General features: G+C 71.8%; 50 protein-coding genes (2 of these 50 running past the window's edge). 33 read left to right on the forward strand and 17 right to left on the reverse strand.

Going from position 1 to position 57,671, the window contains the following annotated elements:
• From AB0B63_RS00445 to AB0B63_RS00465, 5 genes are all read left to right on the forward strand, one after another.
• Positions 1-590, forward strand: partial view of a sugar ABC transporter substrate-binding protein gene (locus AB0B63_RS00445; RefSeq protein ID WP_357013269.1) — the 3' portion only. Its footprint begins 481 nt before the window's first position; the window shows 590 of its 1,071 coding nt (coding positions 482-1,071); its start codon lies beyond the left edge, outside the window; the stop codon is at positions 588-590.
• Complete coding sequence (locus AB0B63_RS00450; protein WP_357013272.1) at positions 587-2,131, forward strand: sugar ABC transporter ATP-binding protein; 1,545 nt, start codon at positions 587-589, stop codon at positions 2,129-2,131. Before AB0B63_RS00445 ends, AB0B63_RS00450 begins: the two co-directional genes overlap by 4 nt.
• Entirely contained in the window at positions 2,124-3,161 is a 1,038-nt protein-coding gene (locus AB0B63_RS00455; RefSeq protein WP_357013274.1) for an ABC transporter permease, read from the forward strand. Before AB0B63_RS00450 ends, AB0B63_RS00455 begins: the two co-directional genes overlap by 8 nt.
• Before the next feature lie 74 nt (positions 3,162-3,235).
• On the forward strand, positions 3,236-4,561 hold the full coding sequence (locus tag AB0B63_RS00460) for an enolase C-terminal domain-like protein (protein WP_357013276.1): 1,326 nt from the start codon (positions 3,236-3,238) through the stop codon (positions 4,559-4,561).
• Positions 4,558-5,439, forward strand: coding sequence for an amidohydrolase family protein (locus AB0B63_RS00465; protein WP_357013279.1), 882 nt, complete (start codon positions 4,558-4,560; stop codon positions 5,437-5,439). The genes AB0B63_RS00460 and AB0B63_RS00465 overlap by 4 nt, the downstream gene beginning before the upstream one ends.
• A 15-nt stretch (positions 5,440-5,454) precedes the next feature.
• On the opposite strand, the gene AB0B63_RS00470 is transcribed toward AB0B63_RS00465, so the two are convergent.
• Positions 5,455-6,150 carry a FadR/GntR family transcriptional regulator gene (locus tag AB0B63_RS00470; protein ID WP_219463310.1) on the reverse strand — a complete coding sequence of 232 codons (696 nt, stop codon included), beginning with the start codon at positions 6,148-6,150 and terminating at the stop codon, positions 5,455-5,457.
• A gap of 173 nt (positions 6,151-6,323) precedes the next feature.
• Between AB0B63_RS00470 and AB0B63_RS00475 the strand changes: the two genes are divergently transcribed.
• From AB0B63_RS00475 to AB0B63_RS00510, 8 genes are all read left to right on the forward strand, one after another.
• Positions 6,324-6,659, forward strand: coding sequence for an L-rhamnose mutarotase (locus AB0B63_RS00475; protein ID WP_208567559.1), 336 nt, complete (start codon positions 6,324-6,326; stop codon positions 6,657-6,659).
• Positions 6,656-7,681 carry an alcohol dehydrogenase catalytic domain-containing protein gene (locus AB0B63_RS00480; protein ID WP_357013284.1) on the forward strand — a complete coding sequence of 342 codons (1,026 nt, stop codon included), beginning with the start codon at positions 6,656-6,658 and terminating at the stop codon, positions 7,679-7,681. Before AB0B63_RS00475 ends, AB0B63_RS00480 begins: the two co-directional genes overlap by 4 nt.
• 116 nt (positions 7,682-7,797) lie before the next feature.
• Positions 7,798-8,121 (forward strand): PadR family transcriptional regulator, encoded by a 324-nt coding sequence (locus tag AB0B63_RS00485; protein ID WP_357013287.1) that lies wholly within the window; start codon positions 7,798-7,800, stop codon positions 8,119-8,121.
• Between the two features lie 4 nt (positions 8,122-8,125).
• Positions 8,126-8,665 carry a PspC domain-containing protein gene (locus AB0B63_RS00490; RefSeq protein ID WP_357013290.1) on the forward strand — a complete coding sequence of 180 codons (540 nt, stop codon included), beginning with the start codon at positions 8,126-8,128 and terminating at the stop codon, positions 8,663-8,665.
• Positions 8,666-8,745: 80 nt separating this feature from the next.
• On the forward strand, positions 8,746-9,528 hold the full coding sequence (locus AB0B63_RS00495; RefSeq protein WP_357013292.1) for a hypothetical protein: 783 nt from the start codon (positions 8,746-8,748) through the stop codon (positions 9,526-9,528).
• A 57-nt stretch (positions 9,529-9,585) separates the two neighbouring features.
• The gene (locus tag AB0B63_RS00500) at positions 9,586-10,872 is read left to right on the forward strand and encodes an ROK family protein (protein ID WP_357013294.1); all 1,287 of its coding nucleotides are present in this window, start codon (positions 9,586-9,588) and stop codon (positions 10,870-10,872) included.
• Positions 10,873-10,889: 17 nt separating this feature from the next.
• A complete protein-coding gene (locus AB0B63_RS00505) occupies positions 10,890-11,720 on the forward strand; it encodes a substrate-binding domain-containing protein (protein WP_357013297.1) in 831 nt (276 codons plus the stop codon).
• 126 nt (positions 11,721-11,846) lie between these two features.
• Positions 11,847-13,400, forward strand: a complete 1,554-nt coding sequence (locus AB0B63_RS00510) for a cellulase family glycosylhydrolase (protein ID WP_357013300.1) — start codon at positions 11,847-11,849, stop codon at positions 13,398-13,400.
• 166 nt (positions 13,401-13,566) lie between these two features.
• On the opposite strand, the gene AB0B63_RS00515 is transcribed toward AB0B63_RS00510, so the two are convergent.
• The 3 genes from AB0B63_RS00515 to AB0B63_RS00525 form a co-directional block, all read right to left on the reverse strand.
• Positions 13,567-15,342, reverse strand: a complete 1,776-nt coding sequence (locus AB0B63_RS00515; protein ID WP_357013303.1) for a DUF1996 domain-containing protein — start codon at positions 15,340-15,342, stop codon at positions 13,567-13,569.
• 251 nt (positions 15,343-15,593) lie between these two features.
• Complete coding sequence (locus tag AB0B63_RS00520; RefSeq protein ID WP_357013305.1) at positions 15,594-17,057, reverse strand: hypothetical protein; 1,464 nt, start codon at positions 17,055-17,057, stop codon at positions 15,594-15,596.
• Positions 17,058-17,149: 92 nt separating this feature from the next.
• Positions 17,150-18,199, reverse strand: coding sequence for an NAD-dependent epimerase/dehydratase family protein (locus AB0B63_RS00525; RefSeq protein ID WP_307799266.1), 1,050 nt, complete (start codon positions 18,197-18,199; stop codon positions 17,150-17,152).
• Positions 18,200-18,352: 153 nt separating this feature from the next.
• Between AB0B63_RS00525 and AB0B63_RS00530 the strand changes: the two genes are divergently transcribed.
• From AB0B63_RS00530 to AB0B63_RS00550, 5 genes are read left to right on the forward strand one after another with little or no spacing between them, the layout of a single operon-like run.
• Positions 18,353-19,012 (forward strand): glycosyltransferase family 2 protein, encoded by a 660-nt coding sequence (locus AB0B63_RS00530; protein ID WP_208567566.1) that lies wholly within the window; start codon positions 18,353-18,355, stop codon positions 19,010-19,012.
• On the forward strand, positions 19,009-19,701 hold the full coding sequence (locus AB0B63_RS00535; RefSeq protein ID WP_357013310.1) for a TIGR04282 family arsenosugar biosynthesis glycosyltransferase: 693 nt from the start codon (positions 19,009-19,011) through the stop codon (positions 19,699-19,701). The genes AB0B63_RS00530 and AB0B63_RS00535 overlap by 4 nt, the downstream gene beginning before the upstream one ends.
• Positions 19,698-20,339 carry a class I SAM-dependent methyltransferase gene (locus tag AB0B63_RS00540; protein ID WP_357013312.1) on the forward strand — a complete coding sequence of 214 codons (642 nt, stop codon included), beginning with the start codon at positions 19,698-19,700 and terminating at the stop codon, positions 20,337-20,339. The genes AB0B63_RS00535 and AB0B63_RS00540 overlap by 4 nt, the downstream gene beginning before the upstream one ends.
• On the forward strand, positions 20,336-21,550 hold the full coding sequence (locus AB0B63_RS00545; protein ID WP_357013315.1) for a molybdopterin-dependent oxidoreductase: 1,215 nt from the start codon (positions 20,336-20,338) through the stop codon (positions 21,548-21,550). Before AB0B63_RS00540 ends, AB0B63_RS00545 begins: the two co-directional genes overlap by 4 nt.
• On the forward strand, positions 21,547-22,014 hold the full coding sequence (locus AB0B63_RS00550) for a hypothetical protein (RefSeq protein ID WP_208567569.1): 468 nt from the start codon (positions 21,547-21,549) through the stop codon (positions 22,012-22,014). Before AB0B63_RS00545 ends, AB0B63_RS00550 begins: the two co-directional genes overlap by 4 nt.
• Here AB0B63_RS00550 and AB0B63_RS00555 read toward each other — a convergent pair.
• From AB0B63_RS00555 to AB0B63_RS00570, 4 genes are all read right to left on the reverse strand, one after another.
• Entirely contained in the window at positions 21,989-23,845 is a 1,857-nt protein-coding gene (locus AB0B63_RS00555; RefSeq protein WP_357013317.1) for an ABC transporter permease subunit, read from the reverse strand. The genes AB0B63_RS00550 and AB0B63_RS00555 overlap by 26 nt on opposite strands.
• A gap of 176 nt (positions 23,846-24,021) precedes the next feature.
• Positions 24,022-25,458, reverse strand: coding sequence for an extracellular solute-binding protein (locus tag AB0B63_RS00560; protein WP_357013319.1), 1,437 nt, complete (start codon positions 25,456-25,458; stop codon positions 24,022-24,024).
• A 404-nt stretch (positions 25,459-25,862) separates the two neighbouring features.
• On the reverse strand, positions 25,863-26,408 hold the full coding sequence (locus tag AB0B63_RS00565) for a hypothetical protein (RefSeq protein ID WP_357013323.1): 546 nt from the start codon (positions 26,406-26,408) through the stop codon (positions 25,863-25,865).
• 26 nt (positions 26,409-26,434) lie between these two features.
• Positions 26,435-26,809, reverse strand: coding sequence for a UBP-type zinc finger domain-containing protein (locus tag AB0B63_RS00570; RefSeq protein ID WP_307799270.1), 375 nt, complete (start codon positions 26,807-26,809; stop codon positions 26,435-26,437).
• 162 nt (positions 26,810-26,971) lie between these two features.
• On the opposite strand from AB0B63_RS00570, the gene AB0B63_RS00575 reads away from it, so the two are divergent.
• On the forward strand, positions 26,972-27,700 hold the full coding sequence (locus AB0B63_RS00575; RefSeq protein WP_357013326.1) for an alpha/beta hydrolase: 729 nt from the start codon (positions 26,972-26,974) through the stop codon (positions 27,698-27,700).
• Positions 27,701-27,927: 227 nt separating this feature from the next.
• Here the strand turns inward: AB0B63_RS00575 and AB0B63_RS00580 are convergent, their stop codons facing one another.
• The gene (locus AB0B63_RS00580; RefSeq protein WP_357013329.1) at positions 27,928-28,611 is read right to left on the reverse strand and encodes an alpha/beta hydrolase; all 684 of its coding nucleotides are present in this window, start codon (positions 28,609-28,611) and stop codon (positions 27,928-27,930) included.
• 53 nt (positions 28,612-28,664) lie between these two features.
• On the opposite strand from AB0B63_RS00580, the gene AB0B63_RS00585 reads away from it, so the two are divergent.
• Positions 28,665-29,642, forward strand: coding sequence for a WYL domain-containing protein (locus tag AB0B63_RS00585; RefSeq protein WP_357013331.1), 978 nt, complete (start codon positions 28,665-28,667; stop codon positions 29,640-29,642).
• A 31-nt stretch (positions 29,643-29,673) separates the two neighbouring features.
• Here AB0B63_RS00585 and AB0B63_RS00590 read toward each other — a convergent pair whose 3' ends face one another.
• Positions 29,674-30,717, reverse strand: coding sequence for an arabinan endo-1,5-alpha-L-arabinosidase (locus tag AB0B63_RS00590; RefSeq protein ID WP_357013333.1), 1,044 nt, complete (start codon positions 30,715-30,717; stop codon positions 29,674-29,676).
• Positions 30,718-31,167: 450 nt separating this feature from the next.
• Between AB0B63_RS00590 and AB0B63_RS00595 the strand changes: the two genes are divergently transcribed.
• The 8 genes from AB0B63_RS00595 (at position 31,168) to AB0B63_RS00630 (ending at position 42,727) form a co-directional block, all read left to right on the forward strand.
• Positions 31,168-33,336: a UvrD-helicase domain-containing protein gene (locus tag AB0B63_RS00595; RefSeq protein ID WP_357013335.1), complete on the forward strand. Its 2,169-nt coding sequence runs from the start codon at positions 31,168-31,170 to the stop codon at positions 33,334-33,336.
• A gap of 282 nt (positions 33,337-33,618) precedes the next feature.
• Entirely contained in the window at positions 33,619-34,647 is a 1,029-nt protein-coding gene (locus AB0B63_RS00600) for a LacI family DNA-binding transcriptional regulator (protein WP_357014348.1), read from the forward strand.
• A gap of 86 nt (positions 34,648-34,733) precedes the next feature.
• On the forward strand, positions 34,734-36,038 hold the full coding sequence (locus tag AB0B63_RS00605) for an extracellular solute-binding protein (RefSeq protein ID WP_219463342.1): 1,305 nt from the start codon (positions 34,734-34,736) through the stop codon (positions 36,036-36,038).
• A 67-nt stretch (positions 36,039-36,105) separates the two neighbouring features.
• Entirely contained in the window at positions 36,106-37,083 is a 978-nt protein-coding gene (locus AB0B63_RS00610) for a sugar ABC transporter permease (protein ID WP_357013339.1), read from the forward strand.
• Position 37,084: 1 nt separating this feature from the next.
• Positions 37,085-37,960, forward strand: coding sequence for a carbohydrate ABC transporter permease (locus tag AB0B63_RS00615; protein WP_357013342.1), 876 nt, complete (start codon positions 37,085-37,087; stop codon positions 37,958-37,960).
• Positions 37,957-40,197, forward strand: a complete 2,241-nt coding sequence (gene yicI / locus AB0B63_RS00620) for an alpha-xylosidase (RefSeq protein ID WP_357013345.1) — start codon at positions 37,957-37,959, stop codon at positions 40,195-40,197. Before AB0B63_RS00615 ends, yicI begins: the two co-directional genes overlap by 4 nt.
• Positions 40,194-41,594, forward strand: coding sequence for a GH1 family beta-glucosidase (locus AB0B63_RS00625; protein ID WP_357013347.1), 1,401 nt, complete (start codon positions 40,194-40,196; stop codon positions 41,592-41,594). The genes yicI and AB0B63_RS00625 overlap by 4 nt, the downstream gene beginning before the upstream one ends.
• A gap of 473 nt (positions 41,595-42,067) precedes the next feature.
• Complete coding sequence (locus tag AB0B63_RS00630) at positions 42,068-42,727, forward strand: hypothetical protein (protein WP_357013349.1); 660 nt, start codon at positions 42,068-42,070, stop codon at positions 42,725-42,727.
• A gap of 125 nt (positions 42,728-42,852) precedes the next feature.
• Here the strand turns inward: AB0B63_RS00630 and AB0B63_RS00635 are convergent, their stop codons facing one another.
• Together AB0B63_RS00635 and AB0B63_RS00640 are read right to left on the reverse strand one after the other, a co-directional pair.
• Positions 42,853-43,158 (reverse strand): hypothetical protein, encoded by a 306-nt coding sequence (locus AB0B63_RS00635; protein ID WP_208567585.1) that lies wholly within the window; start codon positions 43,156-43,158, stop codon positions 42,853-42,855.
• A 159-nt stretch (positions 43,159-43,317) separates the two neighbouring features.
• The gene (locus AB0B63_RS00640) at positions 43,318-43,833 is read right to left on the reverse strand and encodes a hypothetical protein (protein WP_208567586.1); all 516 of its coding nucleotides are present in this window, start codon (positions 43,831-43,833) and stop codon (positions 43,318-43,320) included.
• Between the two features lie 343 nt (positions 43,834-44,176).
• Here AB0B63_RS00640 and AB0B63_RS00645 point away from each other — a divergent pair, with 343 nt between their 5' ends.
• Positions 44,177-44,872 (forward strand): DUF2690 domain-containing protein, encoded by a 696-nt coding sequence (locus tag AB0B63_RS00645; protein ID WP_357013353.1) that lies wholly within the window; start codon positions 44,177-44,179, stop codon positions 44,870-44,872.
• Between the two features lie 176 nt (positions 44,873-45,048).
• Here AB0B63_RS00645 and AB0B63_RS00650 read toward each other — a convergent pair whose 3' ends face one another.
• Positions 45,049-46,008 carry a hypothetical protein gene (locus tag AB0B63_RS00650; RefSeq protein WP_208567588.1) on the reverse strand — a complete coding sequence of 320 codons (960 nt, stop codon included), beginning with the start codon at positions 46,006-46,008 and terminating at the stop codon, positions 45,049-45,051.
• A 142-nt stretch (positions 46,009-46,150) separates the two neighbouring features.
• Between AB0B63_RS00650 and AB0B63_RS00655 the strand changes: the two genes are divergently transcribed.
• Positions 46,151-49,141: a BTAD domain-containing putative transcriptional regulator gene (locus AB0B63_RS00655; protein WP_357013356.1), complete on the forward strand. Its 2,991-nt coding sequence runs from the start codon at positions 46,151-46,153 to the stop codon at positions 49,139-49,141.
• A gap of 289 nt (positions 49,142-49,430) precedes the next feature.
• Here AB0B63_RS00655 and AB0B63_RS00660 read toward each other — a convergent pair whose 3' ends face one another.
• Genes AB0B63_RS00660 through AB0B63_RS00670 form a run of 3 tightly spaced genes read right to left on the reverse strand, consistent with a single transcriptional unit; the run spans position 49,431 to position 53,976 of the window.
• On the reverse strand, positions 49,431-50,438 hold the full coding sequence (locus tag AB0B63_RS00660) for an NAD-dependent epimerase/dehydratase family protein (RefSeq protein ID WP_208567590.1): 1,008 nt from the start codon (positions 50,436-50,438) through the stop codon (positions 49,431-49,433).
• A complete protein-coding gene (locus AB0B63_RS00665; protein WP_357013359.1) occupies positions 50,435-53,017 on the reverse strand; it encodes an alpha/beta fold hydrolase in 2,583 nt (860 codons plus the stop codon). The genes AB0B63_RS00660 and AB0B63_RS00665 overlap by 4 nt, the downstream gene beginning before the upstream one ends.
• Entirely contained in the window at positions 53,014-53,976 is a 963-nt protein-coding gene (locus AB0B63_RS00670; protein WP_357013361.1) for a 3-oxoacyl-ACP synthase III, read from the reverse strand. Before AB0B63_RS00670 ends, AB0B63_RS00665 begins: the two co-directional genes overlap by 4 nt.
• A 196-nt stretch (positions 53,977-54,172) precedes the next feature.
• Between AB0B63_RS00670 and AB0B63_RS00675 the strand changes: the two genes are divergently transcribed.
• On the forward strand, positions 54,173-54,589 hold the full coding sequence (locus AB0B63_RS00675; RefSeq protein ID WP_357013364.1) for an SDR family NAD(P)-dependent oxidoreductase: 417 nt from the start codon (positions 54,173-54,175) through the stop codon (positions 54,587-54,589).
• Here the strand turns inward: AB0B63_RS00675 and AB0B63_RS00680 are convergent.
• Positions 54,496-55,449, reverse strand: coding sequence for an alpha/beta hydrolase (locus tag AB0B63_RS00680; RefSeq protein ID WP_357013366.1), 954 nt, complete (start codon positions 55,447-55,449; stop codon positions 54,496-54,498). The genes AB0B63_RS00675 and AB0B63_RS00680 overlap by 94 nt on opposite strands.
• Positions 55,450-55,458: 9 nt before the next feature.
• Between AB0B63_RS00680 and AB0B63_RS00685 the strand changes: the two genes are divergently transcribed.
• Positions 55,459-56,493 carry a WYL domain-containing protein gene (locus tag AB0B63_RS00685; RefSeq protein ID WP_357013368.1) on the forward strand — a complete coding sequence of 345 codons (1,035 nt, stop codon included), beginning with the start codon at positions 55,459-55,461 and terminating at the stop codon, positions 56,491-56,493.
• 112 nt (positions 56,494-56,605) lie between these two features.
• Positions 56,606-57,671, forward strand: the 5' portion of a protein-coding gene (gene xylB / locus AB0B63_RS00690; RefSeq protein WP_357013370.1) for a xylulokinase. 332 nt of this gene lie beyond the right edge of the window; 1,066 of the gene's 1,398 nt are visible here — the first part of the coding sequence; the start codon lies at positions 56,606-56,608; its stop codon lies beyond the right edge, outside the window.

Raw genomic sequence — 57,671 nt, forward strand, 5'->3', positions numbered from 1 at the left:
AGGGCAAGGTGGTCATGCTCCAGGGCGGCCTGGACTCGATCAACGGGCGGGACCGCACCGAGGCGTTCAACGAGTGCATGGGCCGGGACTTCCCCGGCATCAAGGTGTTCGGCGAGGCGACCGACTGGAAGGCCGACGTGGCGGCGTCGAAGTTGCAGACCCGCTTCGCGTCCGACCCGGACATCAGGGGCGTCTACATGCAGTCCTCGTTCGCGCTGTCGGGCACCCTGCAGATCCTCAAGCAGCGGGGCCTCCAGGTGCCGCCGACCGACCCGAAGCACGTCTTCGTCGTGTCCAACGACGGCATCCCCGAGGAGCTGAAGGACATCGGCGAGGGGTTGATCGATGCCACCGTCAGCCAACCCGCCGACCTCTACGCCCGCTACGGGCTGGAGTACGCCAAGGCGGCGATCGAGGGCAAGACGTTCCAGCCCGGCCCCACCGACCACGGCAGCACCATCATCCAGGTACGCGACGGCCTGCTGGAGGACCAACTGCCCGCGCCCCTGGTGACCCTGGACGGCGCACCGATCGGGGGGCAGCCGACCGTGAAGTTCGACGACGCCTCGCTGTGGGGCCGCAACGCATGAGTGCCACCACCCCGCACCGCCCCGGCGACGGGCCGGTCGGCCAGGACCGACCCGTCGTCGAGGCGGTCGACGTCAGCAAACGGTTCGGTTCCACGGTCGCCCTGTCCGGGGCTGGGATCATGGTCCGGCCCGGTGAGACCCACGCCCTGGTGGGCCGCAACGGCGCCGGCAAGTCGACGCTTGTCGGCATCCTGACCGGGTTGCTGGCCGCCGACGGCGGGGCGGTCGCCTTCGACGGGCGTCCCGCCCCACCACTGGCCGACCGGGACGCCTGGCGGCAACGGGTGGCGTGCGTCTACCAGAAGTCGACGATCATCCCGACCCTCACCGTGGCGGAGAACCTGTTCCTCAACCGGCACGCGCGCTCCCGCAGCGGACTGATCCGCTGGTCGAGCCTGCGACGGGAGGCCGAACAGCTGCTGGCGGCCTGGTCGGTCGAGGTCGACGTACGCCAGCCGGCCGCGACGCTCTCGGTCGAGCAGCGGCAGTTCGTGGAGATCGCCCGCGCGTTGTCCTTCGGTGCCCGGTTCATCATCCTCGACGAACCGACCGCCCAGCTCGACGCCGCCGGCATCAGCCGCCTGTTCACCCGGATCAGGGACCTGCGGGCGCACGGCGTGACGTTCCTGTTCATCAGCCACCACCTGCAGGAGATCTACGAGTTGTGCGACCGGGTCACGGTCTTCCGCGACGCCCGGCACGTCGTCACCGCCCCGGTCGCCGAGTTGAGCCGGCAGGCGCTGGTCGCCGCGATGACCGGGGAGGACGTGACGATGCCGGAGGCCGACCGTCGGCCCCTGACGTCCGACGCGCCGGTGCTGCTGTCGGTACGGGACCTGGTCACCTCGTCCGGCGCCGAGTTGTCGATGCAGGCCCGGGCGGGCGAGGTCGTCGGCCTCGCCGGGGGCGGCGGCAGCGGCAAGGTCGAGGTCGCCGAGGCGATGGTCGGTCTCGCCCGCCCGGTGGGCGGGACGGTCAGCCTGGCCGGCCGGGTGTTACGACCGGGCAGTGTGCCCGACGCCCTCGCCGCCGGGGTGGGGCTGGTGCCGCAGGACCGGCACCGGGAGGGTCTGGTGCCGTCGTTGTCGATCGCGGAGAACGTCACGATGACCGTGCCGGACCGGATCGGGCGGTACGGCATCATCTCGCCGGCCCGTCGCGACGCCCTGGCCCGGCACACGATCGCCGACCTGACGATCAAGGCGGCCGGGCCGCAGGTGCCGGTCGCCGAGTTGTCCGGCGGCAACCAGCAGAAGGTCGTCATGGGCCGGGCGCTGGCCAACGACCCGCGGCTGCTGGTGCTGATCACACCCACCGCCGGGGTCGACGTGCGGTCCAAGCAGACCCTCCTCGGGGTCGTCGAGGACGTACGGCGGCGCGGCGCCGCCGTACTGGTGGTCTCCGACGAACTCGACGACCTGCGCATCTGCGACCGGGTGCTGGTGATGTTCCAGGGGCGGGTCGTCGGCGAGATGGCCCACGGCTGGAGCGACAACGATCTGGTAGCCGCCATGGAAGGGGTGGACATCCACCATGTCTGAAACGCTGTCCACCGGCAAGGCGTCGCCTCCGGTGCCGCCACCGAGCCGACCGCCGTCGCGGCACCTGACTCTCGCCCGGCTGCGGGACCTGGCGCTGGTGCCGGCGATCGTCGCGGTGGCGATCGTCGGGTGGATCATCAGCCCGGTCTTCCTGAGTTCCGACAACGTCATCAACGTGCTGCAGAGCATGTCGGAGATCGCCATCCTGGTGCTGGCCCAGACGATCGTGCTGATCACCGGCAAGATGGACCTGTCGCTGGAGAGCACCTTCGGGCTCGCCCCGGGCATCGCCGCCTGGCTGGTCGTCGATCCGGCCCTCACCCGGGGGCTGGGGCTCGGCCTGCTGCCGGACGCCTGGGCGGTGCCGGTGGTGCTGCTGGTCGGGGCGCTGGTCGGGGCGTTCAACGGGCTGCTCATCGTCCGGTTCGGGCTCAACGGCTTCATCGTGACGCTGGGCATGCTCATCATCCTGCGGGGACTGCTCACCGGCATCTCCGGTGGCCAGACCTTCTTCGCGCTGCCCGGGTCGATGACGTACCTCGGTTCGACGAGCTGGTTCGGGGTGCCGGCCTCGATCTGGGTGTCGCTGCTGCTGTTCGCCGTGGGGATCGTGGTGCTCGGTCACACCCGTGCCGGGCGGGCCTTGTACGCCATCGGCGGCAACGCCGACGCGGCCCGGGCCGCCGGCATCCGCACCGACCGGGTGCTGTGGGTCGCGCTCATCGTGGCCAGCGTGCTCGCCGCTCTCGCCGGGCTGCTGATCAGCGGCCGGCTGGCGGCGGTGCCGGCGGCCCAGGGTGACGGCGCGATCTTCCAGGTCTTCGCGGCGGCGGTGATCGGCGGGGTCAGCCTCAACGGCAGCAAGGGCAGCGTCTTCGGCGCGTTCACCGGTGTCCTGCTGCTCTTCATGATCATTAATGTGCTGACCCTGGCCGGGGTACCGGCACAGTGGACGAACTTCCTCAACGGCGCGGTCATCCTGGTCGCCCTGGTGGTCTCCCGCATCACCGGCGGCAAGGCACAGACCTGACCCACCCCGATCCCGCGCGCCACGCCCACGAAGCGGGCCGCAGGCCCAGCACCGTTCCCCCTCCAGGAGTTCCGTTGACTGAACGCATCACCTCGGTGGACACGATCGACGTCCGCTTCCCCACCTCCGTGCACCGCGACGGGTCGGACGCGATGAACCCGTTCCCCGACTACTCCGCCGCCTACGTCGTCCTGCGGACCTCGGCGGACGCCGAGGGGCACGGGCTGGTCTTCACGGTGGGACGCGGCACCGAGATCCAGGTCGCCGCCGTCCGGTCGCTGGCCGCGATGGTGATCGGCCAGCCGGTCGACGAGCTGGTCGCCGACCCGGGGGCCCTCGCCCGCCGGCTCGTCGGCGACAGTCAGATCCGTTGGCTCGGCCCGGCCAAGGGGGTCGTGCACATGGCCGCCGGTGGCCTGGTCAACGCGGTCTGGGACCTCGCCGCCCGGCGGGCGGGCAAGCCACTGTGGAAGCTGCTGGCCGACCTCACCCCCGAACAGCTCGTCGCCCAGGTCGACTTCCGTTACCTGCGCGACGCCCTCACCGAGGACGAGGCGCTCGCGTTGCTGCGGCGGGCGGGCGACGGTCGGGCCGAGCGGGAACAGCGGCTACTGGCCGAGGGGTATCCGGCGTACACCACCACCCCGGGGTGGTTGGGCTACGACGACGAGAAACTGGCCCGGCTCTGCGCGGAGGCGGTCCGCGACGGCTACCAGCTGATCAAGCTCAAGGTCGGCGGGGACCTGGCCGACGACGTACGCCGGATGGGCATCGCCCGGCAGGCAGTCGGGCCGCAGATCCGCCTCGCCGTCGACGCCAACCAGATCTGGGGGGTGCCCGAGGCGATCGGGTGGATGCGGCAGCTGGCCGCGTACGACCCGTACTGGATCGAGGAGCCGACGTCGCCGGACGACATCCTCGGGCACGCCGCCGTACGCAAGGCGCTCAGTCCGGTCCGGGTGGCCACCGGTGAGCACGTGCACAACGCGGTGATGTTCAAGCAGCTGCTCCAGGCCGACGCCGTCGACGTGGTGCAGATCGACGCCTGCCGGGTCGCCGGGGTCAACGAGAACCTGGCGGTCCTGCTGCTCGCCGCGCACTTCGGGGTGCCGGTCTGCCCGCACGCCGGTGGGGTCGGGCTGTGTGAGCTGGTGCAGCACCTGGCGATGTTCGACTTCGTGGCGGTCAGCGGCAGCACCGACGACCGGGCCATCGAGTACGTCGACCACCTGCACGAACACTTCGTCGACCCGGTCCGGGTCACCGGCGGGCGGTACCTGGCACCCACCACCCCGGGGATGAGCGCGGAGATCCTGCCGGCCTCGCTGGCCGCGTTCCGGTTCCCGGACGGCCCGCAGTGGGTCGACGCATCGGTGCCGGCGGAAGCGCCCATCCCATGATCATCGACGCGCACCACCACCTGTGGCGACCGGAACGCGGGTACACCTGGCTCGACGCGCCGGAACTCGCCACCATCCGGCGGCCGTTCACCCCGGCGGAGCTGACCACCGAGCTGGCCGCCGCCGGGGTGGCCGGCACCGTGCTGGTCGAGGGCGGTCGCTGCCATCCCGACGAGGCGGCCGAATTCCTCGGCTACGCCGCCGACACCGCACCGATCCTGGCGGTGGTGGCCTGGCTGGACGTCGCCGCCGACGACGTGCCCGCCACCGTCGGGCGGTACCGCCGGCTGCGCGGCGGCGAATACCTGGCCGGGGTGCGTTCACAGGTGCAGGGCGAGGCGGACCCGGACTACCTCGACCGGCCCGACGTGCGTCGCGGGCTCGCGGCGCTCGCCGCCGCCGGGCTGGCGTTCGACCTGGTGATCCGCGCCGACCAGCTCCCGGCGGCGGCACGGGCGGCCCGGGCGGTGCCGCAGCTCCGGTTCGTCCTGGACCACCTCGGCAAACCCCGGATCGACGAGGGTACGGCCGGGCTGCGGCGCTGGCGCGGCCCGCTGGCCGCGTTGGCCGCCCGACCCAATGTCACCGCCAAGCTGTCCGGCCTGGTCACCGAGGCCGGCCCGGACTGGTCACCGGACGAGCTGCGCCCCTTCGTCGAGGTGGCGGTCGCCGAGTTCGGTGCCGAGCGTCTGATGTTCGGGTCGGACTGGCCGGTATGCCTGCTCAGGTCGGACTACGCCGGGGTGGGGCGGGCGTTGACCGCGGCGCTGCCCCCGCTGTCGGACCGGGAACGGCACGAGATCCTCGCCGGCACCGCCGTACGCACCTACCGGTTGGCCGACCGGGTCGCGGCGCTGCTCCCGGCGCGGCCCGCGTGATCCCGGCCGGTGGGCTCACCCGTTCGCCACCTTGGCGGCCAGCACCGTCCGCAGCCATGCCTCGGAGGTGTTGACGTGCAGCAACGCACTCGCCTGCGCGAGCAGTTGGTCGCGCGAGCGCAGCGCGAGGTAGATCGCGTGGTGCTCGTCGATCGTCGTGTGCGCGGAGTTGCTCTCGATCAGCCCCCGCCACACCCGGGCCCGCAGCGTACGGCTGGACAACCCGTCCAGCAGCGAGGTGAGGGTCTCGTTGCCGGTGGTCGCGACGACGGTGTGGTGAAAGGCCGTGTCGAACCGGATCAGCTGCTCCGCGTCGTCGGCCGCCGCCCGCATCTGCTCCAGGATGGCGCTGAGGTCGTCGAGTTGGGCGTCGGTCATCCGCAGCGCCGCCAGGCCGGTCGCCATCGGTTCCAGCAGCCGCCGCACCTCCATGACCTCCAACAGCGTGTCGTCGCGCAGCAGCTCCACCGCGACCCCCAGCCCCTCCAGCAACAGCCGGGGGGCGAGGCTGGTGACGTACGTCCCGTCGCCGCGTCGTACGTCGAGCACCCGGGCCGATTCGAGGACCTTGACCGCCTCCCGGACCCCGCTGCGCGACAGGCCCATCTGTTCGGCCAGCTGCGGCTCGGGGGGCAGCCGGGCCCCCGGCGGCAGCTCACCACTCTGGACCATGCTCCGGATCTTCGCGATCGCGTCGTCGGTCAGTGCCATCCGCGTCCCCTTCTGGCCGGTCCGTCGGGCGTCGTCACGACGGTCCGTGCGCGGCGGGCGACGACAGCCCACCCCAATATAGAGACATCGGATGTTTTCCCCGGCTCCGGTCACCCCCGGGTACCGCACACCCGGCCGGCCGGAGAACGCCACCGCAACCGGAAGGGTACGACGTGCAACGCTACGGCTGGCTGATCCGGCTCCGACCGGAGCAACGCGAGACCTACCTTCGGCTGCACGCCGCCGTGTGGCCCGACGTCGAGCAGACGCTGCGCGCGGCGAACATCCGCAACTACAGCATCTTCCTGCACCACGACCTGCTGTTCGGCTACTACGAGTACGTCGGTGCCGACCACGACGCCGACCAGCGCCGCATCGCCGACGACCCCCGTACCCGGCAGTGGTGGACGTTGACCGATCCATGCCAGGAATCGCTCGCCGAACCCGGCTCGGGGCACTGGTGGGCCCCGATGCGCGAGGTCTGGCACCTGACCGAGGAGGCGTCATGAACCACAGCGCACACTACGTCGGCGACAACACCTTCGTCGTCGAGCCGACCGCGATCGTGCCGCCCGGCCCCGGCCAGGTACGCATCGACGTCGCGTACACCGGGATCTGCGGCACCGACCTGCACATCGCGCACGGTGCGATGGACCAGCGGGTGCGGGTGCCGGCGGTGATCGGCCACGAGATGTCCGGTCGGATCGCCGAGACCGGCCCGGGGGTCGAGGACCACCGGGTGGGCGATCCGGTGACCGTGATGCCGCTGGACTGGTGCGGCGAGTGCGCCGCCTGCCGGGCCGGCCACAGCCACATCTGTCACCGGCTCACCTTCGTCGGCATCGACTCCCCCGGCTCGATGCAACGGTCCTGGACGGTGCCCGCGCGGATTCTCGTGCCACTGCCCGGGGACCTGCCGCTGACCCACGCCGCCCTGATCGAGCCGACCGCGGTGGCCGTGCACGACGTGCGACGCTCCCGGCTCACCGCCGGTGAACACGCGGTGGTCATCGGGGCCGGCCCGGTCGGCCTGCTCATCGGCACGGTCGCCCGGGCCACCGGCGCCGAGGTGACCGTGCTCGAACTCGACCCGCGTCGCCGCGCGCTCGCCACCGAACTCGGGCTGCGCACGGTCGACCCGGCGACGGTCGACGTCGCCCGGCACGTCCACGAGACGACCGGTGGTGCCGGGGCCGCCGTGGTCTTCGAGGTGTCGGGGTCGGCCGCCGGGGTCCGCACCGCGACCGACCTGCTCGCCGCGCGCGGTCGGCTGGTGATCGTGGCGATCCATCCCACCCCCCGGGAGGTGGACCTGCACCGGGTCTTCTGGCGTGAACTGGAGATGATCGGCGTCCGGGTCTACGAACGCGGGGACTACACCGAGGCCGTCCGGTTGGTGCACACCGGACAGGTGCCGGCCACCCGGCTGATCACCCGGATCGTGCCGTTGGCCGAGGTGGCCGAGGCGTTCGGGGCCCTGGCCACCGGCGGCGAGGTGAAGATCCTGGTGGACTGCGGGGGCGTGGGCTGAACCCGCACGTCGGGTAGCTGCCCTACCCCCCGGGGGTACGGCGAGTTCGACCGGGCCGGGGGGCTGCCGCCCGGTCCGGCGTTGCCACAGGTACCTTGTTGTGGCAAGGTAGCCGCATGCAGACCGACCCCAAGCTCGTCGCGCTGCGACGCGGCCTGCTCGAACCCCTCGTCCTGGCCACCGTCGAGTCCCGGCAGCGGTACGCGGCGGAGATCCTCTCCGCACTCCAGGAAGCCCACTTCCCCACCCAGGAGGGCACGCTGTATCCGCTGCTGAGCAAGCTGCGCCGCGACGGGCTCGTGCAGCACGAATGGCGTGAGTCGCCGTCCGGCCCGCCCCGGAAGTACTTCTCCCTCACCGGGGCCGGCACGGCTCAGCTCGCCACGTTCCGCGAGCACTGGAACGAACTCACCCACATGATCAACACGATCGGACGATGACTCCGTGGACGACCCGACCACCATCCGGCTCACCGGCCACCACACGGCCTTTCCCGCCACCGGCGACGCCCGTGCCGCCCTGCGGCGGTACCTCGACGAGGCGCACCGCGCGCTGCGCGGCGACCAGGACACCGACGAGGACGCCGACGACGTCGTCCGAGACCTCGAAGCCGCGATCGGCGACCGCCTGGACGCCCTCACCGGGCCGGGCCGCGCCCCGGTGACCGGTGCGCAGATGGCAGCGATCCTGGACGGGTTCGGCCCGGTCCGCCCGGCAGGTCCCCCACCACCCGCCGCCGGACAACACCCGCGGGGCCGGTTCTGGTGCCGGATCGACGAGGGGAAGTGGTTCGGCGGCGTCTGCCTCGGCATCGCGGCGTACGGCGACTTCCGCGTCGACTGGGTCCGCACCGTCGTACTGCTGCTCACCCTGGTCACCGGTGGACTACTCGGCATCCCGTACCTGGTCCTGCTGCTCGTACTCCCCACCGTCCCGACGGCCGCCGACTACCGACGCCGACGGGACGCGCCGCGCCCCGCGTGAGCCGGCGGTCCCGGCGGACGTGGCACGGCCGCCGCCGGTCGGGGCCACGCCCGCCGGGCCGACCGTGTGATGATCAGAGCGTGCGGGTGGTGCTGGCGACCGACGCGGGACATCCCGGTCGCCCCAACGAGGACTTCGCCGGTGCGGTGGCGGCCGGGCTGGTGCTGGTCGACGGCGCGGGTGGCGTTCCCGGTGCCGATCAGGTCTGCCGCCACGGCGTGGCCTGGTACGCCAACCGGCTCGGTGGCGCCCTGCTGGGCGGGTTGTCCGCGCAGCGGAGCCTGCGGGAGGTCCTGGCCGAAGGGATCGTCCAGGTCACCGACGTCCACCGGGACACCTGCGACGTCACCCACCCGAGCAGCCCGCACGCCGCCGTGTCGATGCTCCGGTTCTCCGACGACCTGGTCGAGCACCTGGTCCTCGGGGACGCGGTGGTGGTCGTCGGGCGGGCGTCCGGTGCGCCGGTCGTCGCCCATGACCCCCGCGAGGTGGTGATCGCCCGGTCCTTCGAGCGCCGGCTGGTGGGCGTCGCCGCCGGCAGCGAGGAGTACCGGCGGCTGCTCCGCGAGCTGCGGGGGCACCGCAACAAGCCGGGCGGTTTCTGGGTGGCCAAGGACGACCCGCAGGTGGTGGCCGAGGCGGTCACCGGCAACCACCCGGCGGGCGAGGTGACGCTGGCGGCGCTGCTGAGCAATGGTGCGAGCCGACTCGTGGACACCTTCGGGCTCACCGACTGGGCGGGACTGCTGCGCCTGCTGAACCACGGTCCGGCCGAGGTCATCCGACAGGTCCGGCAGGCCGAGGACCGGCACGGCGTCGCGACCGACGACGCGACGGTCATCTGCCGCAGCCGAGCCCTGTGACATCGGGATCCTTGTATACTCGGCTCGGCCGACCTAACAGCCCCTGGCAGAGAAGCAGTGAGCGGACCAGCAGCGAGCAAACCCCAGGCGAGCAGCAAGTCGGTTGTTCTCGACGCGATCCGGGCGGCCGGCACGATCAGCCGGGTCGGCCTGATCCGGGCCACCGGCTTCACCGCCCCGACCATCTCCACCCTGGTCCGCAAGCTGATCAACGAGGATCTGGTCGTCGAGACCGGGCACGCGAAGTCGACCGGGGGCAAGCGGCGGGTGCTGCTCCAGCTCAACCACACCTCCCGCTACGCCGTCGGCGTGCACCTGGACCACGGTGTCATCACGTACGCCCTGACCAACCTGGGCGGGACGGTGGTGGCCCGGATCTCCCGACCGGGTGCCGGCGCCGAGGAGCCGCAGGTGGTGGTCGCCCGGATCGCCACCGAGATCGCCGCGTTGATCGACGGGGTCGGGGTGGAACGCCTGCGGATCCTCGGTGTCGGCGTGGTGTTCCCCGGCCCGGTCGACGCCCCCCGGGGCATCGGTGGCCCGCCGGACGTGGGGCTCGCCCCCGCGATGCGGCAGTGGAACGGGTTCCCGCTGGGCCGGGCATTGGAACAGGTGGCGGGCCTGCCGGTGGTGTTGGACAACGACTCGACCGCGGCGGCGCTGGGCGAGCACTGGACGGGCGGTTTCGGCACCGCGACCTCGGCCGCCGCCCTCTACATGGGCACCGGCATCGGTGCCGGCCTGGTCATCAACGGCGTCACCTACCGGGGGCCGAGCGGCAACGTCGGTGAACTGGGCCATGTCAGTGTGTCGGCCGACGGCCCCCGGTGCTGGTGCGGCGCCCGGGGGTGCGTGGAGGCGTTGGCCGGGCCGGCGGCGGTGGTCGCCGCCGTCCGGTCGGATCCGGCGGCGACCCGGGCGGCGGGGTTGGCGGCCGGTGGCCGGCGCTCCTCGGTGGTCGCCGACTTCGCCGCGATCAGCCGCGCCGCCCGCCGGGGCGAGCCGCGCGCGCTGGCCCTGCTGGAGCGGTCGGCCCGGTACGTCGGGACGGCCGCCCGGACCCTGGCGAACCTCATGGACCTCGAGGTGCTCGTGCTGACCGGTCCCAGTCTGGCCGCCGCCGGGTCGGTGTACCTGCCCATCGTCCGGCACGAACTGCGTACCGCCTTCTCCCGGGGCACACACACCGTCGACGTGCGGCTCTCCCGGTCCGCCGCCACGGCCTCGGCCATCGGCGCCGCCGCATTGATCCTCGAATCCGAGCTCGTGCCCCTGGGCCACGGGCCGCGCCCGGCGGAACACCTGGCCGAGGAGCGGACCAGGCTCACCGAATCGGCAAGCTGACTGACCGGGGGTACGCAGTGGACGACGCGTGGCGGACGAGCGCGGTGGGCCTGGTGCTCGCCCGCCCTCCCCGGCTGCTCGGCACCGAACCGTTCTTCATGGAGTTCATCGCGGGTATCGAGGAGCGGCTCGCCGGACACGGTCGGTCGGTGCTGCTGCACGTGGTCGCCCATCACGCCGCCGAGATCGCCGCGTACCGCAGGTGGGCGCAGCAGCGGCTGGTCGACGCGATCGTGCTGGTGAACCCGTCGGTGGACGACCCCCGACCGGCGGTGCTGCGGGAGTTGCGGCTGCCCGTCGTGGTAGCGGGGGAGCCGAGCCACGACACCCCGGCGGTACGGCGCGACGACGTCGGTTCGATGCGGGCGGCCCTGGCGCACCTGGTCGGTCTCGGGCATCAGCGGATAGCCCGGATCACCGGCCCCGGGACCCTGCTGCACACCCGGACCCGCACCACCGCCATGTTGGCCGCCGACGTCGATGCCGTCGTCGTGGAGGGCGACTACTCGGCGGAGTCCGGGGCCCGGTTGACCGCCCGGTTGATGACCGGGGCCGAGCCACCCACGGCGATCATCTACGACAACGACCTGATGGCGGTGGCGGGCCTGCACGCGGCCAAGGAGCTGGGCCACCGGGTCCCCCGTGACGTCAGCCTGATCGCCTGGGACGACTCCAGCCTGTGCCGGCTGGCCTCGCCGGCCCTGACCACGATGAGCCTCGACGTGCACTCGTTCGGGGAGTCGGTGGGCGAGTCGGTGCTGCGGCTGATCGACGGTGGGTCGGTGCCGGAGCGGTGGTGTGCGACCGAAACCGTGGTGGCCCGGGAGACGACCAGCACGCCCCGATAGGTCAGTGGTGTGGTTCACCTGGCAGTCCGTCGAAACGGCATCGATACGCTTGACTTAGTGAGGCGCATAAAGAAAGCTCGCAGACGCGCTCCCATCGACGCTCCCCGCTAAATCTAGGAGAGCTTCATGACACGTCGACATGCCCTGCTGGCGTCGGCAGCCGCCGGCACACTGGTGGCGGCCAGCCTGACCGCGGCCACCCTGCCCGCCTCGGCCGCGGCCTCGGGCTGCGCGGTCACCTACACCGTGCAGAGCCAGTGGAACGGCGGGTTCAGCGGCAACATCGCCATCACCAACCTCGGCTCGGCCGTGGCCGGCTGGACGCTGACGTTCGACTTCCCGGACACCGACCAGCGGGTCACCCAGGGCTGGAGCGCCACCTGGTCGCAATCCGGCGCCCGGGTGTCGGCGGCCAGCCTGAGCTGGAACGGCGCGCTGAACACCGGCGCGTCCACCACGATCGGCTTCAACGGCGCGTGGAGCGGGACCAACCCCGTACCCAAGTCGTTCGCGCTCAACGGGACGACCTGCACCGGCGTGGTCGACCCCACGACGCCCACCCCACCGCCCACGACCACCCCACCGCCGCCCACCACCACGCCGCCACCCACCACTCCCCCGCCGACAACCCCGCCGCCGACGACCACCCCGCCGCCCGGCGGTGCCGCGCCGAACCTGCGGGTCTCCGGCAACCGGCTGGTGACGGCGGCCGGCGCGACCTACCGCCTGCTCGGCGTCAACCGGGCCAGCGGCGAGTTCGCCTGCGTGCAGGGCAAGGGCATGTGGGACAGCGGCCCGGTCGACCAGGCCTCCGTCGACGCGATGAAGGCCTGGAACATCCGCGCCGTCCGGATCCCGCTCAACGAGGACTGCTGGCTGGGCCTGTCCGGCTCGCCCAGCGGGACCGCCTACCAGCAGGCGGTCAAGGCGTACGCGAACCTGCTCGTCGCCAACGGCATCAACCCGATCCTCGACCTGCACTGGACCCACGGCCAGTACACCGGCAACATCTCGGCCTGCCCCGACGTGAACGCCACCTGCCAGAAGCCGATGCCGAGCCGGCAGTACACACCCCAGTTCTGGACCGGGGTCGCCAACGCGTTCAAGGGCAACGACGCGGTGCTGTTCGACCTGTTCAACGAGCCGTACCCGGACGCCGCCAACAACTGGTCGGACATGACGGCCGCGTGGCGCTGCCTGCGTGACGGCGGCACCTGCACCGGCATCGAGTACCCGGTGGCGGGCATGCAGAGCCTGGTCGACGCCGTCCGCGCCACCGGCGCCACCAACGTCCTGCTGGTCCCCGGCCTGACCTGGACCAACGACCTGACCCAGTGGCTGGCCTACAAGCCGACCGACCCGCGCAACAACATCGTGGCCTCCTGGCACTCGTACAACTTCAACGCCTGCGTCACCGAGACCTGCTGGGACACCCAGATCGCGCCGGTGGCCGCGCAGGTGCCGGTGCACGCCGGGGAGATCGGCCAGGACACCTGCGCCCACGACTACATCGACCGGTTGATGACCTGGCTGGACAGCAAGCGGCTCGGCTACACCGCGTGGACCTGGAACCCGTGGGGTTGCAGCGGTGGCAACGTGCTCATCGAGGACTACAGCGGCACCCCGACCAAGAGCTACGGCGAGGGCTACCGCGCCCACCTGCTCTCCGTCACGCCGTAACCGACCCCGGCCCTCCCCCGCCGGCAGCAACCCGGCGTCGGTGGTCGGTGACGCGACCGACGGAGTAACGGTGGGGGTGGGTGCGGCGACCGTTCGCCGCACCCACCCCCTGTCCGCACTGCCGCCCCGGATGGAAGCCTCGTGTGCAGGCTCCCACCCCGGCACGTCAGGAGCAGTTCTTGCCCTTGTTGATGCAGGTCGCGATGCGCTGCATGGTCTGCGCGGAGTTGACGTTGACGAAGTCGTTGTGGTCGGAGAACGGGTTGTGGTTCTCCTCGGGGAACGAGTCGAGCGCGTACTGACCCTTGACCTGCACGTCGCGGGGGATGTCGTAGCCGATGGTGATCCGCAGCTGCGGGATCGCCTGGAAGCCCTGCGGGCAGGCACCGGTGGCCTTGTCGGCGAAAGCGACGTGGTTGCGGTGGTTGTCGCTGTCGATGTTCTTGCCGTCCCAGCAGCCGGGGAAGTCCTGCACGCGCTGGACCTGGCTGCCGGCGGGGCAGATCGGGTACTTGTCGGAGAGCCGGTCGGCGAAGCCCGAGCAGCTCCAGGTGGCGCGGGCGTTGGCCGGGCCCCGGCTGGTGGGCTTGGCGTCACCGGTGAGGGCACGGAGGAACTTCGGCATCGGCACCACCTTGCTGACGGGGTTGCCCCGGTATTCGATCAGCACCTGCGCCGGGCGGACGATGCCGCCGGTGTTGCCGGGCAGCTCGAAGTCGGGGCCCTGCGGGTCGGGCAGCGCGGCGGGGGTGGTGGGCGCGGCGGCGGTCGGCGCGTTACTCGGTGCCGCCGAGGCACCCGGGGCCTGGTCCAGGGTGCAGGTGGCGAACGCTTCGAGACCCTGCGGACGGGCGGCCTGCCGGCTGATCGCGATGGCGATCCGGTCGAGCACGGCGATCCGCTTGGCCCGCAGCGGCCCGAGGATGGCGTTGTCGACGAAGGCCGGGCCGCCCTGGCCCCGGCTGGTGACGAGGCGCTCGTTGGCCTCGGAGATCTGCCGGTCGAGTTCGTCGAGGTTGCGGTTCACCTCGGCGAGCGCCCCGGCGGGCACGCCGGGCAGCTTGTCGCGGACCGTGGGGCACTGGATGCGCGGGTTCGCGGCCTGGGCCGCCTTGATGCTGGCGCGGTGGGCGCTGCCGGGCATCCGGGCGTGCATGTCGTCGTAGCTGATGTCGCACTCGACCAGTGAGACCAGGCCGGGCTGGTTGCCGCCGGCGGCGGTGACCGTGGTGCTGATCTGTTTGATCATCGCGGCGCGGCGTTCCCGCAGCGAGTCGATGACCTCCCGGTTGAACGCGGCGTCGATGCGGCCCCGGCTGGCCGTCATCCGCTGGTTCGCGGCGGCCTGCTGGCGGTCCAGCTCGGCGAGCAGCCGGTCCACGGTGCCGCGGGCCCCGGTGGGGACGGCACGCAGCCGCTTGCCGACCGAGGGGCAGACGACCACCGGCTGGGTCTGGGCGAGGGCCTGCTGGACCTGGTTGTCGCTGCGCACGCTCTTGTCGATGCGCACCACCGGCCAGAAGTAGGACGACTTGTCACCGTTGCGGCAGGTGGTGCCGGAGGCGTCCAGGTCGGCGTTGGAGGAGTTCGCGGTGATGGCCAGGTTGCCAACGAAGTCGTGGACGTGTTCGGCGCCGTTGCGGATGCCGGGCTGGGCCACCGGGTTGTCCGGGCTGAACTTGCCGTTGCCGTTCGTGCCGCAGTCCACGGTGAACCGGCCGGTCGACCCGCCGGCAGCCGGCGGCGGATTCCGCACGTTCGGCGACACGTTCTCGATCTGCACGAACTGGTCGAGGCTGGTGGCGGCGTCGGCGGTGCCCTTTCCGCCGCTGGAGACGAAGGTGACGGTGAGCGCACCGGTGGCCGCCAGCACGACCGCGGCCAGGGCGATCCTGGCCGGCCGGGTCTGGACCAGCGCGGTCCCGTTCTTTCTGCGGTTCATCGGAATCTCCTCAAAGCCGCGAACGGCTCCGGTGATGTTGCTGTCTCCACCCGGTACGGGCCGGCACCCGGTCGACGGTCAACGGTCGCCGGCCCCGTCATGGTTCGGTAAGAAGTCCCCCCGGCTCCCTCGGTGACGGCGGTGACCGGCACGCCGCTGAGCCGTTGCGCCCTCGGGCAGCCGGCAACAGCGGCCGACGACACGGTCGTCGGCCGCTGCGTCAGCGGTGTGGGGGGTCGCCGCCGGGTGGTCTACCAGACCGTCAGCAGCAGGTGGTTGATCGTGAGCGCCACCGCCGCCTGCGCGGCCAACCAGCCACGGCGGTCGGCGGGCGGGATCAGGGCCGCCCCCGCCATCAGCCAGACCATGAAGGGCAGCCAGATGCGTTCGACCTCGGCCTTGCTGTAGCCGGACAGGTCGGCGGCGAGGATCACCGCCGTGGCGGCCAGCGGCAGCAGCCAGCTGGCGTGCACCACCCCCGGCCGCCGGTCGGCAGTCCGCACGCCGTCCCGGTGCCGCCGAGAAACGGCCCGCCACCCGGCCGGCACCGCGCGCCGCAGGATCACGGCCACCACGGGACCGGCGGCCACGACGACCACCGCGAGGTCGGCCCAGACCCAGTAGGCGTACGCCCGGTCGGAGGCGAGACCCTGGTAGTAGCGCTCGATGACGAGGTCGTAACCGGTGGGCCACCAGAAGCCGGCGACGGTGAACGCGGCGGCGACCGGCACCGCCCCGACGAACGCCCAGCCCACGGTGCGCCAGCGTCGGCCGGCCAGCACGACGACGGCCAACGCGACCGGCGCCATCAGGACCAGCCCGTAGGAGAGGTAGCAGCCGAACGCCAACAGGGCGCCACCGCCGACCGCGCCCAGCGCACGCCCCCGGATGACGCCGTACGCCAGCAGGGCCACCGCAGTGGCGGTCACCCCGGCGAACAACCCGTCGGCGGACACCCCGGACCAGACCGCCCCGGGGAACAGCACCACGAACGGCACCACCGCACGGGCCGCCTCGTCGGTGCCGAGCAGCCGTACGGTGTGCGGCACGGCGACGGCGACGAGGGCCGCCACCAGGATGCACAGCACCCCGGCCCAGCCGCCGCCGGACAACCCGATCCGGTCGAGGACGACGAAGACGAGCAGGGCCCCCGGTGGGTGACCGGACACGTGGGTGGTCCAGGAGTCCGGTTGGAGGCCGAGGATCCGACCGCTGAACCCGGCCAGCATGGCGGGGATGTCGGTGACGCCCGGGACCTCGTGCAGGTACTCGTAGGTGGTGGTCAGCCGACCGGCGACGCCGCGCCGCCAGCCGTCGACCAGGGCCAGCGACAGCGTCCAGGCCACGGCGGCGGCGTAGGAGACCGCGAGCAGCCCTCGCCAGGCCAGCCGGGCGGCCAGGGCGGGCCCGCGCCACCAGACCAGCGCGGCCACCAGCAGGGCCAGCGGGGTGCCGGGGCCGACGTGCGGCAGCCACTGCGCGAACAGCGGCGCCGAGGTGGCATGCACCGGGCGTCCCCACAGGTAGAGCAGGCCGCCGGTGACGGAGGCCACCGCGAACAGGCCGAACGCGGCAGCGACGGCGATCAGGTCGGCGCGCGGCGGCCGGTGGCGCGGGGTGTCACCCGACGGGCGCGGACGGTCGCCCGGGGCGCGGTGGCCCGGGGGGTCACCCGGCTCCGCCGCACGGCCACCCGGCGGACCACCCGCACCCACCGGCCCACCGCACAGGGTGCCGCTCGCGGGCGACGGGGGGCCGCTCGCGGGCGACAGGGGGCCCGCCCGCTCGGGGCGACGCGGGATGCCGCTCACCCGCGCAGCGGCGCGTGGGCGAACTCCGCGATCCCGTCGGCGAGTCCCACCACGGCCCGGAAGCCGAGTTCGGTCTCGGCCCGGGTGGGCGAGGCGACCACGTGCCGCACGTCGGCCAGCCGGAACTCGCCGGTGACCACCGGCGACGGCCCGCCGGCAGCTCGGGCCAGCTCCGTGGCCAACTGGCCGATGGTGGCCGGCCGGCCGGAGGCCACGTTGTACGCCCGCCAACCGGTGCCCGTACCGGTCGCGTCCAGGGCGGCGAGGTTGGCCGCCGCCACGTCGCGGACGTGCACGAAGTCGCGGCGCTGGCCGCCGTCCTCGAACACCCGCGGTGCCTGCCCCGCCTCTAGCGCCGAACGGAACATCGCCGCGACCCCGCTGTACGGGGTGTCCCGGGGCATCCCCGGCCCGTAGACGTTGTGGTAGCGCAACGCCACCACCGCGCCGCCGGTCTGCCGGGCCCACGCGGCGGTGAGGTGCTCCTGGGCGACCTTGGTGGCGGCGTACCCGCTGCGGGGGTCCAGCGGGGCGTCCTCGTCGACCAGGCCCGGCGTGACGGCGACGCCGCAGCTCGGACAGGTCGCCTCGAAGCGGCCGGCGGCCAGGTCGGCGACGGTACGCGGCCCGGGGCGCACCGGGCCGTGTCCGGCGCAGACGTAGGCGCCCTCGCCGTAGACCACCATGGAGCTGGCGAGCACCAACCGGTGCACGCCCGCCCGGGCCATCGCGGCGAGCAGGACGGCGGTGCCGAGGTCGTTGCAGCCGACGTACTCGGGCAGGTCGTCCAGGTCGACGCCGAGTCCCACCATGGCCGCCTGGTGCACCACCGCGTCGACACCGGCCAGGACCCCGGCGACGCCCGGCCCGTCGCGCACGTCGAGCCGGACGACCGGGGCGCCCGCCACCGTGTCCGGCAACGGCCGGCGGTGCGCACCGGGATGACCGCAGTCCACGATCGTCACCCGGTGGCCGGCATCGTGCAGGGCGGTCACCACGTGGGTGCCGATGAAACCGGCGCCGCCGGTCACGAGTACGTGAGTCACCCGCCGACGGTAGGGCCGGGACGCGTCGCCGTGCCCCGGCCGCGACGGCCCGTCAGCGGTTCGTAAGAACTCCGTGCGCGGGTCGCCGGTGCCCCGGATTCCGTCATCAGCAGGTAAGAACTTCCGGCCGGATCGTGTCCTAGCGTCCGCAGCATGACCGACGTGGTTCTTCCCTGCCGCAACGAGGCCCCGGCCCTGCCCGACCTGCTGGCCCGGATGCCGGCCGGCTACCGGCCGATCGTGGTGGACAACGGCTCGACCGACGGCTCGGCGGCGGTGGCCCGCGCCTGCGGCGTCGAGGTGATCAGCGTGACCGAACCCGGGTACGGTGCCGCCGTGCACGCCGGGGTCCTGGCGGCCGACCCGGTCGACGGGGTGGTGTGTGTGCTGGACGCCGACGGGTCGTTCGATCCGGCGCAGCTGCCCCGGCTGGCCGATCCCGTCCGGGCCGGCGAGGCGGAGTTGGGCACCGGCCGGCGACGCCCCACCGCACGCGGCGTGTGGCCCCTGCACGCCCGGGTCGCCAACGCCCTGCTGGCGCACCGGCTGCGCCGGACCACCGGCCTCGACGTCCACGACATCGGGCCGATCCGGGCCGTCCGCCGGGCCGACCTGCTGGCGTTGGGGCTGCGTGACCGCCGTTTCGGTTACCCGTTGGAGCTGCTGATCTCGGCCGGTCGGGCCGGCTGGCGGGTGGTCGAGATCGACGTCGACTACCACCCGAGGGCGGCCGGGACTCGGTCGAAGGTGACCGGCACGGTGCTCGGCACCGCCCGCGCCGTCCGCGACATGAGCGCGGTGCTGGCCCGGTGAACGTCCCCCGACAGTCGCACGTTCCCGGGTCCCGCGCACCGCAGGTGCTGGTGCTGGCCAAGACCCCGGAGCCCGGCCGGGTCAAGACCCGGCTCTGCCCGCCCTGCACTCCGGTCCAGGCCGCCCGGGTGGCCGCGGCGGCGTTGGCCGACACCCTCGACACCGTCGCCACGGCCACGGCCGGCACCCGGGTCCTGGTCGTCGACGGCGACCACCCGGCCCCCCAGGGCTTCACGAGGCTCGCCCAACGGGGCGGCCCGCTCGGCGACCGCCTCGCCCACGCGTTCGCCGACACCCGCACGGCGGGCACGGCCACCCTGCTGATCGGCATGGACACCCCGCAGCTCACCGCCGCCCACCTCGACGCCGCACTGGACCTGCTGCGCCGGCCGGACGGGCCGGACGCGGTGTTCGGTCCGGCCGACGACGGCGGCTGGTGGACGCTGGGACTACGCGAGCCCGGCCACGCCTCGGTCCTGCGCGCGATCCCCACCTCTCTGCCGAGCACCGGGCAGCTCACCCTGGCCGCGTTGCGCCGCCTCGGTCTGCGGGTCCACCTGCTGCCCCGACTGCGGGACGTGGACACCGCCGCCGACGCCCACGCGGTGGCCGCGGTGTGCCCGCCGGGCAGCCGGTTCACCGTGGCCGTCGCCCGCGACGTGCCGTCCCCCACGGCGGTCGCCCGGTGAACGCGGTGACCCTCTTCGATGCCGTATTCGACCGGGCCGCGTCGGGTGTCCCCGCCGCGTTCACCGCCCGGCACCCGAGCGGTGGCGTGCACCGGTTCGACCCGGCCGGCTGGTGCCGGGACGCCATCGCCGGGGACGCGACCCTGCTGCGGCGCTGCACCGGACCCACCCTCGACGTCGGTTGCGGCCCCGGGCGGCTCACCGGCGCGCTGATCGACGCCGGGCAGCCGGCGCTCGGCATCGACGTCAGCGCCACCGCCGTCCGGCTGGCCCGGGAACGCGGTGCCGTCGCGCTGCAACGCGACGTCTTCGGCCCGGTGCCGGGTGCCGGGCGTTGGCCGCACCTGCTGCTGGCCGACGGCAACGTCGGCATCGGCGGTGACCCGTACCGGCTGCTGCGGCGGTGTCGTCGGCTGCTGGCCGCCGACGGCCACCTGCACGCCGAGTTCGCGCCGCCGGGCACGCCGGCCTGGTCCGGCACGGCCATGGTGCAGACCCCGGGTGGTGTCGGCAGCCCGCTGCCGTGGGCCTGCGTACCCCTCGACGACCTTTCCGTGCTGGCCGGGGGCACCGCGCTGCGGGTGCACGACACCTGGACGGAGGCGGGCCGGTGGTTCGCCACCCTCACCCCCCGGTGACCGGCCGGCCGGCCGCGCTGCGGCGGTTCGCCCGACGGTGGTCGGCACCCCTGCCGGCCCCGCCCGGGGCGCTGCGGCGCGGGCCGCTGCGGCCTGACGGTTTCCCGTCCCCGTTACGGTCGACCCGGTTGACCAGCCAGCTCGGCGTCGCGCTCGGGGTGGCGTTCGCCGTCTGCTTCCTGACCGGGCTGCTCAGTCACCTGATCCAGCACCCGCCCGGCTGGTTGCCGTGGCCGTCCCGCCCGGTGGGCCTCTACCGGTTCACCCAGGGCCTGCACGTGGCGACCGGGCTGGCCACGGTGCCGCTGCTCGGGGCCAAGCTGTGGTCGGTCTACCACCACCTGTTCCGCTGGCCGCCGGTCCGGTCGCTCGCCCACGCGCTCGAACGCGCCAGCGTCGCCGTGCTGGTCGCGGCGGCGCTGTTCCAGGTGATCGGCGGCGTCCTCAACGTCGCCCGCTGGTACGCGCCGATGCCGTTCTTCTTCACCGCCGGGCACTACCGGGTGGCGTGGTTGTCGGTCGGTGCGCTGCTGGTGCACGTCGGCGTGCAGTTGCCTGCGGTACGCGCTGCGCTCGGCCCGACCACCGCCGAATCTGCGCGGGAGCGGCTCAGCCGACGCGGGTTGCTCGGTGGGATCGCCGCCGCGGCCGGGCTGGTCACCCTGACCACCGTCGGGCAGACCGTCCGCCCGCTGTCCGCCCTGGCGGTGCTCGCGCCCCGCCGACCGGACGTCGGGCCGCAGGGGCTGCCGGTCAACAAGACCGCCCACCGCGCCGGGGTCCGCGCCCAGGCGCTCGACCCGGCGTACCGGCTGGTGGTCGAGGGTCCCCACCGGCGTACCGAACTGGATCTCGCCGCGCTGCGCGCCCTGCCGCAGCACACCGCCGAGCTGCCGATCGCCTGTGTGGAGGGGTGGAGCGCCACCGGGCGGTGGACCGGCGTACGACTGCGGGACCTGGTCGCGTTGGTGGGCGTCGACCCGGACCGGGCGACGGTGCTGGTCGAGTCGTTGGAGACGGCCGGCCGCTACCGCACGTCGACCGTCGGGGCGGCGCACGTGCGTGACCCGTTGACGCTGATCGCGCTGCGGTTGGGTGGGGCACCCCTGCACCCCGACCACGGCTACCCGGCCCGGTTGATCGCCCCGAACCGGCCCGGTGTGTTGCAGACCAAGTGGGTCGGTCGGCTCACCGTCCGGGAGGCGTCGTGAGGACCCGGGTGGCGCTCGTCGCGGTCGGCACCCTGCTGATCGGGTACGCCGTGGTGGGCGCGCTCGCCGACCCCGACCTGCGGCCGGCCGGGGTGCTGCTCTTCCTGGCCGGGGTGTTGGCCGGGCACGACCTCGTCTGGATGGCCGGGCTGCTGGGCGTCGGCGCGCTGCTCGCCCGGTGGGTCCCGCAACGTCACCGGCCGGTGGTGCGGGCCGGCGTGATCAGTGCCGCCACGGTCACCGTCGTGGCGTTTCCGCTCGTCCTCGGTGTCGGCCGGCCGCCGGACGACCCGTCGGTGCTGCCGCTGCCCTACGGCCGTAACCTCGCGGTCGTCCTGCTGCTGATCGCCGTCGCGACACTGCTGACCTGCTGGGCGGCCGACCGGCGGCGCTCCCGGCGACCGGCCCCGGACGGGCCGGACGGGCCGACCGCCCCGGTCAGCCCTTCACCGCCCCGGCGGTGAGCCCCTCGGTCAGGAAGCGCTGCCCGAAGGCGTACATGATCACTACGGGGATGCTGACCAGCAGCGACGCGGCGGCGAGCTGCCCCTGCGGCACGACGTCCCCGGTGATCATCGACTGCATCCCCACCGGGAGGGTCTTGTACTCGTCCTTGGTGATGAACACGAAGGCGAAGAGGAACTCGTTCCAGGCGTTGGTCAGGGTGAACAACGCGACCGCCAGCAGTCCCGGCTTGGCCAGGGGCAGCATCACCCGCAGGAACGCCTGGAACCGGGTGCAGCCGTCGACCAGCGCGGCCTCCTCCAACTCGACGGGGATCGACGCGAAGTACCCGGCCAGCAGCCAGGTGGCGAACGGCAGGGTGAAGGTCGGGTAGGTCACGACCAGCGACCACAGCGAGTCGGTGAGCCGCACCCCGATGAGCAGTTGGTAGAGCGGGATGAACAGCAGCGCGCCCGGCATCACGTAGGTCACCAGCACCGTGACGGTGAAGCCCTGCGCCCCCCGGAACCGCAGCCGGGCCAGGGCGTAGCCGGCGAGGGCGGCGCAGACCAGCGCGACCACGGTGGACGCCACGGACACCAGCACCGTGTTGAGGTACCAGCGGCCGAACGGCTTGGTGGCGAAGAGGTCGGTGAACTGTTGCAGGCTCCACGGCGTCGGCCACAGGTCGCGGTCGTGCATGACGATCTGACCGTCGGACTTGAAGGCCGTGACGACGATCCAGTACAGCGGGGCCAGGACGAACAGGAGCAGCCCGGCCAGGGCGACCCAGGACGCCAGCCCCGACACCAGCGACGACGCCCGGCGACGCCCCCGGGCCCCGAGGGCCGAGACCACCCGGCCGACCACCGCCGCGACCAGGAGGAAGACCCCGAGGACGACGGCCGCCTTCCAGAAGATGTGCGGTGACGCCCAGGCCAGCAGGGCGGCGGCGATCACCGCGACGACCCACGGCAGTGCGGTGCGGACCGTACGGGTGGCGTGGGCCGAGCGGTCCGGCCGGGGCTTGCGGGAACGTCGGGGCGGCGCCACGCCCGAGTCCCGGCGTAACAGGCGGACCAGCACGAACACCAGCGAGCCGATGACCGGCAGCATGACGAGGGTGACCGCCGCTCCCGCGCCGTACTGCAGTTGCAGGATCGCCTTCGAGTACGCGACCAGCACGTACGGTGCCGTCGCGTCGCCGGGGCCGCCCTGGGTCAGCAGCCAGATGAGGTCGAAGTTGTTGAACGTCCAGATCGACGACAGGGTGACCGTCACGGTGATCACGTGGCGCAGTCCGGGCAGCGTCACGTGGACGAACCGCCGCCACGGCGAGGCACCGTCGACGGTCGCCGCCTCGTACAGGTCGGTGGGGATGGCCTTCAGTCCGGCGAGGAAGGCGACGGTGAAGAACGGCACCCCCTTCCACACGTTGACGCCGATCACCGACGGCATGGCCAGCGACGGCTCGGACAGCCAGCCCGCCGGCCAACTGTCGACCAGGTGCGCGCTGACCAGCAGCGGCCCGATCCCCGACTCGGTGAGCAGCAGGTTGACGCTGCCGAAGATCGGGTCGAGCAGCGAGCGCCAACTGAACGCGGTGACCACCGTCGGCACCACCCACGGCAGCAGGAGCAGCCCGGCCAGCACGGCCCGTCCCCGCCGTCGGTGGTGCAGCAGCAGGGCCGCGGCCAGCCCCAGCACCGCCTTGAACACCTCGGCGTACGCGGTGAAGACGAACGAGTTCACCACGCCCGTGTGGAACTGGTCGTCGTCGGCGAGGGCGAGGTAGTTGGCCAGGCCGACGAACACGCTCTGCTGCCCGTGCCGTTCCGTCGTGCTGGTCACGACCGACCAGGCGATCGGCACGAGCACGAGGCCGCCGACCAGCACGGCGGTGGGTGCCAGGAACAGCGCCGCCAGTCGCCAGTCGCGGCCCAGCCGGCGTCGGGTCGCGATGCGGAATCGGGATTCCGGCGGCGAGGATCTCCGCGACGCCGGGGCGGACGCCGGGCGGACCGACGTCACTGCGGCAGCCCCTGCTGGGTGAAGATCTGCACCATCTTGGCGTGCGCGGCCCGCACGGCCTGCGCGGGCGGCGTGCCCTGGATGACCTGCTGCATCATGTCGGTGAGGACGTAGGCGCCGACGGCGGCCTGCTGCCCCGCGCTGGCCTTCTGCGGGAAGTTGAGGCCGTTCTTGGTCGACAGCGGCAGCTGCTGTTGGGTGATCCTGCGCATGATGGGGAAGGCCGGGTCGCCGCTGGTGAAGAACGGGTCGGCGTCCCAGACCTTCTCCCAGGCCGGCAGCGCCAGACCGGGCGCCTCCTTCGCCACCCCCACGAGGGCGGGCGCGGTGACCAGGTACTGCGTCAGGAGCTTGGCCAGGGCGGCGTTCTTGGCGCCCTTGAAGATGACGAAGCCCTGGGACTGGCCGAGCAGCAGGGACTTGTCGGTGGCCGGGCCGGTGCAGTCGGCGAAGACGTGGGTGTTGTCGTAGACGGGGTTCTTCTTGGTCTTGGAGTCCGCGTAGACGCTGAACTGGTTGCGGGTGTAGCCGAGGATGCCGGCGAGCCAGTTCTCGTTGTTGCTGGAGTCGGTCCAGGCGGCCACTCCCGGCGGCAGCATCGGCTTGTAGCGGGGGTTGGTGTAGATGTCGGCGAGGAAGGTCACCGCCTGCACCGTCTCGGGAGAGTCGAAGGTGACCTTCCGGCCGTCGTTGGAGGCGATCGCCCCGCCGTAGGAGTTGATCAGCGCCTCGATCATGCCGTTGGCGTCACCGGAGCGGTTCACGGTCATGCCCCAGCCGAACCGCCGCTTGCCGGGGTCGGAGATCGCCAGGCACAGGTCCCGCAGCTCCTCCCAGGTGTAGACGTCCCTGGGGGTGATGCCCTCGTCGCGCATCCAGTCCTTGCGCAGGAACGACCCGATCCCGATGAAGTGGTAGGGAATGGCGAACCACCTGCCGTCGAAGACGCAGAAGTTCTTGGATTCGGCGGTGGGTTCGCCGTACGTCGCCGTCAGCGCCTGGACGACGTCCGTCACGTCCTCCAGGTCGCCGAGCGCCTGGAACTGGGCGACGAACCGCGAGTCGGTCATGAACGCGAGGTCACGCGCCACACCACCCTGGACCTCGGCGTGGATCTTGGCAACCACGTCGCCGGCGTCCGCCTGGACCAGGCTGTTGCCGATCTTGGTGCCGGTGGTGTCGGCGAACTTCCTGATCGAGGCGTCGAGCGCCGCGTTCGCCGCCTCCGAGTACAGCTTCTGCGACAGCATCCCCAGCGAGGAGCCCTTCAGCGCCACCGCGGCGTCGACGAGTTCCTTCGGGACCTCGGCCTGCGCCCTGGGCGTCGACGGTGCGGTGCCTCCGCAGGCGGCCAGGCCGGCCGCACCGAGCAGCCCCACCCCCATTCCCAGAAAGCCGCGCCGGGACCGTAACGCACTGTCCTCGATGGACATCCGTCTCCTCCGTCTCGCCTCACCGGGACCCACCGGGAGAGGCCAGGGGCAGAACCGTCCTGTGTGGACGCCAGTACAGCACGCGCCCGGGGACGGTTGCCTGATCGGATGGCCTCAGCCCGCTCCTGCCCGCGCAGTCATCGGGAAAGTCGCCCCGCCACCGGCGGGCCCTCCCCGGCCTGCCCCGAGCTGTTCGTGCCCCGGGCGGCGGAACGGCGACCGGGGCGGCGCTGCGCCCACTCTACACATTTCGGAAAGTCGCGCCTAGCCTTGAACACAATTCGGTAGACCGCCCGCGCAATTCATTCTCACCAATATTGCTAACCGAGAACACACTCCGGGTCTCAGGCCCGAGCCATTGACGCTGGTGAGCCGCGCGATGGCCGGCCGGTGACGCCGGAACGTCAGGCGGGAAGGCGGCGGGCCAGTTCGCGCCGCAGCTGGTCACGGCCGGGGCTCAGGTAGACCAGCGGGACCCGGATCTCGTACGGCCGGCTCTGCCCGTACGTCGCCCACTCCCACCGGGCGATCGGGGGGCGGGTCCGGTCCGGGTCGGCCGGCTCGATCACCAGGACCGGGTACCACCATCCGCTGATCTCGGCACGCGCGACATTCGACCACTCGATGGCCAGGGTGCGCTCACCCGGACCCGCCACCTGGAGGTGGTCCACGGTGAGCCGCAGGGGCAGCCCCGGCCTCTGGCCGGTGGACGGCGGACGGGCCACCCCCCGGAAGAACCCCCAGAGCAGGAACCACGTCAGCGGCAGCCACAGCCCGTCCCACCACGGGTCGCCGGAGGCCAGGTTGACGACCGCCAGCGCCACCGCCAGCACAGGGAGCGCGGTGGCCAGGAAACCGACCTCACGACCCCGGGAACGGCGGAACTCGATGACGGTCGGCTCATCGGCGGTGGCCACTGCGGCGTACTGCCCGGCGGGCCTGAGCGCCAAACCCGCCGCCCCCGGCATGCGTACAGTCAGTGCAGCCGGCGCTTCCAGTCCTCCGGCACCCGCCCCTCGGGGCCGGGGGCGGGCTGGTCGGGCGGACGCGACTGCGGCCCGGCCAGCTCCGGACCCGCGGCATAGAACTGATCGTCGGAGTAGTCCCAGAACCACGACTCGCCGGGTTCGAAACTGCGTACCACCGGATGCCCCGTCGCGGCCGCGTGCGCCGTCGCGTGCTGGCCCGGCGAGGAGTCGCAGCAGCCGACCTGGCCGCAGGACGCGCAGCGGCGCAGGTGGAACCACCACCCACCGGAGGACTCACACTCGACGCAACCCGGGCCGCTCGGCGGCACCGTCGTAGTGACACCCACCGCGGTCGCGGCGAGGAGCTTGGGCTGATCGGCCACGGCGTGTTCCTCTCGACTCGCCGCTACGGTACCCGGACTCATCCGTCGACGCCCCACCCCGGTTACCCGGCCGGGTGAGCCGGTCGGTCGACGCACGCCGGGGTACGCCCGTGGTCCGAGAATGAAGCCGGCACCCGGCCCACTATCCGGAGGAACCCGACGATGTCCCTCACCACCGCACAGCCCGGCCGACCGACGGTCGTCCTCGTCCACGGCGCCTTCGCCGAATCGGCGAGTTGGGCCGGGGTGATCACCGCACTGCGCGACGACGGCTACCCCGCGGTGGCCGTGGCCAACCCGCTGCGCGGCGTCCGGCACGACGCCGACCACCTGCGCGCGGTGCTCACCGGGATCGACGGGCCGGTCGTCCTCGTCGGCCACTCGTACGGCGGAATGGTGATCTCGAACGTGCCGGCGGCGGGTGCCGGCGTGACCGCGCTGGTCTACGTCGGGGCCTTCGCCCCCCTCGCCGGCGAGAGCGCCGCCGACCTGGCCGGTCGGTTCCCCGGCAGCTCCCTGGGTGAGACGCTGGCCCCCGTCACGCTCCCGGGCGGGGCGACCGACCTCTACATCCGGCAGGACCGCTACCACCAGCAGTTCGCCGCCGACTCGACGACGGCGCAGGCCGCCGTGATGGCGGTGACCCAGCGGCCGATCACCGAGGCGGCCCTGGGTGAGCCCTCCGGCGAGCCCGCCTGGCAGTCGCTGCCGTCCTGGTTCCTCTTCGGCAGCGAGGATCTCAACATCCCGGTCGCGGCCCACCGGTTCATGGCCGAACGGGCGGGCTCCCGGCGGACGGTGGAGATTCCCGGGGGTTCGCACACGGTGGCCATCCCGGAGGCCGCCATGCTGGCCGACCTCATCCGGGAGGCCGCCGACGCGACCCTCTAGCCGGGCCCGGCCGGAAAACCGTGATCCGCCCCCCCGGCCACCGCACTCCGCCCGGTCACGCCGGGCCCGGGAGGCACGGCACGGCTACCTCACCCACCACGGGCGAGGTAGCCGCCGCTGCCCCGAGGCACGTCCCCGACCGTGCCGGTGCGCCCCCGTTCACCGTCGCCCGGTACCGCCGTGTCGTCGTCGCCGAGATCGGGGTCGTCGAACTGTTGCCGGGTCCGTCAGAGGTCGGCCAGGATGCGGGCCAACTCGACCGGCCTGCTCAGCATCGGCCAGTGCCCGGAGTCGATGTCGACCAGGTCGACCTTCCGGGCCTTGGCGAGTTCGGGCAGGTCACCCCCGTCGAGCATCGCCTGGGCCTGCTCCGGGGTGAACTCGGGGCACACCAGGACGACAGGCACGTCGAAGCGCCGCGCATCGGTCAGCCGGACGATCCCCCGGGCCACGCCCTCAGGCACCGGGATGGCGGTGGCCAGGAATTCCGCCCGCGCCCGTTCGTCGAGGTCGGCCGCGTCCGCGCCCTCGAAGGGCGCCCAGCCGGGGAACGGTATCGCCCCGTCCTCGATCGGGAAGAAGTCGGCGTACAGGTCCCCGTCGGCCTGCGGGAAACCGCCGATCAGCACGACCCGGGCGACCGTCGAGGGCCGCGCGTCGGCGATCAACCAGGCCAGGGCGCAGGAGGCCGAGTGCCCCACCACCACCGACCCCGCCGGTGCCGCGTCCACGACGGCCAGCACCGCGGCAACCTGGTCGTCGAGCGTCGCCGCCGTGTTCCCGTCGCCCTGGCCCGGCAGGTCCACCGCCACCGCGTGTCGCCCCACCCGGGTCAACTCGGCGACGACGCCGTCCCACGCCGAGGCGTCGAGCCACAGGCCGCCGACGAGCACGATCTGTTCATCAGTCATGACGACAACGTAGCGTCGATTCCGGACGTTCCACTTCCGGTACCGTCCGGTGCGTGGAGAATGCCGACAGCCCCACCGCCCGTGCCCTGCGGACGCTCGACATCCTGCGGGACCGCCCGGGTACGACCGCCGAGGAGCTGGCCGCCGGTCTCGGCGTGACCGAACGCGCCGCGCGCCGCTATGTCGGGATCCTCCGCGAGGCGGGCATCCCGGTCGAGTCCGTGCGCGGGCCCTACGGCGGCTACCGCCTCGGCCGGGGCGCCCGGCTGCCGGCCGTCGTCTTCACCCAGGAGCAGGTCATCGGCCTGGTCATGGCCGTTCTCGACGGGCAACCGGCCGCGATCGACGCCGACGGCCTGGTCGGGTCCGCGCTCAGCAAACTCATCCGGGCGCTGCCCGACAGCGTCGGACGGCAGGCGGCGGCACTGCGGGCGTACGCGGCAGCCGCCTCCGACCGACGGTCGGCGCACGCCGATCCCACCACGACGAGCACGCTGGTGGCGGCCGTGGCCGACCACCACCAGGTGGCCTTCACCTACACGACCGAAGGCGGCGAGTCCTGGGAGGCCGTGGTCGACCCGTGGGCGGTGGTGGTGCGCTTCGGCCGCTGGTACCTGCTGTGCCACTCGCACCGGGCGGGCGCGATCCGCACGTACCGCATCGACCGGATCCGGGCCGTGCGGCACCTGCCGCAACGGTTCATCCCGCCCGACGACCTCGACCCCGTGGCCACCCTGGAGGCGCACCTGGGTTCCGGGTGGAAGTACCCGACCCGGGTGGTGTTCCACGAGCCCTACGAGCGGGTGGCACCGTGGGTCCGGCCGACGATGGGCCGCCTGGAGCCTGCCGGCGACCGGTGCGTCCTGACCGGCAGCACGACCAACGCCCGGATGTACGCCCAGGAGTGGCTGGCCGCCGTCCCGTTCGACTTCACCGTCGAGGAGGGTCCCGAGCTGCGGGCCGCCGTGGCCGCGGTCGCCGCCCGCCTCACCGCCGCGCTGGACGGCGGCCCCCGACCGTCGCCATCCTGACCGGGGGCGCACCGTCGGATCGTGGTCGCCGTCAGTAGACGAACGGCCAGCCGGCGTTGTCGTAGCCGAGCAGGTTGACGCCCAGCAGTGAGGTGCCGTTGTCGGCGTAGTAGTGGTAGACGAGGACTTCGGCGTCGGTGTCGGTGAACACCGCCTGGTGACCGGGGCCGTGGATGCTGCCGTGTCCGGCGAGGACCTGGGTGCCGCCACCGGCGGTCATCGCCACCCCGTTACGGTCGACGTACGGGCCGGTGACCGAGGTCGACCTGCCCACCATGACCCGGTAGGTGCTCGCCGCCCCCTGACAGCACCTGTCGAACGACACCCACAGGTAGTAGTAGGCGCCGTGCCGCACGATCACCGGCGCCTCGATGGCACCCCCGTTGCGGCCCGCGATGCTCCGCACGGTCGTGTCGGCGCGTTTCCCGGTCGCCGGATTCAACGACACCATCTTGATACCGGACCAGAACGACCCGAAGCTCAACCACCACCTGCCGGAAGCGTCGACCACCAGATTGGGGTCGATGGCGTTGAAGTCGTCCGACGTCCGGGACTCGATCACCAGACCCTGGTTGGTCCAACTCCCCGAGGCCCCGGTGGTGCTCGTGGCCAGGAAGATCGCCGACCGGTTGGAGCCGAACGTCGAGGCCGAGTAGTACAACCAGTACCGGCCGTCACGGTAGGACAGATCCGGCGCCCAGAGGTTACGACTGCCCCCGGTGTACGTCGTCGTCCACGGTGCGCCGCCGGGGAACACCGTGCCCGCGTTGCGGAACGCGATCCGGTCAGTGGAGGTCTTGAGCGCGATGTTGTCGCCGGTGTGGGCCAGCAGGTAACCCCCACCGGGACGGAGTACGACCGTCGGGTCGTGCACCCCGACGTCCCCGGTCACCCGACCCGGGCCGGGGTAGGACCCGGGCGGGGTGGTGGGCGTCGCCGCGACCCTCGGTGCGGCCGTCGACGCCGACGGCGGTCCCTGAACGATGCCGGCGACCACCAGCACGACCGACAGGGAGATCAACGCCAGTCGGCGGAGGGTGGACGGATTCTGTACGGAGGCGAACGAAGTGGTCACGACAGTTCCCTGGGTCGGGCGTCGGGCAGCGTGATGCCGACGCGGCGAGACGTCGACAAAAATGTCGAGATCATTGCATTCATGTTTTCCCAGAAGTTAACGCAGGCATCGAAGTCTGTCAACGCCTGTGGCCGCCGGCCCCCGTCGGCCGCCCCTCCTCGACAGCCGACGCCGGCGGGGGTCGCGCCGGGCCGGCCCAGCGGCCCCGCACCACGTCGTCGACGACCACCCACGCAGGGATCCCCGCCACCGGCACCCGCCCGCGAAGGGGCCGGCACGACCCGTCCAGATGGGATGAGGCCACAATCGGCAAGAAACTGTGAGGTATTGAGACGCTTGTCTCCGCCGCCGATTTCACGGCACGCCGACGAGACCGCGACCCTATGCTTGTCGCCGAAATACCTGCGGCCGGTCGGGTAGCAGGAAAAGAACCAGTCCGAGGATCTGCGAATGCGTCGGAAATCTGCTCTGGACAATGGCATCGCTGACGTCACCACGGCAATTACCCGCAGTGGAGCACCAACCTCCCCCGCAGCGGAGGCCGCGCGCCGAGCCGCGGTCGCCGAGGAACAGGAGTTCCTCGACTCGGCCGTGGCGCGGCGCGACAGTCTTGTCGACCATCTACAGGCCGAGCTTTCCTCAGCTGCCCTGGACGTGTTGGAACGGGCGCGGCTGCGCATGCTCCGCCAGCAGTACGAGCAGTTGCGGCGAGCGCAGGAACGGTTGGTCTTCGGCCGCCTCGACGGTCTTGACGGCACCGTGCGGCACGTCGGCCGGGTCGGCCTGCGCAACGACGACGAGGACGGTGAGCCGCTGCTGCTGGACTGGCGCGCTCCCGCGGCCCGGCCGTTCTACACCGCGACCGCTGTCGACCCGCAGGGGCAGGCACGACGGCGGCACATCCGCACGACGGGACCGGTGGTCGTCGGGGTGGACGACGAGCCGCTGGACGGGACCATGACAGCGGAACTCGTCGGTGAGGGGGCGCTGCTGGCCGCCCTGGACCAGCGGCGCACCGGTCACATGTCGGCGGCGATCTCCACGCTGCAACGCGAACAGGACGACATCATCCGGGCGGAGGCGACCGGCCCGCTGATCGTGCAGGGCGGTCCCGGCACCGGCAAGACCGTGGTGGCCCTGCACCGCGTCGCCTACCTGCTGTTCGCCCACTCGGCAATGGCAGACCAGGCGGTCCTGGTCCTCGGCCCCTCCCCGCGGTTCCTCCAGTACATCGCCCAGGTGCTGCCCGCCCTCGGTGAGACCGCCGTCGTCTCGGCGACCTGCGACACCCTGCTGCCCGACATCCGCGTGGGCCGCGACGAGAGCCGGACCCTCGCCGAGATCAAGGGCCGGGCCCTCTGGCAGGCCGCGCTCGAGAACTACGTCGGCTCGCTGTTCCCGCAGCCCCGCGAGTTGACGCTGCGCTGGGAGGGCGAGTTCTACGCCATCCCCGCCGGGACGGTCGCCCAGGTACTCGCCTCGGTGCGGGGACGCCCCTATCACCGGGCCCGTCAGGCGTGCGCCGAGCAGCTGCACCACCTCCTGACCGAAGCCGTCGTCGATCAACGCGAGGCGCTGGTGAACGCGATGGACGAGGGCTTCGAGGACATCCTCGCCCGCGTCGACCGGAGCATGCAGCACGACCACCGGTCCGCCGGTGGGCCCACCGGCAGTGACGTCGACGGGCTGCTCTCCGAGGAAGAGATCGACGCCCTCCGTGGTCGAATCGCGGAGAACGCGAGCATCGCCCGGTTCGTCGAGGCATGGTGGCCCACCCTCGACGCCGAAGACCTGTTGCGGGGTCTGGTGACCGACCGCGCCCTGCTCGCCCGCTTCGCCCCCCAGTTGTCCGCGGCGGAGATCACCGCCGTCGCGACGGAGCCCGCGCCGTGGGCTTCGAGCGACATCCCCCTGCTCGACGCGGTCGCCGACCTGCTGGGCGAGGTCGAAGCCCCGCCGCCGCAGGGCGAGTTCGTCGCCGACCACGCTCGCCGGCAGCGCGGCTGGGTGTACGGCCACGTCGTCATCGACGAGGCGCAGGAGCTGTCCGAGATGCAGTGGCAGATGGTGCTGCGGCGTTGTCCCAGCCGTTCCGTCACGGCGGTCGGCGACATCGATCAGACGGAGGCGGCGCACCGGCACACCACCTGGGCACAGGCGGTGCAGGCGGCTTTCGGACAGCGGTGGACCGCTGCGGAGCTGACCATCTGCTACCGCACCCCGCGCGAGGTCATGGACCTCACCGGGCCCGTCCTGAGGCGGGCCGGTAGCCACAACTCCCCGCCCCGGGCGGTGCGTTCCTGCGGCATCGACCCCTGGGTCCTCACGGTCGCCCCTGCGGAGCTTGCCGACACCGCCGCCCGGGCGGTGCGACAGTTGCAGCAGCGGTGGCACGGCGGCACGGTGGGCGTCATCGCCCCCGCCGACCGCATCGCCGAACTCCACGCCGCACTGGCTGACGTCCCGGTGCTCACCGCGGTGCAGTCCAAGGGCCTGGAGTGGGATGCGGCGCTCCTCATCGATCCCCAGGGCATCGCCGCCGGGCCGCGCGGCTGGAACGGCCTCTACGTCGCGCTCACCCGATGCACCCAGGAACTGGGACAGCTGGTTCTCGGGTAGCGGAACTCCCCGGGTGTGCCGCCGTTGCGCCGGCGTCCGGTCACCGCCGGCGCCGGGTGGCCAGGGCGCCGTCCCAGGCCACCCGGCGTCGACGCGGGAGGACGCGGCCGACCACCGGGCGGGCGGCACAGGCGGGAAGTGCCGAGCTGACCGCTTCCGACATCGGCTATTGACGTCGCCGTAACACCGGGTCTAGCGTCTGTCGAACCGCTTCGTCGAACCGCTTCGACGAGCCGGCGAACACGGTTCCCTGCCTGCCGGAGGAGGTGCGCGGTGGCCACCATGCAGGACGTCGCCCGCCTGGCGCAGGTCTCGGTCAGCACCGTCTCCTACGTGCTCACCGGAGCCCGGCCGATCTCCCAGGGCACCCGGGCCAAGGTGCTCGCCGCCATGGCCCAGCTCGACTACCAGCCCAACGCCATGGCCCGGGGTCTGGCCAGTCGCCGCAGCCGGATCCTGGGCCTGCTGCTGCCGATGGACGAGCGCGGCCTCGGGGCGACCGAGACGGCGTTCGTCACCGGGGCCGCCGCGGCGGCCAGCGCCGTCGGCTACCACCTGGTGCTGTCACCCGTCGGCGGGGGCGGCGACCTCGACGGGCTGCGTCGGCTGGCCAGCCAGCGGATGTTCGACGGCGTCGTGCTGATGGAGGTGCAGCTCGCCGACGAGCGGGTCGGCGCGCTCCAGCAGGCCGGGGTGCCGCTGGTGCTGATCGGACGCACCGGGGACACCGCCGGGCTCTCCTACGTCGACATCGACTTCGAGCAGACCGTACGGGAGGCGGTGGCGTACCTGGTCGGCCTGGGACACCGGCAGATCGTCTACGTCAACCACTCGGCCGAGACCCTGGCCAGCGGTTACGGGCCGGCGCTGCGGACCCGGGACGCCTTCGTCACGGCGATGACCGGCCACGGCCTGGCACCGGTCATGATCCCGGCGCAGGACAGCGCCGCCGGTGGCCGGGCCGCGTTGGCCGCCGCCATCACACGGACGCCGGGCCTGACGGCCGTGCTGGCGATGAACGAGACGGCGGTCTTCGGCATCCTCGGCGAGCTGACCGGGCGGGGGCTGGCCGTGCCCGACGACGTGTCGGTCGTCTCGATGGTCACCTCGCCGCAGGTCGCCGAGCTGGCCACCCCGGCGCTGACCGCGATGACGTCCCCCGGTTCGGCGCTGGGCCGGATCGCGGTCGAGGCCCTGGTGCGCCACCTGGACGGGGCCGGTGACGAGCGCCACCAGCAGTTGCTGCCGTGCGCGCTGGAGATCCGGGGATCGACCGCAGCACCACGAAGCCGTCACCCCGATGGGGGTTGACCAGGTAAAACGGCCCGTCGCCGCGCGGCAACGCGACGACGGACCCAGTGAAGTACCGGGCTCGATACTCAACGAGGAGGATAGCAATGCAGCGATTCCGCCGGATCGTCGCCGCGATCGCCCTGGCGGCGACCGCGACGACCACCGTGGCCGCCTGCGGGGGCGACGACAGCGGTGACGACAGCGGGGCCAAGACCCTCAAGCTCTGGCACTACGAGGGCGAGAACAGCGCGATGGGGGTCGGCTGGGACAAGGCCATCGAGATCTTCAAGACCGAACACCCGGGCGTCGAGGTGCGCTTCGAGCGCAAGGCGTTCGAGCAGATCCAGCAGAACGCCGGCATGATCATCAACTCGTCCGAGGGTCCGGACATCATGGAGTACAACAAGGGCAACGCGACGGCCGGCCTGCTGTCGTCGCAGGGACTGCTCACCGACCTCAGCGGCGAGGCCGAGAAGCGCGGTTGGGCCGGCAAGCTCAGCCCCAGCCTCCAGACCACCGCGCGGTACAGCGACAAGGGCGTGATGGGCTCGGGCAACTGGTTCGGCGTGCCGAACTACGGGGAGTACGTCACGGTCTACTACAACAAGGACCTGTTCGACCGTAACGGCGTCACGGTGCCCACCACCATGGCGGAGCTGACCGCCGCGATGGACACCTTCGTCGGCAAGGGCATCACCCCGCTGGGCATGGCCGGCGCGGAATACCCGGCCGGGCAGCTGTTCTACCAGTTGGCCCTGGCAAAGGCCGACCGGCAGTTCGTCGACAACTACCAGCTCTACAAGAACCCGGTCGACTTCCGCGCCGACCCGCTGAAGTACGGCGCGGACACCTTCGCCGACTGGGTGCGCAAGGGCTACGTCGCCAAGGACTCGTCGAGCCTCAAGGCCGAGGACATGGGCACCGCCTTCATCGCGGGCAAGACCCCGATGATCGTCTCGGGCAGCTGGTGGTACGGCCGGTTCAAGGCCGAGATGAAGGCCAACTGGGACACCTTCCTGTTCCCGGGCAACACCCTCAACGCCGGCTCGTCCGGCAACATCTGGGTCGTCCCGACCAACAGCAAGGCCAAGAGCCTGGCGTACGACTTCATCGACATCACCCTGCGCCCTGAGGTCCAGGACCTGATCGGCAACAACGGTGGCATCCCGGTGGCCGGCGACCCCGCCAGGATCGCCGACCCGAAGGACCGCAAGCTCATCGAGGACTTCAACACGGTCAGCAAGCAGGACGGCCTGGCCTTCTACCCGGACTGGCCGGTGCCCGGCTACTACGACGTGCTGGTCGGCGGGTTCCAGGCGCTGATCAACGGATCCAAGTCCCCCGACCAGGTGCTCGACACGATCGCCAAGCCGTACGCCGACGGCGTCAAGGAGATCACCGGCAAGTGACACGGCGAGCGGCGGGCGTGCCCGGTACGACCGGCACGCCCGCCCGCCCCGCCGGGAAGGATCCTGCATGGCAGTCCCCGACACCGTCGCCGGCACACCACCGGCGGCGACCCCCACCCCCACGCCTGCGCCTGCGTCCCGCCGCCGACCGCGTGGCCGCGACGCGGCGTACTGGCTCTACCTGCTCCCCGGAGCGGTGCTGTTCATCCTGGTCATCGGCGTGCCACTGGTCGGCACCGGCTACCTGTCGCTGACCCGGTGGTCAGGCGTCGGCGACCCCACCTTCGTCGGGCTGGACAACTACCAGCGGTTGCTGCACGACGAGGTGTTCTGGGCATCGTTCCGCAACACCGTGGCGATGATCGTCGCGATGGTGGTGGTGCCGACCCTGGTCGGGCTGCTGCTCGCCTCGGTGCTCTTCGACGTCGTCGGGCGGCGGTTCCGGCCCCGGACGGCGGCGGCGTTGCGGGCCGCGTTCTATCTGCCGCAGGTGCTGCCCGTGGTGGTCGCCGGCATCGTCTGGGGCTGGATCCTGCGCCCCGACGGCGCGTTCAACAGCACGCTCGACGCGATCGGTCTCGGGGCGCTGCGCCACGACTGGTTGGGCGACCCGGACACCGCGCTGCCGGCGGTGATGGCGGTGATGATCTGGGTGCAGATCGGCTACCCGGTGGTCGTGTTCATGGCGGCGTTGCAGCGGGTCGACCCGGAGCTGTACGAGGCGGCCGAGGTCGACGGGGCGAACTGGCTGCACCGGTTCCGGGCGATCACCCTGGCGCAGATCCGGCCGGAGACCTTCGTGGTCGCCCTGACCTGCACCATCGCCGCGCTGAAGGTGTTCGGGCCGATCTACGCGCTGACCCGGGGCGGCCCGGAGAACGCCACCAACGTGCCGTCGTACTTCGCCTACTACACGTTCTTCAAGAAGCTCCAGGTCGGATACGGCTCGGCGATCTCCACCGTGCTCACCGTGATAATCGTGGTGGTGGCCGTGGTCTTCATCGGGGTGCAGGCCCGCAGCGAACGCCGGGACCGGGGGATCTGAGATGACCGTGACGATCACCAAGGTCCCCCTCCGCCCGAAGGTGCGCGACCGGCACCACCGGGGCCTCAGCCGCTGGGTGGTGCTCGCCGGCGTCACCGTCGGCGCGCTGGTCATGCTGGTGCCGTTCGCGTTCATGCTGCTCAACGCGTTCAAGTCGCCCGGTGACTACTCGTCGGGCGGCCCGTTGAGCTGGCCGACGCAGTTCTACACCCAGGGCCTGCGGACGTACTGGTCCGCGGTGAACTTCCCGCTCAAGCTGTGGAACTCGACGCTCATCGCCGGGTCGGTGGCGGTGTTCGGCGTCGTCGTGTCGCTGCTCAACGCGTACGCCCTGGGCATCGGCCGGGTCCGTGGCCGGCTGTGGATCGTCGGGCTGTTCCTGCTGGCCAACATGCTGCCGCAGGAGGCGTTGATCTACCCGCTGTACTACGTCGCCAAGGAGATCGGCCTCTACAACACCCGACTGTCGGTGATCATCATCTTCACCGTCATCCAGAGCGCGTTCGGCACGTACCTGCTCGCCTCGGTGCTGGGCACGTTCCCCCGCGCGCTGCTGGAGGCCGCGGCGCTCGACGGCGCCGGGAAGTGGACGGTGCTGTGGCGGGTGGTCTTTCCCAACCTGCGGCCCACCCTCGCCGTCCTGCTCATCTTCTTCTTCATCTGGACCTGGAACGAGTTCCTCATCCCGCTGGTCATGTTGATCGACAACCAGACCCAGACCATCCCGGTCGCCCTCGCATCGTTGCAGGGCGACCGGCTGATGGACGCCCCGACGACCAACGCCGGTGCGCTGATCAGCCTGGTGCCGGCCATCCTGTTCTTCCTCATCTTCCAGCGCACCCTCGCGCGCGGCATCACGGCAGGAGCCGAGAAGTGAAGTTCACCGACGGGTACTGGCAACTGCGTCCGGGGGTCAGCGTGCTGCGCCCCGGCACGGTCGAATCGGTCGAGCCGGACGAGCGCGGCTTCACCGTCTTCGCCCCGTCCGGGCAGATCAACGGCCGGGGCGACACGCTGAACCGGCCCGTCGTCACCGCCCGATTCTTCTCCCCCGCGCCCGGCGTCATCGGGGTCACCATCGGCCACCACAGCGGCGGGCTGCCCCGCGAACCCCACTTCGGGGTCAGCACCGACCACACCCACCCGGTCACCGTCGACATCACCGGACTCAGCGCGTCGCTGACCACCGGCGAGCTGACCGTCCGGGTCGCGCTGGTCGACGGCTGGCGGGTCGAGTTCCGGCACGGCGACCGGCTGGTCACCGCGTCCACCGCACGCAGCGTCGGCATCGCCACCGACGGCGAGGGCCGCCGGTACGTGCACGAACGGCTCGCGCTCGGCGTCGGCGAGACGGTGTACGGGTTGGGCGAACGGTTCGGCCCGTTCGTGAAGAACGGTCAGACGGTCGACATCTGGAACGCCGACGGCGGCACCGCCAGCGAGCAGGCGTACAAGAACGTGCCGTTCTATCTCAGCAGCGCCGGCTACGGGGTGTTCGTGGACCACCCGGAGCACGTGTCGTTCGAGGTCGGTTCGGAGGTCGTCGCGCAGACCCAGTTCAGCGTCGAGGGCCAGTCGCTCACCTACCACGTCATCGACGGGCCCACCCCGAAGGACGTGCTGCGCCGCTACACGGCGCTGACCGGCCGACCGGCCCGGGTGCCCGCCTGGTCGTACGGGCTGTGGCTGTCCACGTCGTTCACCACGTCGTACGACGAGAAGACGGTGACCGAGTTCGTCGACGGGATGGCCGAACGGGACCTGCCGCTGTCGGTGTTCCACTTCGACTGCTTCTGGATGCGCCAGTTCCACTGGGTCGACTTCGTGTGGGACCCGGCGACCTTCCCCGACCCGGAGGGGATGCTGCGCCGGCTGCACGAGCGGGGCCTGAAGGTCTGCGTGTGGATCAATCCGTACATCGCGCAGCGGTCGTACCTGTTCGAGGAGGGCCGCGAGGCCGGTTACCTGGTACGCAACCCGGACGGGTCGGTGTGGCAGTGGGACAAGTGGCAGGCCGGCATGGCGCTCGTCGACTTCACCAACCCCGACGCGGTGGCCTGGTTCACCGGCAAGCTCAAGTCGTTGCTGGACATGGGCGTCGACTGCTTCAAGACCGACTTCGGCGAGCGCATCCCGACCGACGTGGTGTGGCACGACGGGTCGGACCCGCAGCGCATGCACAACTACTACTCCTACCTCTACAACCGGGCGGTCTTCGAGCTGTTGGAGACCGAACGCGGCGAGGGTGAGGCGGTGGTGTTCGCCCGCTCCGCCACCACCGGCGGCCAGCAGTTCCCGGTGCACTGGGGCGGCGACTGCGAGTCGACGTTCGTCGCGATGGCCGAGTCGCTGCGCGGCGGGCTGTCCCTGGCGTCGTCCGGCTTCGGCTACTGGAGTCACGACATCGGCGGCTTCGAGGGCACCCCCGACCCGGCGGTGTTCAAGCGGTGGATCGCGTTCGGCCTGCTGTCGTCGCACTCGCGGTTGCACGGCTCCGGCTCGTACCGGGTGCCGTGGGCGTACGACGAGGAGGCCGTGGAGGTGCTGCGCCACTTCACCCGGCTCAAGCTCGGCCTCATGCCGTACCTGGCGGCGACGGCCGAGGAGGCGCACCGCGACGGCATCCCGATGATGCGACCGATGATCGTGGAGTTCCCCGACGACCCGGCCGTGGCGCACCTCGACCGGCAGTACATGCTCGGCCCCGACGTGCTGGTCGCACCGGTGCTCAGCGCCGACGGGCAGGTCACCTTCTACGTACCCGCCGGCACGTGGACCCACCTGGTCACCGGCGCGCAGCTCACCGGCCCGGCGTGGGTGACCGAGAAACACGAGTACGACAGTCTGCCGGTGCTCGCCCGCCCCGGCGCGGTCATCGGGTTCGGGGCGCGCTGCGACCGGCCCGACTACGACTGGGCCGACGGGGTGCAGCTGCGGCTCTACGCACCGGCCGAGGGGCAACGGCACCGGGTGCGCATCCCGTCGCCCGACGGGGGCCCGGGTGCGCAGTTCGAGGTGGGTTTCCGTGACGGGGTGGCCACCGCCGAGCTGGTGGCGGGCGAATCGTCGGCCTACCACTGCGTGGTGGTCGGCGCGGAGAGGGCGGGACGATGACGGCACGCAACTTCCCGGAGAGCTTCGTCTGGGGGTCGGCCACGGCGGCGTACCAGATCGAGGGCGCGGCCACCGAGGACGGCCGGGGGCGGTCCATCTGGGACACCTACAGCCACACCCCCGGGCGTACGTTGAACGGCGACACCGGCGACGTGGCCGCCGACCACTACCACCGGTGGCCGCAGGATCTCGACCACATCGCCGGGCTGGGGTTGTCCGCGTACCGTTTTTCGATCTCCTGGCCCCGGGTGCAGCCGGGCGGTTCCGGCCGGTTCAACCCGGCCGGCCTGGACTTCTACGCGCGGCTGGTCGACGGCCTGGTGGAGCGCGGCATCCGGCCGGTCGCCACCATGTACCACTGGGACCTGCCGCAGGAGTTGGAGGACGCCGGCGGGTGGCCGGCGCGGGACACGGCGCTGCGCTTCGAGGAGTACGCCTCGGGGATCGTCGGCGCGCTCGGCGACCGGGTGCACACCTGGACCACGCTCAACGAACCGTGGTGCTCGGCCTACCTGGGGTACGGCTCCGGCGTGCACGCGCCCGGTCGCACCGAACCTGCGGCGGCGCTGGCGGCGGTGCACCACCTCAACCTCGCGCACGGCCTGGCCGGGCGGGTGGTGCGGGAGCTGGTGCCGAGCGCCGAGCTGTCGGTGACGCTCAACCTGCACGTCGTGCGGGGCGCGTCCGGGTCGGATGCCGACCGCGACGCGGTCCGGCGGATCGACGCGTTGGCGAACCGGGCGTTCCTCGGCCCGATGTTGGACGGGGCGTACCCGGCCGACCTGCTGGCCGACACCGCCGCCGTCACCGACTGGTCGTTCGTGCGCTCCGGTGACGAGAAGCTGATCGCGGTGCCGTTGGACGTGCTCGGGGTCAACTACTACTCCAGCACCCTGGTCCGCGCCTGGGACGGACACTCGGCCCGCTCCGATGCCGACGGGCACGGCGCGTCGACCCACTCGCCGTGGGTGGGTGCCGAGGACGTCGACTTCCTGCCGCAACCCGGCCCGTACACGGCGATGGGGTGGAACATCGACCCACCGGCCTTCACCGAGCTGCTGCTACGGCTGCGGCACGACTACCCGGGTCAACCGTTGATGATCACCGAGAACGGCGCGGCGTTCGACGACGTGGTCGCGGCGGACGGGCGGGTCCACGACGACCGGCGCATCGATTACCTGCGCCGGCACATCGGCGCGGTGGCCGACGCCCGCGCGCAGGGCGTGGACGTGCGGGGTTACTTCGTCTGGTCGCTGCTGGACAACTTCGAGTGGGGCTACGGCTACGACCGCCGCTTCGGCATCATCCGCGTCGACTACGACACCCAGGAACGCCTCTGGAAGGACAGCGCCCACTGGTACCACCGGCTGGCCACCACCGGACACCTGGACGGGTAGGTCGCGGGCGGGCCGACCAACGGGCGGTCGGGCACCGTCGGGCCCGCACCCGGCCGGCGCGGCGTCAGGGGGTCGCCGCGCCGGCCGTTCACCGTGCGACGGTGCCGAGGTCACGGTGGCCACGAACCCTGTGTGATGCATCTCTCACCCCTGGTGACCACCGCTGGTCACCAGGGGTGGGCGCCAGGGTCGGCCGAACACGGGCCCATCCGGCGTCCCGCGCGGTCGAATACGACTAAGACATTGATGGCGATCAAGCAAAGCTGTGCGGCAGAATTCGGACCACGCGAACACGCTCCGACGTTATCGCCCATCGCGACCATGCTCGACCGATCAGCGCGCGACAGCTGCGTGCCGGCTCCGGCAGGGGCCACCGCCACCTGGATGCGCGCACTCCCGACGTGCCGGACGCCTGCTCCCGACGTCACGAACCGCCCCATCAGGCAGACGGCCCCCGACAATCGGAGACCTGGATGCCTGCCGCCCCTGTTCGCCCTGCCGTCGACAAAGCCTTTCCCTATCTCATCGGCTGCTTCTTCTTTTCGCTGGGCGCGTATTTCTTCATCGTCTCGCACCTCGGCACGGATCCGCTCGACACGTTCGCGCTCGGCCTGCTGCGCCACGTACCCGGGACGATCGGTATCGCCCAGGCCGCCGTCGCGGTCACCTGCGTGTCCATCGTCGCCGTGTGGACCCGTCGCCGACCGGTGCTCTCCCCCATGCTGACGTTCTTCCTCTGCGGCAGCGCCATCGACGGGCTGCTGATCCTCGACCCGGTTCGCCTCGCCCCGGCACCCGCGGCGACGTTGCTCGCCGCCGGCACCGCATGCTGTGCGTACGGTTCGGCGCTGATCATCATGAGCGGGTTCGGCATCCGGGCGATGGACCTTCTCGCGATCGCCATGGTCCAGCACTGGCGGTGGCCGTTCTGGCTGGCCAAGGGCGCGCTAGAACTGACCCTGCTCGCAACCGGGTGGCTGATGGGCGGGCCGGCCGGGGTGGGGACGCTCTGCTTTCTGATCGGCGTCGACCTGCTGATCCAGCCACTGATGTGGCTCAATGCCACAGTCTTCCGGGTGCGGAACCTGGGTCTGCCACCGCACCCGGCACCGGCCGGCAGCGGCCCCACGTGACGGGCGGGGTGGTGACGGGCGGGGTGGCGACACCCTGAGCGCAACGAGGCTCGTCACCCCCCGTAAAGCATCCTAGGACATCGCCGGCCCCGCGTCACGAGCTGGACCGTCGACCGTCCCGCTGCTCAGTCGTCTGCCAGGTATCCGGTGCTCGGGTCGACGGTGTCCAGGAAGTCACGGATGTTCTTGGTGTGCTCGTCAGCCGACAGGTCCGCCGTCGGGCCCACACCGAAGCCGTAGCCAGGGTTCGGCCCGCTGAGCCAGGCGTAGTCGGTGCCGCCGAGCCCGTTCGGGCGGAGAACGAAGGTCTCCCCGTCGACCTCGAGCGTGCGGGACGTGGCGTCGGTCGCCCCGTCGGTCACGGGGCGCAGACCGGGCACCGCCCCGGGGTCCACCGCCGGATCGCCGTCGTCGGAGTAGATCGCCTTCACGCAACCATCATCGCGGGTCGACCGGCCCGGCGCGCGCATCCGGCGCGGACCGGACGGCACGTCGGAGGTGGATCAGATCGACGGGCCCATCCGACAGCCGCCGACCCGGCGTGCCACCCGCATACGCGGTGACGGACGCCGGGTCGGAGGCTCACGACGTCAGACGCACAAGCGCGCACCGTTGGTGTGGTAATTGAGCGTGCCGAAGTCCGATGACAGCCACGCCTGCACGCACGCCGTGCTCTGCGAGTTCGCCAGCCGAATATAAGGTGACCAGGCACTTGTTCCACCGGCGCCCGTCAGCAGATTGGGGTCGTACGCGCTCGCCCTGCGGCCCTCCGATTCGACGACCTGTTCCACGGTCACCGGGTTCGAGTACATTCCGCCGTACAGGACGACCCGCGACCAGTTTCCGTGGCAGGACCACGACCAACGCAGCTGAAGTTCCCCGATCGCCTTGCCCGCGAGGGCGCCCCGCGAACCGTGGATGGGCACGGTGGCGACAGTGCTGGTCTGCGAGCAACCGGTGGGGCTGCCGTCACCACCGGAGTCCGTCGCCTGCGCCGGAGCCGCGCCCGTGAGAATGATCGTGCCGGCGGCCAGGATCGCGGTGACAGCCGCAAGCAGGGCTCTGCCGAATCGACGGGGTCGTTCGACCGTGGACGTTGTACTCATCGGGTTTCTCCTCACCAATTATGATCCGCGCCGCAGCGGCGGATCGTGGGATGTCCGAGGCGACGCCACCATGCGAGCGAACTGCCGACGGCGGTACGTCCCGGACACCCCGAACTGCACCCGTTCAGTCGTCCATCCACCAGGGAGATGGAGGAATGGATCGCGATTACGCCACACTGGTCCGGCGGAGGCGAATCCGTCGCGGGCGGGGGGTGTGGTGAAGCAGGAGTCGGATCGGCAGGACCGGGGCGACTCGGTTGACCGTTTCGTGGGTGACCTACGCAGGCTGCGCGACGACCGTGAGGTGCCGCCCACATGGGACGCGATGGTCCACCGCGCCAGAATGAACGGTGTACGGGTCAGTAAGAGCACCCTGCACAAGGTCGCGAAACTCGAAGCGCTGCCCTCCGAGTTGGCGGTACGCGGCTACCTGACCGCCCTCGGCGTCGACCACGCGGAAATCGAACGGTGGGTTGCTCGTCGTACGGCGCTGGTCACGCCAGCCGGCGAGCAGAACGCTGCGGAGTTCACCAGTCGACCACCTGGACAACCTCGATGGCGGTGGTGGGCAGCGGTCGCGGTCACACTGCTGAGCACCAATGTCGTGACCGGGTTCGTCGTACACCGTGTCTCGACGGCTGAGCCGGCCACCGCCACGGCAACGAAGCCGACCTCCGCACCGGCAGCGACCGGTGACAACCCGCTGGACACGCCGTGCCTGGACGACGCGAAGGTCGCGACGAGCACGAACAAGAACCCGCAGTTCCTGCTGGAGATCGTGTTCTCGGTCAGGTGTCGGGCCGCGTGGGCCCGAATCACCCGAGCAGACGACAGCCCGCTGGGCAACCACGTCGAGGTCGCCATCTACCGCAGGTCCGACCCGCACGGGGATACCCGCCAGGAAGCCGTGGAACCCGATGTGAAGTCGGCCTTCACCACCCTGATCGTCCGCGCCGACCCCACCGACCGGCTCTGCGCGATCGGAGCCGTCGTCACTCGTGACGACCGCTCCGCCGCCGCAGAACCGATCTGTGTCTGACGTCGACGGCCGCCGAACCGCCGCTCGTCCACCCGGTGATGATCTGATGTCCGGGCCCGGAGCCGGCAACCCGGCCAGGGAGCTGCGGGTCCCGGCCAGGGGTGGCGGCGTGAAGGGCGCGGCCACCGCGCGACAACGGTGGTTGTCGCGCGGTGACCGCGGGGACGGGTGCGGAATCAGGCAGCGATGGTCTGCAGGTAGGCGGTCCCTCCGCAGGACAGTGTGCTGAGGTTCTTGAACCACATCGCGAGCTGACGCTGAGAGGATCCGTCACCGTTGATGCGCTGGATGTAGACCAGGCGCGTGACCTCGAACTGGCAGTAGGTGGGGAAGCTGCCCTGGGGCGACGGACCGACCACGTAGGCCGAGGTGACGGGATTGGCGTTGTTCCAGGTCGTGGACCAGGTGCTGCCGGGGCCCACGGTCGCCATGGAGAACTGCGAGCCGACGGTGGTGGAGCCGAGCCGGATGTCGGCCTGGCAGGTGATGCTCCCTACGTTCTTGGCCTCCACCCAGATCTGCCGGAGCGAGCTGCCCGGCTGCACGGTCCAGATGCGCGACACCTGGAACTGGCAGGCCGCCGAACTCGTGGCGCCGCTCGGGTTCAGAGCGGGCACCCAGATGGTGTTCCAGGGGACGTTCCACAGGCTCGTCTGGGTGCCACCCGGGCTGACGCCGCCGGTCGAGCCGAGGAACGTACTGGTCACCGCCGTGAGTTGCACCGTCGCACCACAGGCGATCGAGCCGACGTTCTTGAGGGTGAACTGGTACTGCCGCTCCCCACTGGGCAGTTGGACGTACCGGCTGTTGATCGTCTCGAACTGGCACGTGGCCGAGGTGGTCGCGCCGACCGGGTTGTAGCCGACCACGTACGCGGCGTCGGCCGGGGCGTTGGTCCAGGTCCAGCCCTGTGTGCCGCCGGCGGCGAGGGTGCCGGTGAACCACGTCGCGGCGATGCCGATCCCGCCCTTCGCGGCGTGGCTCAGCCCGCCCGACGCGGCTGCGGCGGCCCGTGCGTCGCGCAGTGACGACTGCGCTGGCTGCGACGACTCGTCGGCCTGCGCGACCCCGACCGACGCGACGACCATGCTGAGTGTCGTCACCGCGAGGAGAGCCGCGCGGATTCTTCGTCTCATTGAAGCTCCTTTACCCCAGGTTCCGGACCGTCCGCCCGGCTCCATCAGGCTGCGCGGCCCGGCTTGCCATCGGCTAGCCATCCGATAGCCGCCCTGGAGGCGACACATAGAATCGAGTTCGATACATCAATGTGGGGGCTGGATGACATGGCGCTTGCTCGGCCCGGTCGAGGCCGTGGTGCGGGGCGGGCGAGTGCCGCTGGGACGACCCCAACAACGCGCTGTGCTGGCGTTCCTGTTGCTCAATGCCAACGTGGTGGTGTCGGCGGAGCAGTTGACCGAGGCGCTGTGGGGCGGAGCTCTCCCCACCCGCGCACGAGCGCAGGTCCAGGTCTGTGTCTCCCGGTTGCGACAACTGACCCGTGCGGCCGGGATACCCGAGACGATCTATTCCGATTCCGGCGGATACCGCCTTGAGTTGGCCGGCGACGACCTGGACGTGGTGGTCTTCTCCGGGCTGACCGAAGCTGCCCGTCGGTATGCCGACTCCGGCGAGCACGAACGGGCCACCATTCTGTTACGGCAGGCGTTGGCGCTGTGGCGTGGCCCGGCACTCGCCGGTGCGTCCGGCGCGTTCGTACCGGCGGCCGCCGCCGCCCTGCACGACAAGCGGCTTGCCGCGTCCGAGGACCTGTTCGACGCCGAGTTCGCACTCGGTCGACACGCCGCCGTGGTGGCGCCGCTGCGCGAGCTGGTCACCGGGAACCCGTGGCACGAGGGCCTCGCCGTGCGGCTGATGACGGCCCTGGCCGGATCGGGACACCGGGCCGAGGCGCTGCGGGTGTTCGAGCGGATCCGCCGCCTCCTCGCCGACGAGCTGGGCATCGAGCCGGGAGCACTGCTCGCGGAGGCCCACGTACGGGTGCTGCGGCAGCAGTTTCCGCCGAACAGACCCGCGCCACCGGTCCGGGAACCCGGATCCGCTCCGCGTCCCGCCCAACTGCCCGCCGGCCTGTCCACCTTCACCGGTCGCGGCGACGCACTCGCCGCGATGGACACGATGCTGGACCAGGCCCGGGAAAGCGGCGCCCTGGCGGTCGTCGCGATCATCGGGACGGCCGGGGTGGGCAAGACGGCGCTGGCGGTCCGGTGGGCGCACCAGGTACGGCCACTCTTCGGCGACGGGCAACTCTTCCTGGACCTGCGCGGTTACTCGCCCGGAGCGGCGACAGCACCGCTGGAGGCGGTGTCGCGCTGCCTTCGCGCGCTCGGTGTGCCGCCCGCCCGGGTGCCGGACGACGTCGACGAGGCGACGGATCTCTACCGCAGCGTGCTCGCCGACCGGCGGATGCTGATCCTGCTGGACAACGCCCGCGACACCGCGCACGTACGGCCGCTGTTGCCCGGCGGCGCCGGCTGCCTGGTGATCGTGACCAGCCGTGATCGCCTCGGTGGGCTGGCCGCCCGGCACGACGCGCAGCGGCTGTCGTTGGACGTGCTCGCGCCGCAGGAGGCCACCGAACTGTTGACCCGCGTCATCGGCGCGGAACGGGTCGTCGAGCAGCGGGACGCTCTCGCGGAACTGGCCCGTGACTGCGCACACCTGCCGCTGGCCCTGCGTATCGCCGCAGCAGACCTGCACGCCCGCCCGCACGAGATGGTCAGCGGGTACCTGGCGCGGCTTCGCGCGGGCGACCCGCTGACCGTGCTGACCGTCCGTGACGACGAGCAGGTCGCGGTGCGTTCGGCGTTCGCCGTCTCCTACCGGACTCTGCCACCGCGACTCCAGCGGCTCTTCCGGCTGTTCGGCCTGGTGCCCGGCTGCGACGTGACAGCGGAGTCGGCCGCCGCGATGCTGCGGTGCGAAACCGGCGAGGCGGCGGACATGCTCGCCCGGATCGCCGACGCGCACCTGGCGCAGGAGCGCACGCCGGGCCACTTCGGCACCCACGACCTGCTCGGCCGGTACGTGACCGAACTGGCGGCGGTCGAGGACAACCGGGACAGACTCGTCGACCTGCTGTCCTGGTACCTCTTCAGCGTGTACGCCGCAGCCGACCGGCTGTATCCACAGGTGTTGCGCGTACCCACGCAGCTACCTGCGCCCGCCGGTCCACCGATGCGATTCGCCGCCCATGTCGACGCTCTCGCCTGGCTCGACGCACACCGGCACAACCTCGTCGCCGTGACACGCCATGCCGCGCACCAGGAACTGCACACCTTCGCCTGGTCGCTGGCGGACGCGCTACGCGGCTACCTGTGGCTGGGGATGCACACCACGCAGTGGTCCGAGGTCGCGAGGATCGGTCTTTCCGCGGCCCGGGCCGACCGGCACGAGCAGGCCGAGGCGGCGGCCCGGCTGAGTCTCGCCGCCCTGCACTGGCGGCTGGAACGGTTCCCCGAGGCGATCGACGACTACCAGCTGGCGCTACTCGCCGCGAACCGTTCAGGGTGGCGCGACGGCGAGGCGGCCGCGCTGGGCAACCTGGGCCCGGTCTTCCGGATGACCGGCCAGCCGGGTGAAGCCCTACGGGTCATGGAGCGGGCGCTGGAGTTCAACCGGCGCAACGGCCGGACCGCAGGCGTCGCCGTCAACCACAACAACCTCGGACTGGTCTGCGCCGACCTCGGACGGCTCCGCGAGGCCGCAGACCATCACCACGCGGCGCTCACCCTGGCACACCAGGGTGGGGCAACCTCCAGCCGGGCCCTCATCCTGAGCAACCTGGGCGTCGTCTACCACCTTCTCGGCCGGTCCGACGATGCACTACGGACACTGACCGAGGCGCTGGAACTCCATGAGCAGACGGGCAGCCGGGGCCGTGCCACCACCCTGTGTGCGCTGGCCCGGGTCCACTGCGACCGTGGCGACCATCCGCACGCGGCCAGCCTCGCCCGGCAGGCACTCGACATGGCGCGCGCACCGGTCGAGCCCCGGGTCGAAGCGCTCGCTCTCCACATCCTGGGCGTCGTCGAGCGGAAACCCGGCACCCTGTTGGATGCCCTGCGAACCGCGCGCACCACCGCGGATCGGTATCGAGGCCGACATCACCGTCAGCCTCGCCGAAATCGACGAGCCTGCGGCACCCTCCTGGTGCCATGCGGCGCTGTCCATCACGCGGCAGTGCGGCTATCGGCTGCTCGAAGGCCGGGCGCTCGCCGCCCGCGCCGCAGCCGAGTACTCGGCCGGTGACGTGGTCGCCGCCCGGCGCAGCGCCGGGCTGGCGGCCCAGTCGCACACCCTGACCGGCCACCAGCCGGGCACCGAACGAATCGAGAAGCTGCTCGCCCTTCTCGCGTCGGAGTCCCTGCCCGGGCACCGCACGTAGGCCACCCGTCAGACGCCAGCGACCCACCACGAGGGAGCAGGCCGGCACCGGTGCACAACAAGCATGACTGTGACTACGAAAAGTGACGGCACCACGAGCGGCGCGGTCCCGGCATGCGCGGTGTCGCCACCGGCGTGGTCGGCGGTGCCGCGCTCAGTCCCCGCCAGTGGCTGCGGGGACGGGGACCGTGCTCCGGTACGCCATGGCCAGCCGAACGAAGCCTTCCTCAAGCGTCACCTGCGGTGACCAGCCCAGTGCCTCTCGGGTTCGGCGTTGGTCGAACCAGTGGGCGGTGGACAACTGCTCGGCCAGGAACCGGGTCATGGGCGGTTCCTCGGTGCGCCGAAGCGCCGACCAGAGCCGCTCCACCACGGCGCCGCCGGCCTTTGCCACGGCCACCGGCACCCGGAGCCTCGGTGACGCCGTACCGGCGGCGACGCAGATCCGGTCGACGAGCTCGTGCACCGTCCGCGGCTCACCGTTCGTCACGACAAAGGCCTGTCCGTGTACGCCGGCCTCGGGGGCCCGGTCGATCGCGGCGACGAGGGCGTCGGCGGCGTTACTGACGTACGTCGTGTCGATCAGGGCGGTTCCCCGGCCTACCAGTGCCAGCCGGTTGCCCCGGGCCCGCTCGACGATCCGACCCACCAACTGGGTGTCGCCCGGCCCCCAGACCAGGTGGGGGCGGATCGCCACCACGGCGAAGTCGGGCGAGTCGGCGGCCAGCGCGAGCAACTCCGCCGAGGCCTTGCTCCGGGCGTAGTGGCCCCGGGCACGGTCCGGGTCGGCGGTGCCGGCGCCGACGCCGGCCAGGCCGGTGCCGTGGTGGGCCACCGACGGCGAGGACACGTGCACGAATCGCGGCACGCCGGCTGCCCGGGCGGCGGCGAGCAGGGTGGCCGTACCACCGATGTTGGTGTGCGCGAAGTGTTGCCACGGCCCGGTCATCGACACCTTCGCGGCCAGATGGACCACGGCGTCGACTCCTTCGGTGGCCGCGCGTACCGCTTCCGGATCGGTGATGTCGCCGCGGTGCTCGTCGACCCCGACCAGGCCGCTGGGCCGACGCTGCAGGACGCGGACGTGGTCGCCGCGCATCCGCGCAGCCGCGGCGGTGGCGCCGCCGAGCATGCCGCTGGCACCGGTGACGAGGATCTTCACGGGCGGCGCAACCCCCCGCCGGCGAGCACTCGTTCCGCCCAGTGCCGCAGCCGGGTACGGTCGATCTTCGAGTTGTGGCGGATGTCCGTGGGCAGGGCCGGGACCACCAACACGGCCGCGACCGGTGTCGCGGCTGCGGTGCGTACCGCGGCGGCCAGGTCACGGCTGGCCATTCGGGCACGACGGCTCCCGGGCAGGGTTTCGGCGATGACCACGACCTTTGCCACCCCGGGCGGTCCCACACCGACCACTGCGGCCCGCGCGATCTGCGGCAACGACTCGATTCGCTGTTCGGTCCCGACCGGAGTGAGCACGCCGTCGGACGTGACCAGGACGTGGGCAAGCCGACCCTGCACCCACAGTCGGCCGTCGGAATCCAGGTAGCCCACGTCGCCCGTGCGGTGCCATCCGGGATTGCGGGAGCTGTCCCGCTCGGTCAGCCAGAGCCCGTCGTACCGGTCCTTGACATGGGCGGCCCTGACCAGGATCTCGCCGGTGCGCCCAGGAGGGCAACCGGGTTGCTCGGAAGGCGTGCCGGTCGTGTCCAGGGCCGCGATCGCCACCTGGACACCGGGCAACGGCCGGCCGACGCAGACACCGTCGCCCGGCCCGGCGTCGACGATCTCGTCGAGGGTGACGTCGGTGACCGGGAGAACCTCGGTCATTCCGTAGGGGGTGTGCGGCTGCGCCTTGGGCATCAGCACCCGCGTCCGGGTGAGCAACGCGGCGGGCACCGGCGCGCCCGCGCTGAGCAGCAATGTCACCCCCTGCAACGCGGCGCGGTGGTGATCGTCCAACACGTCGCCGGTGTCGACCACGTTGCGTAGCGCGGCCGGTGACGCGAATACCGCCGAGCCGTCGACCGCGGCTGCCGCCTCGGCGAGAGCGGTGGCGGTCAACGTCCCTGGTGCGGTGACCCTCATGTCCGGGATCGCCGAAGGGGCACCGAGAGCCGGCCCGAACAGTGCGAACGGCGCGAAAGCCGCCACGATCCCGGCGTCGGTGTTCACCCCGAGCTCGAACAGCGCGTCACGCATCGCGGCGAGTTGGCGATGGGTGTAGACCACACCCTTCGCCGGGCCGGTGGAACCGGAGGTGAACAGCACGGCCGCGTCGTCGTCCGGTTGTGGGGGGGCCGGAAGTTCCCGGACGTCGGCGCCGAGGCGGGCAAGCCCACCCAGGGTCAACGCCCCCAACGCGGCGGCGCCCGGCCCGGCTCCGATACGCCGTCCGGGCCAGCCCATGGCCCGGGCGACGGCGAGGCCCCGGCCGACGGCGACCAGGTGCGCGGGGTCCGCGCTGCGCAGGGCCCGACTCATGCCGGCCAGTCCCAGACCCGGATCGACCACCACGATCACCGCACCGATGCGAAGACACGCGTAGACGGCGGCGGTCAGGTCGGCCCCGGGCGGTACGAGTAGTGCCACCCGATCACCGCGGCGTACTCCGGAGGCCGACAACCCGGCCCCGATCTCCCGGATCCGCTGCCACAACAGGGACCAGCTGACCTGCCGGCCGTTGTTCGCCAGCTCCACCAGGGCGACCGACCGGTCCTCGGCGCGCTCGGCCAACGCCGCCCACAGCGGACGCCATGGCACCGCCGGTGCCGGTGCGGATGCCGGAGTCGGGTCGGCGGGGCGACGGTCCAGTTCAACCAGCCACCGAGCCACCGCACCGGCGACATCAGCATCCTCGGGGAGCAGGTGACCGGCACCTTCGAACCGGTGCAACCGCGCATGCGGCAGCCGGTTGCGCAGGTCCCGGAGATGCACGTCGCCGAAGACCGGGTCACGCGGCCCCCACAACAGCAGTGTCGGGATCTCCGCCAGCGTGTGCAGACCCTGTGCGACGTCTTGCAGCGCCTGCCAGCTCGAATGGTCGGATCCGAGTGGGATGTCCGCGACGAAGCCGCCGATCGCCGCCCGCCGGTCCGCCCCACGGTACGGAGCGAGATAGCCCTCTCGCACCGGCTCCGGCAGCCACGGGTTCGCCAGGGCGAGGGTGGCCTGCAGGAACGTCGGGGTCCGCACGGTCACCGCCGGCAGCACGCCGGGCAGCCGGGCCAGGCGGATCAGCGTGGGTGCCGGCGACCCACTCGGCTGGTGCACCGCGGTGTTGGTCAACACGACACCGCGTAGTTGATCACGGTGCCGCAGTGCCCAACCCAACGAGATGGACCCGCCCCAGTCGTGCCCGACCGTGACCACCGGCCCGGTCAGTCCCAGCGCGTCGGTGACCGTGGTGAGGTCGTCGATCCGCTGCGCCAGCCCACGTACGGTGCCGGTGCGCTCCGAGAACCCCATGTCCAGGTGGTCCACGGCGACCACCCGCCATGGCGGTGCGTCATCCCGCCCGAACCGGGCCAACAGGTGTCGCCACAGGTACGACCAGGTCGGATTGCCGTGCACGCACAGGATGGTCCCCACGGGTCGGACCGGACCGGCCGCCTCCTCGGCAGCGGTGTCCAGCACATGCCAGGTGCGCTGCACGCCCTGACTGTCTGCCGCGGTGACCCACCGGGACCAGGCACTGTCCAGTCCCGACAGCCCGAGCGGCGACACGGTGTCTCGATTGCTCACCACACGATCTCCAGGGCACACGTGTTCAGGCCGGAGCCGACCCCCATACACAGCACCCGGTCACCTGAGTTGAGCGATCCGGCGTGGTGAGCCAGGGTCAGCGGCAGCGACGCCGGGCCGACGTTCCCCCACGAGGGGAACGTCTCGGGCACCTTGCGAGGGTCGAGGCCGAGCCGGCTGACGACGCCGTGCGTGTGCGCCGCCGAGACCTGGTGCATGACGTAGAGGTCCATGTTCTGCCAGTCCCACGCCCCGGCGCGCGCCCAGGCCGCCGCCGCGAGGTCCACCCCCGCGTCGAGCAGACCCTTCGCGTCGGTACGCATCCGCGTGCTGTCCCCGACACACAGCGTGTGGTGTTGCGTGGCCGCCCGACTCACCCCGCCGACGAGGCGGTGCCCCTCCTGGTGGGCGTCGGCTGCGGCCAGCACCATCGCGGCGGCGCCTGATCCGAGGGTCAACGTGGCGAACTGCTCCCGGACGTCGTCGCGGGTGGAGTCGGACCGGCGTAACCGCTCGATCGTCGCCTGTTGCGCCTCGCGGGCACTCTCGCCCGCCACGATCAGCGCGTACCGGATCTGTCCGGCGTCGATCATGTTGGCGGCGACCTGGATCCCGTTGACGAACCCGAGGCAGGCATTGGCGATGTCGAAGTTCAAGGCGGACGGCGGCAGGTCCAGGGCGTGGTGGATCGCCACCGCCGTCGATGGCTCCAGATGCGCTCGGGACACGGACGTGTTGATCAGCAGGCCGACGTCATGCGCGTCGACGCCCGCCTCCGACAGCGCCTTCGCCCCGGCAGTCGCCGCCGCGTCGGCAAACCCGAAACCCTCCGGCCACCAGCGCCGCTCCTGGACGCCGGCGATCCGCTGAAGCATCCGTGGGCGCAGCCTCAGCCGCCGGAAGGTCTCGCTCAGCTGCTCGTCGAACTGGTCAGAGGTGACGACGACCGGAGCTTCCACAGCCGCCACCGACATTATCGCCGTGTTCGTGTAGCGATACTCAGCGTTGCCACGCGTCATCCATCCTCCGCCCGTCGCCCACCTTGAGAGCTCGAAGCTATCCGCCCGGTTCCACCAATCACCAACGGCCGATCGGTATCGCGGCGAACGTCACCCACCCGCGAACTTGCCCGGCGGGATTCATGTCCTGGCCGGGGTGCGACGCGGCACCGACGCCGACGCCATCCGTACGACCGGCGTCGAACCGGTCATCCTCGCCATCACCGACGCCGAGCAGGTGGCGGCCCTCGCCGCCCGGGTCGGCGACGACCCGCGCACGGTGCACGCGCTGGTCAACAACACGGGAATCCCGGTGAACGCGCCGGTCGAAGCACTGCCGATGGCGCAGTGGCGGCGGGTGTTCGAGGTCAACCTGTTCGACCACGTCGCCGTCACCCAGGCACTCCTGCCCGCGCCCCTGCACGGCGGGGGTCGCGTGATCAACATCAGCTCGATCGGCGGCAGGACCGCCATGCCGACCTACGGGGCGTACGCCGGTGCGGCAGCCCGCTGGTCCAGCCACGCCAGGATCGTCCCGGTCGTCTCCTGCGGTTTCTCCTGTTGGATCCAGTGACCGCAGTCCAGACCGACCACGTCCACGTTCGGCACGAATGCCGTCAACCTCTCTGCCCTGGCGACCGGGTCACGGTCGCCGTAGATCATGAGGGTGGGCTGTCGGATGATCGGGTCCGCAGCTGCCAGCAGCCGCCAGTTGCGGTCCAGGTTCCGGTACCAGTTGATTCCGCCCGTGAACCCTGCCGACTCGAAGGCGGAGACGAAGACCGCCAGCTCGTCGTCGCTCATGACGGGCTCACCGGGCGGGGTTTCCGCCCTGGCGAGGTTGATCAGGGCGTTGCCCGGCTGGGGCTCTGCGGGGGGCACGTTCTTCCGGTACAGGTTCCGCAGGAACCGGAACGGGTTCTCCTCGAACACGGCGTCCGCGACGCCCGGCTGCCGGTTGAAGTGCACGAAGTAGAAGTCGGGGCCGAGCACGGCCTCCATAGCCTCGATCCACGGCACCTCTCCGCGCTCCTGGTAGGGCACGCTCAGCGCCACCACGCCGTTGACCCGGTGCGGCTGCAGCAGGGTCAGGCCCCAGACGACGAATGCGCCCCAGTCGTGGCCGACGAAGGTGGCGTCCTGGTAGCCGTAGTGATCGAGGAGGGCGACGAGGTCACCGGACAGCTGGGCGATGTCGTAGTCCGTCACGTCGGCGGGACGGGACGAGTTGCCGTAGCCCCGTTGGTTGGGGACGATCACGTGGTAGCCCGCCGCCGCCAGGGCCGGCACCTGATGACGCCAGGAGAAGGCGTGCTCCGGCCAGCCGTGACAGAGCACGACGGGATTGCCTGCGTTGTGCCGGCCGGCTTCGAAGACTTCGAGTTCCACACCGTTGACCGCGATGCGGGTGGGCTCGGGAAAATCGGTTGTCATGCCGGCATCATGCCGACCGAAACCGGTCACCTCCAGACCGGTTTCCGTGGCAGTGTCGTCCGGGTGCGAGCCGACCGGTTGGTGGCCATCCTCCTCCTGCTGCAACAGCGCGAACAGGTGACCGCGGCGGAGGTCGCCCGGGAGCTGGAGATCTCCGAGCGCACCGCCCGCCGCGACCTCGACGCCCTGGGCATGGCCGGCGTGCCGGTGTATTCCGTGCAGGGCCGGGGCGGCGGCTGGCGCCTGGTGGGCGGCGCCCGCACCGACCTGTCCGGGTTGACCGCGGGTGAGGCCCGCGCCCTGTTCCTGGTCGCCGGCCCGGCCTCGGCGGTCACGCCGACGGTGAAGGCGGCGCTGCGCAAACTCGCCCACGCCCTGCCGGAGCCGTTCCGGGCGCAGGCCGAAGCGGCGTCGTCGTCACTCGTCATGGACCCGCAGCGGTGGGGGTCGAGCCCGGTCGAGGCCCGACCACCGCGTTTCCTCGACGAGCTCCAGGACGCGGTGATCCGTGGCGTCCAGGTCCGGCTCGGGTACGTCGACCGGGAACGCACCGGCACCGAGCGGACCGTCCACCCGCTGGGCATCGTCGCCAAGGGTCCGTCGTGGTACCTCGTCGCCACCGCCGGGACCGGCCGGCGGACCTTCCGGATCGACCGCGTGTCCTCCGTCGCCCCGACCACCGATCCCGTGCACCGACCCGAGGACTTCGACCTCGCCGAGAGCTGGCGCGAGATCGCCGACGAGGTCGAGCGCCGGCGGACACCGGTCGAGGCCCACGCGACGTGCACGCCCCACGCGGTAGGCGTGCTCCGGATGGGGTTCGGCGCTCGACTCGACGTGGGAGGTTCCACCACCGACGGCCGTATCGAGGTCGTGATCCGCGGCAACGACGAGAGGATCCTCGCCGGCGAGCTCGCCGGGCTGGTCGACTACCTCGAGGTGACCGGCCCGCCGGGGGTGCGGGACCAGCTGGCCGCGATCGGCACCGTGCTCGTCGAGCGGTACGGCTCGCAGCGGCACGCGCCTCGGACGCCACGGCGATGATCAACGTCGTCGACGGTGCTCCACGGTCAAGGCGACGCCGAATTTTGCATAGCCATTGAACTAATCCGGGTGCTGGACGTAGGGTCGGGTCCCGAGCTACGGAGGCATCGCCATGGGTGACGCGAGGACCCTCGTCGCCGGGGTCGATTCGTCGACCCAGTCGACCAAGGTCGTGGTCTGCGACGCCGAGACCGGCGAGGTGCTCCGCGCGGGCCGCGCCCCACACCCCGACGGCACCGAGATCGACCCACGGTCGTGGTGGGCCGCGTACGAGCAGGCCAGTGCCGGCCTGCTGGACGGAGTCGCCGCGATCGGCGTCGCCGGACAACAGCAGGGCATGGTCTGTCTCGACGACGCCGGCGAGGTGCTGCGCCCCGCCATCCTGTGGAACGACACCCGCTCGGCGCGTGCCGCCGTCGACCTGACCACCGAGTTCGGCGGCCCGAAGGCATGGGCCGACGCCGTCGGGCTGGTGCCGGTGGCCAGCTTCACGGTCACCAAGCTGCGCTGGTTCTCCCACGCCGAGCCCGAGCTGGCGGACCGCACCAGCATGGTGCTGCTACCCCACGACTGGCTCACCCACCGACTGCGCGCGGACGGCGGGGAGCCGACGACCGACCGGGGCGAGGCGTCCGGCACCGGCTACTGGTCACCGGCCGTTGGCGCGTACCGGCAGGACCTGGTGCGGCTCGCCTTCGGTCGGGACGTGGCACTCCCCCGGGTCGCCGGGCCGGCCGAGGTGGTCGGGGAGACCGCCGCCGGGGCGCTGCTCTCGGCCGGCACCGGCGACACCATGGGCGGGGCGCTCGGCGTCGACCTGCGGCCGGGTGACGTGGTGGTCTCGCTGGGCACCTCGGGGTGCGTGTACGGGCTCAGCGACGTACCGACCGCCGACGCCAGCGGGCTGGTCGCCGGGTACGCCGACGCGACCGGCCGGTTCCTGCCGCTGGTCTGCACGCTCAACGCGGCCCGGGTGCTGGTCACGGTCGCCGACCTGCTGGGCCGGTCACTGGCCGAGTTGGACGACCTGGCGCTCGCGGCGCAACCCGGCGCGGGCGGGTTGACCCTGCTGCCGTACCTGGACGGGGAACGCACCCCCGATCTGCCCGACGCGCGCGGCCTGCTCGCCGGCCTGACCCGGGCGAACGCGTCGGCGGCGAACCTGGCGCGGGCCGCGG

Source organism: Micromonospora sp. NPDC049081 (genome assembly GCF_040648835.1).
Taxonomy (GTDB): domain Bacteria; phylum Actinomycetota; class Actinomycetes; order Mycobacteriales; family Micromonosporaceae; genus Micromonospora; species Micromonospora antibiotica.

Excerpts from the sequence above, each read along its gene's own strand:
- AB0B63_RS00685 (WP_357013368.1), top strand. The coding sequence starts at position 55,459 with ATGCCGACCGAAACCGGTCACCTCCAGACCGGTTTCCGTGGCAGTGTC.
- AB0B63_RS00630 (WP_357013349.1), top strand. The coding sequence starts at position 42,068 with ATGCCTGCCGCCCCTGTTCGCCCTGCCGTCGACAAAGCCTTTCCCTAT.
- AB0B63_RS00655 (WP_357013356.1), top strand. The coding sequence starts at position 46,151 with ATGACATGGCGCTTGCTCGGCCCGGTCGAGGCCGTGGTGCGGGGCGGG.
- AB0B63_RS00575 (WP_357013326.1), top strand. The coding sequence starts at position 26,972 with ATGTCCCTCACCACCGCACAGCCCGGCCGACCGACGGTCGTCCTCGTC.
- AB0B63_RS00605 (WP_219463342.1), top strand. The coding sequence starts at position 34,734 with ATGCAGCGATTCCGCCGGATCGTCGCCGCGATCGCCCTGGCGGCGACC.
- AB0B63_RS00450 (WP_357013272.1), top strand. The coding sequence starts at position 587 with ATGAGTGCCACCACCCCGCACCGCCCCGGCGACGGGCCGGTCGGCCAG.
- AB0B63_RS00465 (WP_357013279.1), top strand. The coding sequence starts at position 4,558 with ATGATCATCGACGCGCACCACCACCTGTGGCGACCGGAACGCGGGTAC.
- AB0B63_RS00650 (WP_208567588.1), bottom strand. The coding sequence starts at position 46,008 with ATGAGACGAAGAATCCGCGCGGCTCTCCTCGCGGTGACGACACTCAGC.
- AB0B63_RS00470 (WP_219463310.1), bottom strand. The coding sequence starts at position 6,150 with ATGGCACTGACCGACGACGCGATCGCGAAGATCCGGAGCATGGTCCAG.
- AB0B63_RS00580 (WP_357013329.1), bottom strand. The coding sequence starts at position 28,611 with ATGACTGATGAACAGATCGTGCTCGTCGGCGGCCTGTGGCTCGACGCC.
- AB0B63_RS00600 (WP_357014348.1), top strand. The coding sequence starts at position 33,619 with ATGCAGGACGTCGCCCGCCTGGCGCAGGTCTCGGTCAGCACCGTCTCC.
- AB0B63_RS00595 (WP_357013335.1), top strand. The coding sequence starts at position 31,168 with ATGCGTCGGAAATCTGCTCTGGACAATGGCATCGCTGACGTCACCACG.
- AB0B63_RS00625 (WP_357013347.1), top strand. The coding sequence starts at position 40,194 with ATGACGGCACGCAACTTCCCGGAGAGCTTCGTCTGGGGGTCGGCCACG.
- AB0B63_RS00645 (WP_357013353.1), top strand. The coding sequence starts at position 44,177 with ATGAACGGTGTACGGGTCAGTAAGAGCACCCTGCACAAGGTCGCGAAA.
- AB0B63_RS00510 (WP_357013300.1), top strand. The coding sequence starts at position 11,847 with ATGACACGTCGACATGCCCTGCTGGCGTCGGCAGCCGCCGGCACACTG.
- AB0B63_RS00485 (WP_357013287.1), top strand. The coding sequence starts at position 7,798 with ATGCAGACCGACCCCAAGCTCGTCGCGCTGCGACGCGGCCTGCTCGAA.
- AB0B63_RS00455 (WP_357013274.1), top strand. The coding sequence starts at position 2,124 with ATGTCTGAAACGCTGTCCACCGGCAAGGCGTCGCCTCCGGTGCCGCCA.
- AB0B63_RS00515 (WP_357013303.1), bottom strand. The coding sequence starts at position 15,342 with ATGAACCGCAGAAAGAACGGGACCGCGCTGGTCCAGACCCGGCCGGCC.
- AB0B63_RS00610 (WP_357013339.1), top strand. The coding sequence starts at position 36,106 with ATGGCAGTCCCCGACACCGTCGCCGGCACACCACCGGCGGCGACCCCC.
- AB0B63_RS00615 (WP_357013342.1), top strand. The coding sequence starts at position 37,085 with ATGACCGTGACGATCACCAAGGTCCCCCTCCGCCCGAAGGTGCGCGAC.
- AB0B63_RS00480 (WP_357013284.1), top strand. The coding sequence starts at position 6,656 with ATGAACCACAGCGCACACTACGTCGGCGACAACACCTTCGTCGTCGAG.
- AB0B63_RS00640 (WP_208567586.1), bottom strand. The coding sequence starts at position 43,833 with ATGAGTACAACGTCCACGGTCGAACGACCCCGTCGATTCGGCAGAGCC.
- AB0B63_RS00680 (WP_357013366.1), bottom strand. The coding sequence starts at position 55,449 with ATGACAACCGATTTTCCCGAGCCCACCCGCATCGCGGTCAACGGTGTG.
- AB0B63_RS00530 (WP_208567566.1), top strand. The coding sequence starts at position 18,353 with ATGACCGACGTGGTTCTTCCCTGCCGCAACGAGGCCCCGGCCCTGCCC.
- AB0B63_RS00560 (WP_357013319.1), bottom strand. The coding sequence starts at position 25,458 with ATGTCCATCGAGGACAGTGCGTTACGGTCCCGGCGCGGCTTTCTGGGA.